Consider the following 57,671-nt stretch of genomic DNA (forward strand, 5'->3'; position numbering starts at 1 on the left):
CGTCGTGTCGTTTTCAGCGACTTTAATAAGATATCACGGAATAACTTAAGCGTCAATCCCTTTTTGAAATCTTTTTTCTTTCTCGTCACCGTCCAGTGCGTGTTGCCCTGTCGACATGTATTAATATACTATCTCGGTATAATACCGTCAATAGTTTTTCTAAAAAAACTTTTGAAATCTTTTTCCTTCTATATATAGCCAAAACAACACATAGAAAAAAATAAAGCCGATCGTCATACGACCGGCTCATACGTTACGAGTTCGACCCCTGCTCCTTTAGTTGTTTGATACGAAATCCTGATCAGACCTTTTCGCATAAAGAAATCAATCAGACTACTTAAATCCACTTTGACTTCTTGCAGTCGCTCTTCTTCCATCAATTCATACATTGTCCAAGGACTTGTCCGCTCACGCATGATTTCAAATAAATAGCGTCCTCCCGATAAGACCTTCGACTGCAGAAGATGCTCAAGTCCAATCAAGGCTAGGTGAATACGTTGATCTAATGTCTCTTCACTCATCAATAATTGTTCATATAGTTTATAGACATCCGGATCATCGAGTCGCGCTTGTTCCCAGACGACTGTTTCGGGATGTTTTCCTTTTTCCAGAACAGATAATCGCGCGAGATGATGTAATGCGTGATGGACGTGTGTATAGGCATCATAATGATGTCCGCGACTGAACAAGTTCCTTCCGTCTTGGAAACGACGCAAAAGTTTAGCGAATGAGATCGTCATCTGTAAACATCTTTCCTCATCAGGAAAGTTTAATAGCTGCCGTTTTAAATCAACTAAGTAATCATTTCGTTCAAAAACGATCGTTCCTTCTGCAATCCAGTGAATCGCGCGTCGATTCGCATTTAACAAAATCCAGCGTGATAACACATCTTCATGTACGAGGTGTAATGATACCTTTAGTGTATTCAGTCGATAATGTTTGATCGTCCACTCGACTTCTGGGTCTCTCGTGATGACGACAAGAAGTGTATCAAATTGATCCGTCAGGGAATCCCGTGGTTGCCGTTTCTCAACAGCAATGATCCCTTGTGTTTCGCGATAAGCCGCGTACTCCGAATAAATCGTTCGTGTTGCTTGTTCCATGTACTTCTCACCCTTCTATACGAACTCGTCGTTACCATTTTCGACAAAAAAACAAGCTTTCCTTCTTCAGGCAATCCCACTTCTTATGCTAGACTGACAACAGGGGGAATTCACTTGAAAAAACAACGTAAAAATAAAATAAACCGCGCGAGAAACTTAGCTATGTTTCTTGTGTTCGGTGGGATGCTCGTCATGTATGGCGGTCTATTACTCAAACAATTTGAAATCATCATGGTCTTACTCATGCTTCTCGGTTTCGTCATGGTTCTTGCCAGTACGGCACTCTATTTCTTGATTGGTCTGACATCAACGAAGGCAGCTGTCGTCACTTGTCCGAATTGCGGAAAAGAAACAAAGGTTCTTGGTCGCGTCGACTTATGTATGCATTGCGATGAACCACTGACGATGGATCCATCTCTTGAAGGTAAAGAATTCGATGAAAAATATAATAAACACAATAAACGAGCTCCCCGCTAAGGCAGCTCGTTTTTTTATTGGACATTCGATTGACAGTCCGGACAAGTTCCGTACACTTCTAATCGGTGACGATCGACTTTAAAGCCCGTTAAGTGCGCCGCAACCGTCTCAACATCATCGAGCACAGGATAGTTGAAATCAACGATCTTTCCACAGTTCTCACAGATCATGTGGTAATGGCGTGTCGTAACGAAATCGAAGCGACTTGAAGCGTCTCCGTAATTCATTTCCTCAACGATTCCCTTTTCTCGAAACACGCGTAAGTTATTATATACAGTCGCCACACTCATGTTTGGAAAACGATGTTCGAGTGCACGATAAATCTCATCCGCTGTCGGATGCGTGTGTCCCGTCGTTAAATATTCCAAAATCGCGTGACGTTGTGGTGTCATTCGAACGCCTGATTCCCGAAGTGACTTCACGGCGTCATCCAGCATTTCGTTAGCCACGTCCATCCCCTCATTTCTATCTTTCATTGATTATCAGATTGTAATCTTTATAATTAGTCTACCTACAAATAGGCATTCCGTCAACGGCTCTGCACCGGATTTGACGTCCATGATACAATCATATCGTGATATTTTTCACGAATCATCGATTGGAGGAATCCTCATGTCTACCCACACTACACGTCCTACTTCAGAGGCGTTATATGAAATCGCACAAGAGTGTATCGTCGGTGGCGTCAACAGCCCATCGCGTTCATTCAAAGCCGTCGGTGGCGGCGCACCTGTCTATATGGAACGCGGAGAAGGTGCTTACTTTTATGATGTCGATGGCAATCGCTATATCGATTACTTAGCAGCCTACGGTCCGATCATCACGGGACACGGTCACCCTCACATTACGGAAGCGATCACCCATGCTGCCCAAAATGGTCTTCTTTACGGCACACCACACCGTCTAGAAATCGACTTTGCACATAAACTACAAAAAGCGATTCCTTCGCTTGAAAAAGTACGCTTTACGAACTCGGGAACCGAAGCTGTCATGACGACGATTCGTGTCGCACGTGCGTATACGGGTCGTGAGCTCGTCGTGAAGTTCAGTGGGTGTTACCACGGTCACTCGGATTTGATGCTGATTGCAGCAGGTAGCGGACCGGCGACACTTGGTTCTCCTGATTCAGCTGGTGTCACGAAAGCGACGGCAAAAGAAGTCATCACGACACCGTTCAATGATATCGAATCGTACCGTCAAATCATGGAACAATGGGGCGATCAGGTCGCTTGTGTACTCGTCGAACCGATCGTCGGAAACTTCGGTATCGTCGAACCGCAACCTGGATTCCTTGCTGCGGTCAACGAAATCACGCATGCACACGGCGCACTCGTCATCTATGATGAAGTCATCACAGCCTTCCGCTTCACGTACGGCAGTGCACAGGAGTTACTCGATATCCGCCCCGATATGACGGCACTCGGCAAAATCATCGGTGGTGGTTTACCGATCGGCGCTTATGGAGGTCGCAAAGAAATCATGGAACACGTCGCGCCACTCGGTCCTGCTTATCAAGCGGGAACGATGGCAGGTAACCCAGCATCGATGGCTGCCGGTATCGCTTGCCTTGAACTACTTGAGCAGCCTGGTGTCTATGAACAACTCGATCACCTTGGCGCATTACTCGAACAAGGTGTACTTGAAGCAGCAAAACGCCATGACGTCACGATTACGATCAACCGTCTAAAAGGTGCCATGACGGTCTACTTCACGGACGAAACAGTCATCGATTACGATGGTGCAGAACGTGCAGATAGTGAGATGTTCGGACGTTTCTTCAAATTGATGTTGGAAGAAGGCGTCAACCTTGCTCCTTCGAAATACGAAGCGTGGTTCTTGACGACGGAACATACGGAAGCCGACATCACAGAGACGATTGCAGCAGTCGATCGTGCCTTTGCTCGACTCTAAGTCCTCCCACTAAAAAAGCAGCGACCTCGCAAAGGTCGCTGCTTTTGTGTTATTCGACGAGTTCCAGATTTTGAATGGCATACAGTTCGAAATAAGCGCCTCGTTTTTGCATGAGGACTTCGTGTGTTCCGATTTCCGTAATTTGACCATTTTCGATGACGACGATCTTATCGGCATCGGTAATCGTTGATAAACGGTGCGCGACAGTAAACGTCGTCCGTCCTTTCGCGAGACGCGCTAACGAATCTTGAATCATCGCTTCGCTCTCTAAATCGAGCGCACTCGTCGCCTCATCCAAAATCAGAATCGGCGGGTTCTTCAAGAAGACCCGAGCGATGGCTAGACGTTGCTTTTGACCACCTGATAACTTAACGCCTCGTTCACCGACCGGCGTATGATAACCGTTTGGTAATCGTTCGATGAATTCGTGGGCATTCGCTGCTTTTGCCGCTGCGATGACTTCCTCATCCGTCGCCTCCGGATTCCCCATCTTAATGTTCATCTGAACCGACTCACTGAATAGAATTGACTCCTGCATGACCATCCCGATCTGATCGCGAAGACCACGCAACTTCAAGTCACGAATATCAACGCCGTCAAGCGTGATCCGACCGGCAGACACATCATAGAAGCGTGGAATTAAACTGACGAGCGTCGATTTCCCACCACCTGACATCCCGACGAAAGCAATCCGTTCACCTGCCTGAACGTCAAGCGTTAAGCGATCAATCGCTAGCTCGCCGCCTTCTTCGTAAGCGAAACTGATGTTTTCGAACTGAACGTTTCCGCGGACATCTTTTGGATCGCGTGCATTCAGTTTTTCCGTGATGTCATATGGCTCATCTAAAAACTCGAACATCCGGTCCATCGAAGCGATCGACTGCGTCAACGTCGTTGAGGAGTTGACGAGACGACCGAGCGGCGCATACAGGCGATCGATGTAACCAATGAATGCAACCATCGTCCCGAGTGTCACTTGTCCGTTCAAGACGAAGAACGCCGCTGTCCCGAAAATGAGGATCGGTGCGAAGTCCGTAATCGTCGAGACGACGACGTACGTCCGCGCATTCCAGTTCGTTTGACGCAGCGCCGCTTTTAAGAAGCCATCATTTTGATGTTTGAACGCCTTGTTCTCGTGTGGTTCGAGTGCAAAACTACGAATGACTGCCATGCCGTTGACCCGTTCCGTCAAATGACCTTGTAGTTCCGCAAGGGCTGCCGAACGTTCCCGTGTCAATCCACGTAAGCGACCGTAAAAGAACTTAACGGCGAGGGCGTAGAATGGTAACGGAATAATGGCGACGAGCGTCAACTTCGGATCAATCGTCCACATGATAGCGATCGCAATGAAAATCGTAATCATATCAAGCCATAGGTTCATTAATCCCGTGACGACGAAGTCTTTCGTCTGCTCGACATCATTGATGATTCGCGAGATGACTTCTCCGGTTTTCGTATTCGAATAAAAACGAAGCGATAATTTCTGAACATGATCAAACAATCGATTACGAACGTCAAATAAAATCTTAGACGCGGACCATTGCGCGAGGTACTGACGGACGTATTCGAGCGGCGGCTTGACGATCAAGAAGATGAAGACACCCGCTCCGATCAAATACGCCAATTGTTTACTTTTTTCTGCCATCGGCATCGTGTTTCCAGTTAGGATATTGTCGATGATGTACTTATACAACAACGGAAGTCCAAGTGGGATCGAGAACTTGATGATCCCGACGAAAACCGTCAGGAGAATCTGTTTTTGATACGGCTTGACGAACGCCATATAGCGGCGGATCGAACCTTGTTTCTTACGTTTTGCTTGTGTTGCCACGTGTTTCACTTCCTTCAATTAAAAAAAGACGATGGCGAACCATCATCTCCGATATCTTGTTTCATATTCACGATACCACATATCCACGAAAGCCGGGTTAAATGGACCCTTGCGACTGCGGATCCATTGAATCAGGATTTGGACATTGTCTTTCAAAATACGATCGATCGCCTTCGGATAGTTCATCTCGCGGCGATGCTTCTCATACTCGTCCTCATCGAGGATCATGTAGGACATGTCCGGATACACTTTGATATCTAAATCGTAATCAATGTACTTGACTGCTCGATCTTTCTCATCGAACGTAGAAGGTGATCCAAGATTGCAGTAATAGTAAATGCCATCCTCCCGAATCATACAAATGACATTGAACCAGAGTTCTGTTGAAAAGTAACAGATTGCAGGCTCTCGTGTTCGCCACTGACGACCATCCGATTCACTGACCATGATGCGGTCATTGAACCCAATCAATTCTTCTTCCGTCGATTTCAGCACGAGCGTTTCTTCCCAAACTCTGTGTAAGCTCCCGTTATGTTTGAAACTTTGAATCTCAATCTTGCTACTTTCTTTTGGGAATCGACTCATGTGCTACTCCTTTCTAAAGCGTTTTTCTTCCATTCTGTTATACTCTCGTGCTTATTATACCCATTTTCAGAACGCATGAAAAACGAAAGGGTATTTTTTCAGAAAAATGACGGAATTCAGGCTTGAAAGTGATTCAAAATCGCATTTTTTCGTTGTTTGAACATCGGTTTCAAGATGAATGCTTCACTGACGAAGGCTGGCAAGAAGGATGCGTACGTCACTTCATCCACGAAATAGACGCCAGATTCACGTTCTTCGACTCGGTGCACGTGGCACCATGCCCGGAATGGATACGGCACTTTTGTACCGACATCGACGAAGACATATTCTTCTACGAAAGGAATCCAAGACGTCCACGAGACAAATAGTGGAGGAACACCAACGCGCAGACGAATCGTATTTCCTGCTCGCGTCCGCGTATCACCCGACGTCTTCACTTGCGGAAATACTGTCAATCGACTTAAGGCCTTGGCGTCACTTAAAAAATCCCACGCTTGCTCCTTTGATGTATCGACACGTGTCTCAAAACGAAAAGTATGCATTAGATTTCCCCCTTTAATAGTCGATCAATCTTCATTTGCGCGACAGATACTGGATGCGTCGCATACGTTTCCTGATCAACTAGTACCGTCTGGTCCGGCTGTTCCGTCACGCGATAGACGGCAATTTCCCAAATCCGGTGTGAGAAGATATGTCGAACGTGCCCGACAAGCGTCCCATTACGATCTTCTTCTGCTTCTCGAAGTGGGTATTGCCACATCCCTGCGAGCAAACCCGTTTCTGCTCGTTGTTCAATTGCGATTTTTCCGTTCGTTTCATAGACGAGAGCATCATACGGAATAATTTGCGTCTTCCCTTTCTTCGTCTTCACAGGTAGTTCTTCCTGTGCATTTCGATCATATGCGAAACAAACGTCTTGAACAGGACAGAGTCCACACATCGGAGACTTTGGCGTACAGACCATCGCACCGAGTTCCATCAAGCCTTGATTGAAGCTGGACGGATCAGCCGGATCAATCAATTGATGAACTGCTGCTTCAAACAATTTCCGCGTCTTCGGCGCAGCAATGTCTTCATAAATCCCAAGTACACGCGAGAGGACGCGCATCACATTTCCGTCTACAGCTGGTTCTGCTTGCCCATAAGCAATCGATAGAACCGCTCCTGTCGTATACGGACCGACGCCCTTCAGCTGACTGAACAATTCCTTTTCGTCCGGAACGATTCCATCATATTTTTCAACAACTTCCTGAACCGCGATTTGAAGATTCTTGACACGGGAATAGTACCCTAAGCCCTCCCAGTGCTTCAGAACTTCACTTTGATCCGCTTCTGCCAAATCATGCGGTGTCGGAAAACGTTTCGTAAAGCGCTCGTAATACGGAATGACTGTATCGACGCGTGTTTGTTGAAGCATGATCTCACTAATCCAGATATGATATGGGTTTTTGGTTCTTCGCCACGGGAGATCCCGCTGTTCACGAAGGAACCAGGCAATCAGTTCTGTGGTAAATTGTGTTTTATTAAAGTTTGTGAAATATTCTTGAACGACAGTCAAAAGGTTACCTCTTTTCTCTTGGATACGATATATTTATTAAAAATTACTCGGCAGAACCTCGATGGATTCACCATCACGATTTTATAGAAGGAGCGAATTCGCATTGGATACTGGTACGCATATCGGCATGGGACTTTGTCTCGCCGCCATCTCGACGCTACACCCTGACGTCGCAGCGAGCACGACGATGTTTGCTGCCGTGACGACGACGGCGCTCGTCGGCTCACACGCACCGGACTTCGATACTGTCTTTAAGTTTAAAGGAAACAGCGCCTACTTGCGTCAACACCGTGGAAAATCGCACGGGTTGATCGCTTTGCTCGCCTGGCCGTTATTACTTTCAATCGTCATCGGCACGTTATTCGGTGTACCTCCGACTTCATTATGGCTGATGGCGCAGATCGCTGTCGCTCTTCATGTCTTTGTCGATCTGTTTAACGCTTACGGTACACAAGCCTTACACCCGTTCAAAAAATCCTGGATCGGTTGGGGTGTCATCAATACATTTGATCCATATCTGTTCACGATGTATTATGCCGCGTTCGGGATTTGGCTACTAACGAGAGCGACGATCGTCATCTTCCCGATTTTGATTGCCATCGTCATCATCTATTACGCTGTGCAGTTTAAGTTACGAAACGATGCCCTCGCGACCGCAGCCCGCTATTATCGCGGCGCGCATAAACTGTTCATCTCCCCTGGCATGAAATGGGATGAGTGGCATGTCGCGGCACGTTTACGCGATGAGTATTCTGTCGTTAAGATCAACAGTGGAACGGTCGTCGAATGCGGAAACTTTCGGATCAAGGACGAACCACACGGTGACGCCTTGTATGAAATCGTCAAACAAAACGCGGACTTGCAAGCGTTTCTTGAGTTTTCGAAGATTCATACGTATACGGTCTCACGAAAGGACGGTATTGTCGAATACCGCTTTACGAACTTACGTTACTTCACGAAGGAAGTCTATCCATTCGTTGCCGTCGTCAGAATCGACGCTGCCACACAAGAGATCGTCAGCTCCTATACCGGCTGGGTCTTCAGCGAACGGACCTTGCAGAAAAAACTGTTCATCCCTGCATTATAAAGACAAAGCTCCGCGCAACGGAAATCCCGATGTGCGGAGCTTTTTTCATTCGACGTTTCGACCTGTCATCAAATGCTTGAATTTTTCGTTCGTCGTATTAAACCGGTGTAACATTGCCCCGTGCTGTTTGATCTGTTGCTCGACGAAATGAACCGCGACGGCTTCACCTTGATATTTCTCACCCGCGCGCGCGAGTGTCGCTTCGAAATCTTCCCACAGCACTTCGACCCACGTCAGTGCTTCTTCCGGTGTCAGTACTTCATTCACTTGCAATAATTCTTCAGCCAATTGCTGAAGGGCTTGTTCTCGATTCGTCATGTTTGTTCCCCCTCTCCTGTGAATAACGCGAGCGGAATCGCGACTTCCTGAGCGGTTCCTTCAAAATGTCCCCAGCCCATGACCCCATTGACGAAATGTAACTCAAATCGTGCCTCTTCTCCTTCGATTCGGTAAAAGGCTCCCCGTTCGAATCGTGCTGGATCGATCAAATAACTTTTCGCAATGGCGATTTTTCGCGTCACGACTTCCACTTCACTTACATTCCCATGTTGCTCCGCTTTTCGTTTTTGTTCACTTAATTTCGTGATCAACATCTCAAGCTCGTATTTCGATAATTGACTCATCCGTGTCTCCATTACAAAAACTCCCCCTCTTCGTTTTTCAGTATAAACGAAAAGGAGGAGAAACTGGATGGATTAGCTTGATTTCAATTCAAGATTCCGTTTACTTTGTAACGCATACATTTTCGCATAAATCCCGGATGCTGCGAGGAGCACATCATGGGATCCTCGCTCGACGATCCGACCATGATCGAGAACAAGAATCTCATCCGCATCCTTGATCGTCGACAAGCGGTGGGCGATGATGAACGTCGTCCGCCCTTTCGTCAACGTCAGCAAGGCATCCTGAATGACCGCTTCCGTTTCCGAGTCAACGCTCGCTGTCGCTTCGTCAAGAACTAGGATCGCAGGATCGAACGCTAACGCACGGGCAAAACTGATCAACTGTCGTTCACCCGCTGATAACGTGGCACCTTTTTCGATGACTGGTTCATCGAGTCCGCTCGGTAAACGATCAATGAACCGATCCGCGCCGACGGCTTCGATCGCTTGGCGAACACGTTCCTCGGAAATGTCAGGATTGCCAAGTGTGATGTTCGAGCGAATCGTTCCTGTGAAGAGGAACGGATCCTGTAGGACGATGCCCATATGCTCACGGACCGCTTGTTTCGGCAAACGCGTCACGTCCTGTCCGTCAATCAACAACTGTCCTTTTGACGGATCATAGAAACGCATCAGCAGGTTCATGATCGAACTTTTCCCACTACCCGTGTGTCCGACAAGAGCAATCGTCGCGCCAGGACGAGCATCGATTTGAATTTCACGTAACACGGGATTTCCCGCTTCATAACTAAATTCGACGTCCTTGAAGGACACCGCTCCTTTAAACCGAGCAACGCGACCTTGTTCGACCGGCTCTCCCTTTTCGTCGAGCAACTGGAACATCCGGTCCGCTGAAACGAGTGCTTGTTGTAGTGGTGACAGCTGATTCATGATTTGGGTGACGGGTTCGAATAAACGGGACACGTAATCGATATACGCATATAAGATCCCGAGCGATAAAAACGAGCCGTTCGTCAGACTTTTTCCGCCGACGACCCAAATCAATAAGGCGAGCGTCAAGTTTTTCAAAAAGTAGGATAAGTTATGGGACATCAGGGCATCGAGTCGTAACAACTTTGCCCGGGTCTGATAGTTCTCTTCGTTTTTTTGTTCGAATTCAGCAAGGACTTCCTTCTCACGTGCATAAGCCTGAATGATCGGCATCGTCTGGATGTTCTCATTCAGTTGACCATTCATGTCGGCAACGAGGGAGCGGACCTTGAAGTTGTTCTTCGTCGCGAGTTTCTGGAATAGCTGAATCCAGAAATAGACGATCGGAATGATGATTAGTGAGACTAGTCCTAATCGATAATCGAGGAAGAACATCGCGACGAGAATCCCCGCCATCGTGATGATTCCCGAGAAGACCCGGGCGAGCACACCGAGATATAGATCGCGAATCGTTTCCGTATCATTCGTGACGCGACTGACAATTTTCCCGATCGGTGTCTGGTCGAAATAACGAACCGGTAACCGTTGCAGATGCGTAAAGACATCAAGACGCATCCGTTTAATGATTTTATGAGCAGATCGCTGGAGCAAGATTTGCTGAATCCAGTTCAAACCAGCTGCTACTAGCAGCAAAAGGACGTAGATCAAGGACAACCAGCCGATTGCTTTTAAGTCTTTTGAATAAAAATCATAGACCTGTCCTTGTGTCAGTTTTTGAATATTATCATACGTGTAGACGTCGTCTCCACGCGTGACCGTCATCGTATTTCCACTGATTTTCCGCTCTCCTCCACTGACGACTTGTTTCGGTACGAAAAAGTAGCCGTTGGTCGTTTGAACGATCGAGACGGACTGAACGATCTGACTTTTCGAGACGTCTTGTGCTTTGGCGAACTGACGACCGTCATATGTGACCGCTCCGTCCGCTTTAACTTCGATCCAGTCCTTCTCAATTGCCACGATATGTTCATCAATGATGACTTTGGCAATATACGGACCTGTCAATTCCGCTCCGACTGCCAGTACGAGTAGAAACAACCCTAAGAAAATCGCTTGTTTCTCATGCATCGCATAGCGGATCAACGAACGGATCGTCGTCTTCCGACGTGCCGGATCGAGTTGGTATAATTCTAATTCATTCATGCAGAGGCACCTCCTTACATCTCTTCACTTTGTCGCTCGAATTGTTGAGCGTACCAGCCATTTTGTGCCATCAGGCTGTCATGTGTTCCTCGTTCAGAAATCATTCCGTCTTGCAAGACGATGATTTCGTCCGCATGTGCTACTGCCGATAAGCGATGGGCAACAATTAATGTCGTGGATTGGTGGCGATTCGATCGAATCGAATCAATGATATGTGATTCCGTTTTCGCATCTACTGCTGATAGTGAATCATCCAGCAACAGCAACTCTGGTTTTTTTAACATCGCCCGCGCGATTGAGAGACGTTGCTTTTGTCCTCCTGATAACGTGACGCCACGTTCACCGACCATCGTCTCAAGTCCTTGTTCCAGCGTTTCGATATCTTTTTCAAACGATGCGAGACGAATCGCTTCCTGCAATTCTTCTTCTCTCGCTTCACCTGCACCGAATAGAATATTGTCCCGAACGGATTTTGAGAATAATAAATGTTCTTGTGAGACGTAACCGGTCCATCCGCGAACCGTCTCTAGCGCAACATCTTCATACGGTACGCCGTTGACCGTCAGCATATCCCGTCCGATTGGATACTCACGTAAGAATTGACGCAAGAACGTCGTTTTCCCGGATCCCGTTGGTCCGACGATACCGATCGTTGTTCCTTGTTCGATCGTCATATTCAAATCTCGCAAGACCGGATGGGCTGTCTCTGGATACGTGAACGTCAAATCGTTCATCTCGATCCGCTCGGGATGTTCGACGTGTTCCCGCGGTGTCGAAGCAATCAACGGTTTGACTCGCATCGTTGCTTCTAAGCGGTCAAGACTCGCTGTCCCACGCTGGATGACATTGATCAATTCACCAAAGGCGTACATCGGCCAGATCAGCATCCCGAGATAGATGTTAAAGGCGACCAATTGTCCGAGCGTGATGTCGTTCGTAAAGACGAGATATGTCCCGAACGATAAGCCGATCAAGTAACTGAAGCCGACGAGCAGCTTGATGATCGGTTCAAATAAGACATCGATTTTTGCGACGTGCATGTTTTTCTCAAAGACATCCGTCGTGACATCGTCGAACCGTTTAACATCGACCGGTTCTTGTACGAACGAGCGGATGACACGCAGTCCGGAAATCGACTCGACGACCTGGTCATTCATCGTTCCGAACGAATCCTGGGCAGTGATGAAGCGTCCGTGAATTTGACTTCCGAGCTTATTCATCGCGTAGGCGAGAAGTGGCATCGGTAACAAGGCAGCGAGCGTCAGCTTCCAATCGATCGCCACCCCCATGACGACGAGCGTGATTGCCGTCATGTTCAACGAGTCGACGAGCGTCAAGACACCAAATCCGGCTGTCCGCTCGACCGCCTTCAAGTCGTTCGTCGCGAGCGCCATCAAGTCTCCCGTCCGATTCTTTTGGTAGAACGTCGGCGTCAGTTTCAATAAGTGCGTAAAAAAGCGACTCCGAAGTGTCCGTTCTAATAAAAATGCCGTTCCGAATAATTTCGCTAACCACAGATACGTCAAGATGAAGGAAACGATGGAAATGACTGTTAATCCGATGACGTATTGCAAGAGCGTCGCCTGGTCCATCGATCCCGACCGCAATCCGTCGATGACCTTACCGATTAGCCATGGCGGCGTTAAATCGATGAAGCCGGTGATGATCAATAAGACGACTGCTACGAGATACGATGATTTGTGTTCTTTTAGAAACCAACTCAATTGCCGAAATAAACGCATGAGGGTCCCCCCTTTACTGTGAAATGAAGTACTTTTTCCGAGCACGCAAAAAGGCATACGGATTTCCGGATGCAGTCCGAGAATCAGTATGCCTTGAAATGGGCATGATGCATTCTTGTTCGTCTGCGCGCTCGGGAGACGAATCCCCTTGCTCGCACATGAAATGAATTACTTATACGTGCTCAAGAGTCTCCGTCGTATTCAGCTGTTGGATATGAGTGAAACCAATTGGCTTTTTCATAGGACGGTTCCTCCTTTTCTTAGTCTGTGCGTAGAATAGCACAATTGTCGGATAATTGTCAATTTTTCGTCTTGCTTTTATTGTTCCGCCTCTTCTTCTTTGACTTGTTCGAGGACTTGAGCCGCTAGACCGTATGGAAATCCTTTTCGGACGAGCGCTTGTTTCACTTTCTGTTCGCGTTCGAACGGTTCAAGTTGCCGGTATTTCGGATAATACTTGCGCGCTTGATAAAGGGCCGCTTGTTCTTCTTCGTCACCTTCTTCAGCTCGAAAGACCTCTTCAATGCCCGCTTTAATCAAATCGGACGAAAACCCACGCTGCATGAGCGTTAACTGCAACTTTTGTGTCAGTTCCCGCACGGAACGCCGTTGCAGCTCTTTTTGCTTTTGCCGCAAAAACTTCAGGACTTTTTCGTATTCCTCTTCATCCGTAAACGTCACGATCGCTTCATCAATCGCTGTCTTCGGTATCTTCAATGCCTCAAGGTCGCGGCGAATCCGTCCCGGACCTTGAGGTGTCGTCGCTTTTTTCGTTGCCGTATAAGCAAGTGCGAACTGTTGATCATCCAAATAGCGTTGCTCCGTCAATCGATCGATTGCATGTTTGATCGCATGCTCCGGTGTCTCTTTCTCTGTTAAATAGGCGACGACTTCACTCGTCGCCCGCATGCGGTACGATAAATGATTCAACGAGAGACGATACGCTTTTTGCTGTTCTTCAGCCGTTAACACTTCCTTGACGAAATCGTCATCGAGTTCCTTATCGCGTTGTAGATTGTATTTAATTAAGATATCGACGTCTACGGCAAAGGCATATTCCTCTTTGCCATCACGCTCGACATAGATGTTGAATCGTTCGCTGTTCTTTTTCTGCGTCGAGATCCGTTTGATCTTCATTTCGTTCCCTCCCCTAACCTGATTCGGTAGTTCTACGATATCATGAACAGGCAGGTCTATGTTTGAGTGAAACCATGGAACGGGAACAAATGGAAAGAAGCTACTTTTACTTATTTAGGGAGGATGGATTACATGAACATTGCGATTACCGGTGGAACCGGTATGATTGGTCAAGCCTTGACGAAGCGTTTATTAGAGCAAGGACATCACATATTTATCTTGACGCGTCATCCGAAAGCGAACGATGCGCATGTCACATATATCAAGTGGATGACAGAAGACGCAAAACCGGAACAGCACTTAGAGGGCGTCGATGCATTCATTCATCTGGCTGGTGCTTCGATCAACGACGGACGTTGGACGGATGAACGCAAACGCGTCATTCTCGACAGCCGCGTCAGTACGACGAAGGAGCTCGTGCGAATCGTTGAAGCACTCGATCAAAAACCAAATGTCGTGTTGTCTGCTTCTGCGGTTGGCATTTACGGACAAGATCGGCATCAAACCTTCTCTGAAGATCAACCCCTTCCACCGACCGCTGACTTCTTAAGTCATGTCTGTGTTGCGTGGGAAGATCTTGCCCGCCCGATTGCTGACGCTGGCATTCGACTAGTCCATCCACGAATCGGTGTCGTCCTAACGAAAGCCGGTGGCGCTTACCCATTAATGCGCCTGCCCTATGTCTTGTTTGGTGGTGGGACGATGGGCGACGGAAAACAGTGGGTCTCCTGGGTCCACATCGATGATTTAGTCGATTTATTCGTATTCGCACTTGAGACCCCGACAGTCGAAGGACCGCTGAACATCACTGCGCCTCATCCGGAGACGATGCGGCGTTTCGGTCAGACGATCGGAAAAGTCTTACATCGCCCACACTGGCTCCCGGCGCCACGCTTCGCGTTAGAACTCGCACTCGGTGAAAAGAGTACGATTGTACTAGAAGGAGCTCGTGTCGTTCCGAAAAAAGCGCTCGAAAACGGATACAAGTTTCGGTATGCTGAACTAAAGGATGCATTGCGAGCAATCGAGCATTCAAACTAGTACAGGGGTGGACGATACTTGGATATCTTAATTCGAAACGCACATATCTATCCGATTACTTCGGACAGTTTTTACGGGGACATCCGCATTCGTGATGGGAAAATCATTGAAATCGGTGAATTACTGGATCACTTAGAAAACGATCAAGTCATTGAAGCAGAAGGTCACTTTTTATTACCCGGTTTCATCGATGCCCATACACATCTCGGATTATATGACGAAGGTACCGGAACCGTCGGAAATGATGCGAATGAGACGATTTTTGCGATGACTCCTCATCTGCGTGCCATTGATGGAGTGTACCCACTTGATGAAGGATTTAAGGAAGCCGTCGAGCACGGGATTACGACCGTTCAAGTCATGCCCGGTAGCATGAACATCATCGGTGGTGTCACGAGTGTCATTAAGACGCATGGACGGTTCATTGATGATATGATTCTTCGAAAGTACGCGGGTCTGAAGGTGGCGCTCGGTGAAAACCCAAAGCGTGTCCATAGTGCTGGTCGCGCCGGTGAACTGACACGGATGGGCATCATGGGGATGTTGCGCGAAGCCTTTCTTGAAGTTCGGACACAACGAGTTTCCGAAACGTTCGCCCATCAGATGATCAAACGGGTCCTTGATCATAAAATGCCGCTTCGTGTACATGCGCACCGAGCAGATGATATCCTTTCCGCCATTCGTTTTGCGGAAGAGTTCGATCTCGATTTACGTATCGAACATTGTACGGAAGGTCATCTCGTCGCAAAAGAGATGGAACAATTACCGATTGAAAAAGTGACGGTCGGACCAACCTTCACGCGAAAGTCTAAAATCGAACTGAAGAATAAGACATGGGAAACGTATCGAATTCTTCATGAGCATGGTCTTGAAATCTCCATTACGACCGATCATCCGTACACCCCTGTCCAGTACTTGAATCTCTGTGCCGGTCTAGCTGCACGAGAAGGTCTACCGGTCGATGTCGCCTTGCGCGCGATCACGATTCATCCAGCTCGCTCGCTCGGTGTGGACGATCGCGTCGGATCGATCGAGGTCGGAAAAGACGCGGATCTCGTCCTATGGAGTCACTTCCCACTCGACTATTTAGCGAAGCCGCTCATGACGATGATTGACGGAAAAATCATTTTTGAACACGCTCAACTGAACTTGACTTAACCCCACCCCCGCCAGGTGTTTTTTGCATCTTTCGGGGGTTTTAGACGCTTACGGAAAACATCTTGTTTTTGTATCTTTTTTCACAAAAATTATTTTCTTGCAATTTTAAAAAAAGAAGGTAATATTATCTTATCCGACAACTGAAGAAGGCATACCATGCGCGGTTCAAACGAGTCAGACAGGTAGCTTTCGACAATCATTCTTGCGGTCCTAAAAGGAGGAATGGAAGTATGCTCAAGCAACGGGAGCTGAGCGACTGCGCTGATTTGTTCGAACTGATGCAGCATCAAGACGTATATCCGTACGTCCGCCAAAAAACACGGTACTTTGATGAATTTCTGTTTACTACAAAGCAGGCAATCGAAGAGGAAGAACGTGGTGAAATCGTATCACGTACCATCCTAGATGAATTCGATCAACCGATTGGTACGATTAGTTTACTCGATATCGAAGGACAATATGGGTTTCTCGGTACATGGTTAGGTAAACCGTATCATGGTAAAGGATACAATCATTTAGCGAAAGAAGCCTTCTTCTCTGAGCTGTTCTTTGAGCTTGGATATGAAAGTGTCTTCATGAAAATTCGCAAAAGCAATATTCGGTCACAAAAAGCAGCTGAAAAATTGCCGTATGCGTTCTGTGCGGATGAGTTGCGTCCTGCGCTTCTTGAGCAATTGAATGCCGGCGAGACACAGTTCACGCTATATGAAGTCTCAAAATCTAGTTTCCACATGTACATTCATGGTCGGGAGCTCGAAACACTATACGATCACCAACAACTCGAAGCATGAGAGCCTTGTCTCTCATGCTTTTTTGTGTCCACGCATGCGCTTCTAAAGTTTGAAATGGTATGATAAATAAGAAAACTCATCTTTATGGAAGAAACACTTTCTTCTACAGGAAATGGAGCGAAGACTAATGCCAGAATCGTTTAACATTCTCGTAGTAGATGATGAAGCACAAATGCGTGATCTTCTCGTCTCGAATCTTGAAAAAGAACACTACACGACGATGACAGCTTCTAACGGACAAGAAGCAATCCATCTCATTCAACAAAATACATTCCATCTCGTTCTACTCGATGTCATGATGCCGGAAATGGACGGCTTGACAGCATGTATGCGCATCCGTGAGTTCTCAAACGTTCCGATCATCATGCTGACGGCACGTTCGGATGAACTCGATCGCATTCACGGGCTGAAAATCGGAGCTGATGACTATATTACAAAACCATTCAGCCCTCGAGAACTGCTTGCTCGCATCGAAGCGACGCTTCGTCGTTCTCATCGCTTTACAGTTGATCAATCGGCTACCTTGACGCTCGGCATGCTTGAACTCGACACTGAAAGTCGGAGTGTCCACGTCAATGGCAAACCGGTCAGTCTGACACGTAAGGAATTTGATTTGCTGCATCTGTTCGCTCAAAACAATGATAAGGTCTTTTCTCGTGAACAGTTACTCGATCAAATCTGGGGTGCGGATTATATCGGGAACTTACGGACGGTCGATACACACATCAAAACACTTCGCTTAAAGCTCGGGGAAGCTGGTGGCTCGATTCAAACGGTCTGGGGCATCGGTTATAAATTCGAGGAAGTATGATTAAGCGCTATACGATCCGGCGCCGGATTTGGATCACGATTTGGTTCACAAGCGTTTTTTCCGCCATTTTATTCGTCCTGCTGACGTTCTATCTCTACGACCGGTTCTATCTTCAGACGCAGGAAGATATCTTATTGAACCGAGGCGAAAAGCTGATCAACATTTATGAATCTGAAGGATTATCTGGTGCTTTTTACGATGGAATGACTTATACGAATGAGTTGACGGAATCGAAAGTCTTCTTCATCGATTTCCTGAAGAAAAATCCAGCTGGACTGCGCTTTTTGACGAATGCGGATATCGAAGAACTTCGAAACGGTGAAACCGTCGTCTCCAGTCGGACCCATCCGATTGAAGGAACGGACATTTTGATGACCGGGTTTCCGATCATCGAAAACAATCGACTGGTCGGTACACTGATTTTATATCTGGAACTTGGCCAAATCAGTGAACCATTCCGCCCACTCCGTCTGATGATCTTCTTCATGATCGGACTGATCGTCTTGAATCTCGTCATCTTCGGACGACAAATCATCGATACGATCATCCGTCCGTTGATTGACATGAAGCGCGCCTCGACTGTTTATGCGCAAGGTGACTTTGATTACCGGATTCCGATTCAATCGGACGATGAGATCGGGGAACTCGCAGAAACATTAAATAAGATGGCGGAATCGCTCGGAGAAGTCGACGAGCAGCGTAAAGAGTTCCTCGCGAACGTCAGCCACGAATTACGGACACCTCTCTCCTACATCCGTGGCTATACGGAGATGATGCAGGATGATTCGCTCGAGGAAGAAAAGCGTGCGCAGTATTACCAAATCATCGAGCGGGAAACGGAACGTCTGCAACGTCTCGTCAATGATCTGCTCGATCTCGCTCAACTTGAACGCGATTCCTATCCGATGTCGAAACAACCACTTGTCTTCAGTCAAGTACTTGAAGATGTCATTTACCGGATGGAACCCATCGCCCAGTCAAAAGGAGTCACGTTCGTCATGAATCTCGACCCGGATCAAATCGTCTTAGGCGATACGGACCGACTCGAGCAAGTCTTCGGCAATTTACTCGATAACGCCTTACGGTACACACCGCCTGGAAAACAGATTTTCTTATCGACTGAAACGATCGGCGACCGGACGCATTGTCTTATCCGGGACGAAGGAGAAGGCATTCCGGAAGAGCATCTTGATCGACTGACAAAACGTTTTTACCGTGTCGATAAATCACGGACGCGTAAAGATGGCGGAACCGGTCTTGGTCTTGCCATCACGAAACACATCATCGATCGTCATGATGGGACAATCCGGTTCGACTCCGTTCTTGGAGAAGGAACGACTGTCCACATCGAGTTACCGCTTCTTCCGGATGAAGAGGATGGATTCGAATGATGGAACATCATGTCATCCAAACCTTTGAACTCTTCGGACCGTTCGCTCCGTTCGTTAGTATCTTAGTCGGCGTCGTCGTCAGTGTACTTGGTGTCCTACCGAGTACGTTCGTCACCGCTGCGAATCTCGTCTATTTCGGATTATGGATGGGCACATTGCTCTCTTTCATCGGTGAAGTCCTAGGTGCGGTTTGTGCGTTTCTACTTTACCGAAAAGGACTGCGGTATGCCCTTCGTCGCCCACTTCCGGATCGATTCGCTCGTTTGCAACAAAAACTACAAGCACAACAAGGACATGAAGCATTTTGGACGATCATCTTGCTGCGGCTGTTACCGTTCGTCCCGTCTGGCATCGTCAACATCGTCAGTGCTGCTAGTGGTATTTCCATCCTACTTTTCCTGACTGCGAGTACGATCGGAAAAATTCCAGCCATGTTAATCGAAGTGTTCGCCGTCCATCAGTTCATGCAATCCTCATCCATCATCCAATGGTCGATTGCAGGCGTGGCACTCGTTGGTTATCTGGCCTATCGTATTCAACAAAAACGAGCATCATCGATATAAAACTACAGATTTTCTGAAAGGAAGTATCGTTCATGGAGTTAAGACGTTTTGGAACATCCGACCTACTCGTATCCCCGCTTGGGTTCGGAGCTGGTCACATCGGCGCAGAACAGATGACGGATCGCGAAGCAGTTTATTTACTCGAACAAGCACGTGATCTCGGCATCAATCTGATCGATACAGCACGCGGCTATGGCTTATCGGAGCAACGCGTCGGGCAATTTCTAAAGAATCGTCGTCACGACGTCATTCTGTCGACGAAAGTCGGCTATGATGTTCCCGGTACGCAGGACTGGACCTTTGAAGCGGTCCATGGTGGCATCGATCAAGCCTTACAGACGATGCAAACGGATCATCTCGACATCGTACACCTCCATTCTTGTAGTCGAGAAATTCTCGCCCAGGGAGATGTCATCGAAGCGCTTGACCAAGCAAAACAAGCTGGAAAAGTCCGTGTCATCGCTTATTCCGGTGATCGGGAAGACTTAACATATGCTATCGAAACGAATCGCTTCGACAGTTTCCAAACGTCATTCAATCTATTTGATCAACGTGTCGATGAAGTCCTGCCCACCCTTCTAGATCACGGTGTCATCGCCAAGCGTCCAATCGGTAACGCCCCGTGGCGATTCGCAGAGCGTCCGGTCGGACAGTATGTCGAACCCTACTGGGAACGTGCGCAACAACTCGCTTATCCACTCGAGGAATCCAGTTGGCTTGAAACTGCCCTTCGTTTCACAGTCTTTGAGCCAGGGATCACGACAGCCATCATCGGTACGTCTCGACCAGAACACCTCGCGCTGAATCAGCAACTGATCGAGCGCGGTCCACTTCCTGTTGATCGTGTTGCTCGGTTGAAGGAACGCTTCGCTGAGTGTGACGCGACGTTCGGTTATCTTTCGCAAACATGATAAAAAGCCCGTATGTCCACTCGTTCAAAGAGTGCATACGGGCTTGTTACTTAGAACTTTTTCTTTTTCTTTTTTTCGAGCACGACGATTGCTTCGACGTGCGCTGTTTGTGGGAACATATCGTACGGCTGAATGTACGATACTTTGTATCCCGCTTTCATCAAGTGATCGCAATCGCGCGCAAGCGTCTGCGGGTTACACGAGACATAGATGATTTTTTTCGCTTTAGACGAGATCATCGCGTTCAACAATTGTGTATCGCAACCTGAGCGTGGTGGGTCGACGATGAAGACATCTGGAATCCAGCCTTCCTTGACCCAACGCGGAATCCAGGCTTCTGCCTTACCGACGACGTAGTGGGCATGGTCGAATCCGTATTGCTTCATGTGCGCATTGGCATCTTCGACAGCTTCTTCAATAATTTCCATGCCGCGGACTTCTTTTGCTCCTTTAGCGATCCAAAGTCCGATTGAACCAACACCTGCGTAGGCATCAACGACACGTTCTTCGCCTGTCAAAGCAGCAGCACGCGCAATTTCTTCATACATCCGCTCTGCTTGTTCCGGATTCAATTGGAAGAAGGCACGCGGAGACAATTGATACGTGAATTCCCCCATCTCTTCCTCGATCCGTTCAACGCCACGCAAGACTTCCGTCTCTTCTCCGAAGACACGTGATGTCAACTTATCATTGATGTTCAGTGCAACCGAGACGACACCTGGAATGTCCATGATATCGCGCGATAAGCCCTCTAGATCACGGAAGCCGTCTTTAAAGGCAACGAGCACGACTTGAATTTCGCCCGTTTTGATTCCTGTCCGGACGACGATATGGCGCATGACACCGTCTTGTTTTGATGCATGGTAAACGGGTACTTTATAGTCATTGAGTAATTTCGTAACAGCTTGGTTGACGCGAAGCGTATCCTTGTTTTGGACGACACAATCATCGATCGCGACCAAACGATTCGAATTCGCAGAATAGAGACCGCTAACGATTTCATTGCCTTGTTTCCCGACGACGAATTGCGACTTGTTGCGGTATCCCCACTCCTTCGAACCAATCGTCGGGCGGATATCGGCTTTTTCGACATTCAACTTCGTTGATTTCAAGAAAGCGTTGCGAAGCATTTCTTCCTTATAACGCAATTGTCCATCGTAACTCATGTGTTGTAATTGACAGCCGCCACAGACACTATAGACCGGGCAAAGTGGAGTAACACGGTCTGGTGAACGATCGTCACGCTTTAAGATTTTTGCATTCGCATAGTTCGCATGAATTTCCGTGATCTCGATCTGTGCTGTCTCACCGACGAGTAGACCTGGGATGAAGACGATTTGTCGTTCAAGTGTTGCGATCCCTTCACCGTTGATTCCCATTCGTAGACAAGTGACCGAACGGACCTCACCCGTCTGTAATTTGATTTTTGTTGCCATTGATTTCATCCTTTCTCTTTACGCAAATGAAAAAGCGGTCTCAATCTACCGCTTTTTTCGTTTCTTCTTGTTCTTTCATATCCTTTGCATATCGAACGACCTTCGCCTTGAGTTGATCTAGTGATACGATCAGTCGTTCCAAATCTTCGATATCTGATGATTCATCGAGTGAATCGATTGTATGACAGAGAAGCTGCATTCTTGATTTTAGCACATTCATTTGACCAAGTTTATCAGTTCTTGCTTTTCCCATTATTCAGACTTCCTTTCTTCCGCTGGATTCCGACGTTATTTTAGCATACGATACGAAGTGGAGCACTAAAAAGGAGGAGTACCTATGCCACAATCATCACCCATCACGATCGCAAACGATCCGTGGGAAGCTTATCGTGACATTGAACAATACGGCACCGTCCGTTTGACGAACATCGAAGTCACGACGACAAAACTGTGTAACATGCGCTGTGAACATTGCGCCGTCGGTTACATGTTATCCAGTAGCGAGTCACCTGAAATCCCAGTCGAACTACTCATTCAACGTCTGGATGAAATCGAACATCTGCGTGCCTTCTCAATCACCGGCGGAGAACCGATGCTTTCAATGAAATCCGTCAAGGAGTATGTCGTCCCTTTACTTAAGTATGCCCACGAACGTGGCGCTAAAACCCAAATCAACTCAAATTTAACACTTCCGTTATCCCGTTATGAATTAATCATTCCTTATCTAGATGTCTTGCACATCTCACATAACTGGGGAACAGCCGACGATTTCATCGATGGTGGCTTTGCGATGATGGAACGAAAACCGTCACGTGAAGCACGGACGAAACTTTTCGAGACGATGAAAGAGAATGCCCGTGTTCTGAATGCACGTGGTGTCATCGTTTCTGCAGAGACGATGATCAATAAACGGACATTACCACACCTTGAAGCGATTCATAAGGAAATCGTCGATATGGGGTGTGTCCGTCATGAAGTGCACCCGATGTACCCCGCTGACTTCGCGTCAATGATCGAAGCAGCTAGTTTATCTGAAATCCGTGACGGAATTCATCGTTTGCTTGACGTCCGCGATCCGAACGTTTGGATGTTGTTCGGAACACTTCCTTTCTACGCATGTTCGATGGAAGAGGCAGATTTAGAATTGCACCGTCGCTTGCGTCAAGAAAAAAACGTATCGGTTCGCAATGACCCAGATGGTCGTTCTCGTCTTAACGTCAACATCTTTGATGGTGAAATCATCGTGACTGATTTCGGCGACGAACTCGCTTCGCTCGGTACGATTCATGAGACGTCTTTCAATGATGCGTATGCCCAGTGGCAAGAGACAGAACTGAATAAAAGCTTGTCGTGTCACTGCCCTGCGGTGCAATGCCTTGGACCGAACGCGCTTGTGAAAAACGCTTATTACCCTGAGATTGATTTCACAAAACAATCGAGTCGGCTTTAAGAATCAAAAATAGGTTTTGAACGATGGCATCCCGGGAAAAATGTCACAAAGTAGACACATTCTGTTTTTCTAAAAGGGGTGACCGGGATGGAATGGCTCGTAGGTATTGTCGCAATCATCGGTACGTTCAGTATGGTCTTGTTCGTCATGATGGTTGGTATTCGCGCTTCACACAGCATCGAACATGATGAAGTATTCGACCAGACAGACTGGGACGAACATCTTCTGCATATGCCGCGTCCGACACGTTTTGAACAAGAAAATAAATGAAGCACGCCCCGGTCTCCCGTTTCAGAGACCGGGGCGTGTTATGCTAAAAGAAAAAAGAAAGGTCGTCGTTACTTGTGTCACGTCGTTTTGCTCTTATCTTATCGATCGTCTTCATTTCCGGATTCACGCAAGGTCTGCTGATTCCACTGTTATCTATTTTACTTGAACGCCAAGGAACCCCCGCTTTCATCAACGGTCTCAGCGCTGCCGTTCTCTATATCGGTGTCATCGTCGCCGCCCCTCTCATGGAAGGTCCACTACGACGACGTGGTTATATTCCGGTCATCTCGTTTGGACTCGCTCTTGTTGCAGTGGCGGTTTTCTTATTTCCACTTCTTCCAAGCGTCATTGCTTGGATGATTTTACGGTTCCTCGTCGGATTTGGTGATCAGACGTTACACTATGGATCACAGGTTTGGGTGACGTCCATTACCCCAAATGAACGGTTAGGACGAACGATGTCACTATACGGGATGGCATTCGGTCTCGGTTTTGCTCTCGGTCCTCTTGCGGCACCTCTCGTCGATGTCATCAACTGGCTACCATTCGTGTTGACTGGTACATTGACTGTCATCGTCCTGATCTTGTTATCGCGTATGCCGAACGAAAAACCGTCATCCGTCATGCCGGAGGAGCTGCAAAGCGCCGCCTCACGGTATAAACTTGTCCTATCAACTGCTTGGTTCACGTTACTTCCTGGCTTTACATATGGTTTTCTCGAAGCCACACTGAATGCCAGTTTTCCCGTTTTTGCGACGCGTAACGGGTATGGTCTATCTGAGACGAGTACCTTGATCACGACATTCGTTGTCAGCTCGTTGATCATGCAACTTCCACTTGGACGACTTGCGGATCACTTCGGAAAACGTCGGACGTTAGTAACCGTTCTTTCGATTGGCTCCGTTGCTTTCCTTATCGCTTGCTTCGTCTTCGAACGATACGGTTGGTTATTCGCGATTTTTGCTATTAGCGGGATGGCACTTGGCTCGACGTACTCGCTCGGTGTCGCCTATATGACGGAACAGTTACCGCGACACCTTCTTCCGACGGGCAACTTGCTTGCAGGGATTGCCTTTAGTCTTGGTTCGATCCTTGGACCGATTGCTGGCAGCTTGTTCGTTCTGCTTCCAGCTATGCTTTATTTCAGTCTATTCGTTCTGGTTCTAGCGACACTTGCGTTTCTCTTACGATACGCGAAACGTCACGAATCATCCCGGATCTAAAACAAAGGATCTTGCGCTAATGATGCGCAAGATCCTTTGTTTTATTTCACGATTCCTTCTTGCCGAAAACTCCGCCAGAGCTTATCGTCGATCGCATACGGCTGTTCTTTTGCACGCTTCAGCTCTTCTGTCTCGAGCAGCACGACGACCTCTCGACCGTTGATTGACCACACTGAATCGTAACCTCTCTCCGCCTCGATGATTTCCACATCCACATCTCCATGGGTTTCCTTCAACTGCTGACTGACGCACGTTACGACGAACCGGGCAAACTCATCACGTGGACGACGAGTGGCAATGATCTTTCGAACGATCTCATTCCGTTCCATTCGTTTTCATCTCCTTCCGTTTTATAGTCGCACTAGCCTTTCAGACAAGGCCGAATCGGTCTTCACTTGACCGTACAGAAAAAAGCCGAACGGGTCGGCTTGAGCAACGAACGATTGGGAGTTACTTTGATTGAAACTATTTTTGCACGATTCTGAATCTTCGTCAACCTCGCTTTTGAAACCATACAGGAAGGTACGTCGAGACTAAGATACCACTGACGACGAAGAGTAACCCAAGCAACGCTTGCGGTGGAATCGTCTCGCCGAGAATCAAGGCCGATAAACTGACACCATAGATCGGTACGAAGAACATGAACAACGACACTTTACTGACTGGATTATATTTCATTAGTAAGTTCCAAAGCGTAAATCCAGTCGCTGATAAGAAGGCAAGATACACGAGCATCCAAGCACTTGTCGTTGAAAAGGTGAATGGTGCGACGTGACCATCGAGAATGACTCCTGCGATAAAGAGACCGATTGATCCAATGACCATCGCCCATCCAGTCATCGGTGCCACCGGATAACGTGCCGAGTATTCTTTGGCAATCAAGTTACCGAACGCCCCGGAAACCATTGCTGCGATCAATAATCCTTCCCCTACTCCAAACGAGACACCTTGCCCACCTTGTGGCCAGTTGGCCAAGATGACACCTGTGAATCCAAGGAATAAGGCGAGTCCTTTAAATCGATTCAGTCGATCGTCTTCATATCGAAAATGTGCCAGCAACATCTGAAAGAACGAAGTCGATCCGGCAATGATTGATCCTTGTACGCCAGTTGATAAAGATAGACCGATATAAAAGAAGACATACTGCAAGAACGTCAAAAAGAAGCCGAGACGACTATAGGCGTAGGTCCGCTCCTTCAGTGTGATCGTCTGTTTGAAGACGAAGACACTGACGACAAGTAATAACACACCTGCTAAAAAGAAACGATAGCTCGCAAACAGTAATTGCTCTCCGTATTCGGAAGATGTGATCTGTAATAAGTCATAACTTTTTTTAATGAAGGGAAACGCACTTCCCCACAAAAAAGTCGTCAGTAACGCAAAGACGACGAGTCCAATCCGATGGGTTAAAATTTTTTGCATCTTTCTAGTTCCTTTCCTGTTCCTTTTCACTGAAGCATGGTATAGTAATTCTACAGATAATAATAATTATAATCTAGAGACAATGAAACTCATTATCAATCAGTTAAACTCATTGATATATCACATTCTCATTCTCTTTCTATAATGATTTCATTTCTCATTTACATTTTGAAAGGAGTTTTAATATGACGACTTCCACTACTACCGATGTTCAACAGCGTTCCGTATTCCGTCATGCTTGGGATGAGCATCACGAATTGATTCTAGCATTGTTTAGCGGAATATTGATTTTAGTTGCTTACGGACTCGAAAAATTCAATACGGCGTCTGCCGTTTATGTCACATTGTACTTATCGGCTTATGTAATCGGAGGATATGCGAAAGCGAAGGAAGGATTGACGGAGACGTATCAAGAAAAAACGTTGAACGTCGAATTGTTGATGATTTTAGCTGCCATCGGTGCGGCTGCTATCGGATACTGGATGGAAGGTGCGATCCTCATCTTCATCTTTGCGTTATCCGGTGCCCTTGAGACATACACGATGAATAAGAACGAACGTGCCTTGCAAAGCTTGATGTCCTTACAACCGGAGGAAGCAACACGTCTGAATGCAAACGGTCAACTCGAAGTCGTCGGAATCGAACAATTAGCGATCGGTAACCTCGTCTATGTTCGTCCTGGGGAGCGGATTCCAGTCGATGGTGTCATCGTACGCGGTCAAGCGGCGATCGAAGAAGCATCGATTACAGGGGAATCGATTCCGGTTGAAAAACAAACAGGTGATACGGTTTATAACTCGACTGTCAACATGAATGGTGTCTTGACGATTGAGATGACGAAAGCTGCTGACGAATCGTTGTTCCAAAAAATCATTCATATGGTCCAAAACGCACAAAGTGAACAGTCTCCATCTGCTCAGTTCATCGAACGTTTCGAAAGCCGTTATGTCAAAATCGTCCTCCTCGTCGTTGCACTGATGATGGTCCTCCCTCATTACGTCGTTGGCTGGACATTTGAGACAAGTATTTACCGCGCGATGATTCTTCTCGTCGTCGCCTCACCTTGTGCCCTTGTTGCGTCGATTACACCTGCTGCCTTATCTGCAATTGCCGCATCTGCGAAAAATGGCGTTCTTTTTAAAGGAGGCGCCCACATCGAAACGCTCGGTCAAGTCGATACGATCGTCTTCGATAAAACGGGAACACTGACAACAGGGAAACCCGTCGTCACTGAAAGTCGTTACGCGGAAGGCATGGACGTCCGCGCAGTCCAACAAGCGGTTGCTTCCATCGAAGCGCAGTCGAACCATCCACTCGCCCAAGCAATCGTCGATCACTTAAAAACCGATGTCCGCGAACCATCAACGTTTAAGGATGTGACAGGATACGGGATTGAAGCAACTGTCGATGGTGTCACGTATCGTATCGGTAAACGGGCATTCCATGATGGTTTAGACGATCCATTCGTCGCGATCGAACAGTCATTGAAAGAGCAAGGGCATACGATCGTTTATGTCAGCAATGGAGCACAGATCGTAGCGCTTTATGCGTTACGTGATACGATTCGTCCGGAAGCCAAAACAGCGATTGCTGCCTTAAATGATCTCGGCATCGCAACGATCATGTTAACTGGTGATAATCCGGTCACGGCAGCTGCCATCTCACGTGAGGCGGGATTGACGGACTTCGTCGCTGAGTGCCTACCGGAAGATAAAGTACGCTACATCAAACAATACCAAACAGAAGGTCGGACCGTCGCGATGGTCGGTGACGGCATTAACGATGCCCCAGCCCTTGCATTAGCACATGTCGGGATTGCGATGGGTGAAGGAACGGACGCTGCGCTTGAGACCGCTGACGTCGTCTTGATGAAAAATGATTTAGGTCGTCTTGCCTATGCTGTGCACAAAGCCCGGAAGATGAACCGGATCGTCAAACAAAACATCACGCTTGCGATCGGTGTCATCCTCCTATTGATCGCATCGAATTTGTCCCAGTTCCTCATCATGCCGTTCGCCGTCGTCGGACACGAAGGATCAACGATTCTCGTCATCTTGAACGGTTTACGTCTTCTTCAACAGGATGCTTTACCAAGTCTTCCACAGCGTTCATCTGAAAAACGATTAGCTGCTTAACACGAAAAAACGTCTGATTGCCGGAAGGCAGTCAGACGTTTTTTCGTATCTTCATCCGAACGTATTCGTCGGAATGGCATCAAGTTCAGCTTGTTCCTTCAAGCGTTTCTCTTCCATCTTCTTTGGATCCGCTTTTTTCATGAATCGTTCCCATGACGCGTTCAATTCAGAACCGAGTAAGATGATCAGCCCTGTGAAGTAGAGCCATAATAACAAGATGACGACACTACCGAGCGAACCGTACGTTTGATTGTAATTCGAGAAGTTCGAGACGTAAAATCCGAATCCAACCGATAATAATTGCCAGACGATGACACCAAAAACGGCTCCTGGAATTGCTTCTTTGAATGTAATCGGACGCTTTGGTGCGACGCGGTAAAAAATCGACAGGATACCGATCAATAGAATCGTCGACACGACATATCGTAAGACCGTCAGTAGGATTTTTTGCCCCATATCGATCGGAAGCACGAAATTGGCAAGATACGTGATGATCGGACCACCGAGCACATTCAAGACGATCAGCAACAACATCCCGACTCCGAGCACGATCGTGAGTAACAAGGCAATCCCACGCGCTGCGACAAAACCACGGGGCGAGAAGTCACCATAGGCATGGTTTGCTGTCGTGATCAAACGATCGACCCCTTTGGAAGCAGACCAGACAGCAAGAATCGCACCAATCGATAACAGACCACCTTGTGGTTCCTTGATGGCTTGGAAAATCGTATCCGTGAATGTGTTGACGGCTCCACCTGGCGCTAAGTCGCGAATTTGTGACTCGAGTGTCTGACGATCGATGTCAAAGAATGATAAGACGGAAATGACGAAAATGATTCCTGGGAAAATGGATAAAAACCAGTAATAAGCGAGTGTCCCTGCATAATCCGTGATGTTATGATCGGACATTCGTTGCTTTAAGTTCAGGGCAAGCCCTTTTGGATCGCGTGAATGCGCCATCGTCATCTCTCCTTCATGAAAAAGAGGCAGTCAACGACCACCTCATTGTTTTAATATACTTTTCCCATTTTATTTCAACTAAAACCTCATTCGTTTTCAGAAAGGATCAATTCATAGAATGGTTCTGTCATTTCTGCCAGCTGTTTGGCAAGTGACGGTGGACGAATCGGTAACGAAGGTAGCTCCGAACGCTTGATCCAGACCGGTGTATAACCCGATCCTTCCTCTTCGAATTCTTCACCCGTACCCGTGCCAAACCGACCACCAATTGTTTTCGCCCAAAAATAAGGATTATCAAATCCATTAAAACGGACGATGGCGGCAATACCGGTCAACTCCACGTCGATTCCAAGTTCTTCATGTGCTTCACGAATCGCTGTTTCTTCTAACGATTCTCCATCATCTTTCCCACCGCCTGGAAAGACATAATACGTTTCGTTCAGTTTATCCCGACGAATCAACGCAACTTCATCTTGTTCGTTTCGTAAAATGATTGCACTTCGTTGAATCGGCATGACGCCACCTCCCTTTTATCATTTCTACTTATTGAAGAGCATCCAGCATTTCAGGAACGAGTCCATTCTCTGTCGAAGCGATGACTTCTGCTGCAACCTTCATACCAAGCTTCAATGCCTCTTCTGCTGACTTTTCTTGTGTCAATTCAGACAAGACAGCAGAGAAGAATGAGTCGCCTGCTCCCGTCGAGTCGACGACTTTTACTTTTTTCGTTCCGACATGACCTGATGTCGCTGTACGACGATCAACGTAGACCGCCCCGAGTTCACTCATCGTCACGACCGTGAACGGAGCACCCTTTTTCGCTAGCTCATTCGCTACATGAATCGCATCTTCAACAGTCACGATCGACAGATCAGACAGAATTTCCGCCTCTTCTCGGCTACAAATGAATCCAGTGAACCCTTGTAGCAGATGACGATTTCGTTCGATGACGCTCAAGTGACCACAAACACCAAACAATGGCAACTCCATTTTACGACATAGATGAATCAAACGTTCTAAAACCGTAACGGACAAATCAAGATCGATTGCAACGGCATCGACTCCATCGAGTGCATAGATTGATTGACGTAAAATCGCCTCTTCGAGCAACTTGGCATCTGGTTGTTTTGAGATCGATGTTTGCAAATCGCCTTCATTATCCATGACAGCTAGCCACATGCCCATTCCATGATCTTCTAACATTTCGACGTGATCCACATTTGCACCGTAAGATTTCAGCTCATCGAGCACTCCCACGCCAATCTGATCATTCGTAACCGTCGAGATAAAGCGAACTTCATTCCCGAGGACGGCTAGATTTTGTGCTACGTTGCGTCCTGTTCCTCCATTTGAAAACGTGATGTCTCCTACGTTTTTCGCATCCTTATGCAAAGGAGCGAACGAAGTTCCTTTTATGTCGACGAATACTTTTCCGATTACCGCGATTTTATTCATTTCAGTTCCACCTCTAACCATATTTCCTGATTTCCGACCTTGTTTGATCTTTCAGGCACATTGCTTCAATTATAGTAAAATTTTAAATCAGTGACAACCGAAGTAGTTTTTTTCTAACTGTTTGCTATCTTCACGTTAAAAAAGCAGCAAGCGGATCGCCTGCTGCTTTGATTAAAGATTAGATATTCGCGATCACGAGACTGATTGCGAGTAAGAGTCCGAAAATCGTGTTCACTTTACCGGTCTGTGCCATGCCAGGCATCAGCTTTTCCGGTGGTAAGTCTTCCCAGAAGAGACGTACTGCTTTGATCATGAGCGGAATACTCAATAACGCGAGTAACGCAAACCATGAAACGTCAAATGCGAGTACAGCAATAATGAGAGACAGGATAGCTGCCGCAAAAAATCCGATCAAGACGTACACGGCACGGCGATGTCCGACGAGACAGGCAATCGTTTTTCGTCCGTTGACCTTATCATTATCCAAGTCCCGAATGTTATTCGCAAGTAGGATTGAACCAATCAAGATGGCGACTGGTACCGAAATCGCAACGGCTTCTGTCGGAACATAACCAATTTGCAAGTACGCCGAAATCGCGATGATAATATACCCCATGAAAAAGCCTGCAACGACCTCTCCAAGTGGTGTATAGGCGATTGGTAACGGTCCTCCTGTATAGATATATCCGACGAACATCGAAATGAGTCCTACGACAAGTAACCACCACGATGTCTCGATGCACAGATACACACCGAGTAATGCCGAAATGCCGTACAATGTAAGTGCGAACGCTAGAATCGTCCCCGGCTTGAATCCGTCACGAACGATCGATCCACCGATTCCGACCGACTCCTCCGTATCTAAACCACGTTTGTAATCGTAGTATTCATTGAACAGATTCGTTGCGATTTGAATCAACATCGATGCGATCAACATCGCCACGAACAAATCCAAGCGTATCGATTCCACGCGTGGTGCGACAACTGCCGTACCGACGACGACCGGAACAAAACTTGCTGTTAATGTATGCGGTCGTGTCATTCGCCAATAGACAGCGATTGATTTATTCATATAATAACCCCTTTCCTGTCTAAGTGTATCGGGTTTCGTTTTTTGCTGTCAATGTTCAATCCGAGATAGCTTATTCCTTCTTTTTTGTCCGCAAAAAGTTTACACTTAGATTAAGTGAAACATATCACAGTATCTATAGACTAGGGGGCAATGAGCGGTATGGCTTACGCTCAACAAGAGCTAAAACAGTGTATCGAACAGGCCGTCAGTCAGGCGAACGCCTCACAACGACCTATACTCGCTTCGTATTCATGGGAAATCGAAGCAACTGACATGCGTTCCCTCGAACAGGGTATCGAGGAACGATTTTATTTCGCGACACCTGATCGCTCGATGCGGGCCATCGGGTTTGGCATCGTACAACAACTTCAGGCTTCAGGAACGGATCGTTTTTTACGAATTCAATCGCAATGGGCAAACTTGAATCGCGATCATGTCGGTCATGATTTATTTGCGTTCAGCGGATTTTCGTTTACCGAACTTAAACAACCGGATTATCGTTGGTCTTCCTTCGGAGACGCTTCGATGACGATTCCGAAGTTTTTATTTCTAGAACAAGATGGCAAGACACGTGTGACGATTTTTGCTCGCGTCGAGCCAATGGATCAAGTCGATTCTATCTTAAATGAACTCGCACTCGATTTCGCCAAAGTCAATCAACCGCAACCATCGACTGCCGCAGGCGTCACGCGCTTACGACTATCGCGAGATGGGAATGAAGCCTTTGAAGCTTCATTCCATCAAGCGATGCACTACTTGGAGACGACACTTGAAAAAATCGTCCTGGCGCGCGAAGTCGTCTATGAGCTGGATCGTCCACTCGACGTAGCCGCTGTCGTCGCTGAACTCGAAGATACGCAGCCCGGCAGCTACGTCTTCTGTTTCCAACCAAATCCGGAAGAAGCCTTTATCGGCGCTACACCGGAACGACTCGTCTTAAAACGTGGACGTTGTCTTGAAACGGCAGCCGTCGCTGGTTCTGCACCACGCCACGCAACGGATGAGATGGACGAAGCACTCGGTCAATCGTTATTACAAGATCAAAAGAACCGGGTAGAGCACGGAATCGTCGCGGATTCGATCGAACGGACATTATCTGTATTTTCAGAGGAACTGGATTGTCCGGATACGCCGATTCTCTTGAAGAATCGCCATATTCAACATCTTTATACACCGATCACAGCTCATTTAAAAGAAGATGTGACGTTATTCCAATTAATCGAAAAACTGCATCCGACACCTGCACTTGGGGGCGAACCTAAGCAGTTAGCAGTCGATGCCATCCAAGAAATCGAAACGTTCGAACGAGGATGGTACGGTTCACCTGTTGGTTGGATGAACGGACAGGATGACGGGGAATTCATCGTTGCCATTCGATCTGGATTGTTTACAGAACGGGCGGTCATTCTTTACGCCGGTTGCGGTCTCGTCGAAGGCTCTCATCTCGATAGTGAACTGGCAGAGACGGAAACTAAACTATCACCGATGGTACAAGCACTTGGACACGTCGGTTCGATTGAAAAGGATGATATTTATGTTGACTAAGTGGATGCACACGTTAATCGATACGCTCGTCGCTTCTGGTGTCCGGGACTTCGTCATCAGTCCCGGCTCCCGTTCGACACCACTTGCCATTGCTGCTTTTCTGCATCCTTCTAGCCGTACCCACGTCCTTGTTGACGAACGGTCGGCTAGTTTTTTTGCTTTAGGTCTAACACGGACGGAAGAACGCGTTCGTCCCGTTGCGTTGATTTGTACAAGCGGTACCGCTGCGACGAACTATTATTCAGCAGTGACCGAAGCGAATATTTTTGAACTTCCGCTGATCGTCTTGACCGCCGATCGACCACATGAATTACGGAATGTCGGTGCGCCACAAGCTATTGATCAGGTTGGTCTGTACGGGAAGCAGGTTCGGCATGCGTTTGATCTTCCGTTAGCAGAAGAAGCGAGCCTTCCTTACGTCGCTCATGTTGCACAACGCGCAACCCTACTCTCTCTAACGGAACCAGCTGGTCCGGTTCAAATCAATGTTCCGTTACGTGAACCACTCGTGCCGGAACTCGATCTCTTACGGACAGGACGCCCGGTCGGTGTTTTACCTGAACCGACACCGGGCGTAAACGACGCTTTAGCGACCGCACTTCAAGAAGAGCGTCTTCTTTTTGTACTTGGACCACAACTTACTGCGGCGGACAGTCAGGTTGTCATCTCGTATGCGAAACAAGCAGGGATTCCGGTATTGGCGGATCCACTCAGTCAAGGACGACAATCGCATGATGCTCACGTTTTTGCCTATTACGATACATGGCTCAAACATCCAGCTACCGCTCAGTACGTCCGACCAGACCGAATCATTCGTTTCGGTGCCATGCCGACGTCAAAACCTTATCTGCTTTGGTCTCGGGAGATTCCGACGACGGTCGTCGGTCATCCAGGAAATTGGCGTGACCCTCAACTCCATTCGGATTTCGTAATTGGTCACGCGCGACAACTCACGCATTATATATCTGTTCCGCATGATCCTGCGTATCTGACACTGTTGCAACAGGCGGAGCGACGCGTCGCCGCTGCTTTTGCGACAATCGATCAAGAGGAGATGACGGAGTATAACGTCGTCCGTGCGTTGACGACGTTACAGGACGGAAGTCTCTTTGTTTCGAACAGTATGCCGATACGGGATGTCGATACGTTCCTACCGACAGGAACACCGCTTCGTCTACTCGCGAACCGAGGTGCGAACGGAATTGACGGCATTCTCTCAAGCGCTCTAGGAGCAACGTTTGACGCCACACACCGCTATTTACTCGTCGGCGACTTAGCGTTCATTCATGATATCAACGGTCTGATGACAGCACGGACGCTTCCGTTAACGATCATTCTCGTCAACAATGCGGGTGGTGGCATATTTAGCTTTTTACCACAACAGCAACTCGAGCAAGAGGTGTTCGAACCACTTTTCGGTACACCGCAGCATCTCGACTTCGCTTCTCTCGCTTCCGGATATGGCGTAACCTATCAGGCGATCGATTCCATCGCCGCGTTACGTCAAGCACTTGCGGAAGAGACGAACGTCACTCGGATTCTTGAAGTCAAGACGACACGAACAGAAAACGTACAGATGCACCGTTCGATCTGGGACGTGACGAATCATGCGTTAGCCGAGGTGTTCCAATGATTTTGCGTGGGCATACGTATCATGTGAAAATCGAGGGATCGGGTCCACCGCTCCTATTGCTTCATGGTTTTACAGGCTCGCTCTCGACGTGGGACATGCTAAGTGAGCATTTATCGCCTCACTTCACCGTCTATCGCCTTGATTTGATGGGGCATGGAAAAACGACACCGGCGTCTGAGCAACGAATGCGTTTAACGCAACAGGTCAAGGATCTCGAGGCACTGCTCGCTATGCGATCCGAGCCATGGATTGTCCTCGGATATTCGATGGGGGGACGAATTGCTTTAATGCTGAGTGTCGTCTCTGAGCAAATCGCTCGGACGATCGCTGTTAGTACGACACCAGGTATCCAGACGGCAATGGAGCGAAAAGTACGTCGTACATCCGATCGGATGTTAGCGGAGCGACTTGAAAAAGACGGACTCGAAGCTTTCATCAATCACTGGGAGACACTTGGGCTATTTAAACCCCAAGCCCTTCTCCCAGAATCGCAACGTACGCGACTGCGTCAGGAGCGCCTGTCCCAAACGGTGGAAGGTCTGAGTGCTTCGTTACGTGCACAAGGTACAGGGAGCATGCCATCCCTTTGGTCATGCCTTCCGAAAGAGATTGATTGGATCGTCGGGGAAGAGGATGAAAAATTCCGTGCCATCGCTTTGCGCGCGGCATCACCTGAAAAAATTCACGTGATTTTGCATGCTTCGCACGCCCCACATATCGACCAACCGCAAAAGTTTGTTACAATGGTAGAGAATCTACTTATTCATCACTAACATATTGGGGGAATTCACATGAAATATGCTCCGGAATGGGTATCAGCCCGCAGCTATGAAGACATCAAATATGAACAATGGAACGGGATCGCGAAAATCACGATCAACCGTCCTGAAGTTCGCAATGCGTTCCGACCACACACGGTCCACGAACTCATCGACGCATTTTCACGTGCACGTGACGATCAAAATGTCGGCGTCATCATCTTAACAGGTGAAGGCGATCTCGCATTCTGTTCTGGCGGAGATCAAAAGGTACGTGGACATGGTGGATATGTCGGTGACGATGAAATTCCACGCTTGAACGTTCTTGATCTTCAACGTTTGATTCGTGTCATCCCAAAACCAGTCATCGCTATGGTCGCAGGTTATGCGATTGGCGGCGGACACGTCCTTCACCTCGTGTGTGACTTGACGATCGCTGCAGACAACGCCCGCTTCGGACAAACTGGTCCAAAAGTTGGTTCATTCGATGCTGGATATGGCTCTGGTTACCTCGCACGCGTTGTTGGACACAAGAAAGCGCGTGAAATCTGGTACCTCTGCCGTCAATATGACGCACAGCAAGCACTTGATATGGGACTCGTCAACACGGTCGTTCCACTCGCAGATCTCGAGCAAGAAACGATTCAATGGTGTGCTGAAATCCTTCAACATTCGCCAACGGCTCTTCGTTTCCTCAAAGCGGCATTCAATGCTGATTCAGATGGTCTTGCAGGGATTCAGCAACTCGCAGGAGATGCAACATTGCTGTACTACACAACGGACGAAGCAAAAGAAGGACGCGATGCGTTCAAAGAAAAACGTAATCCGGACTTCGGACAGTTCCCGCGTTTCCCATAATGAAAAAAAGGTTCAATCGTCTTACGACATTGAACCTTTTTCGTATATTCATCTCAAAAGGAAGTGACTATTTTGTATCCTTGGATCTATACACGGGCAAAAGAACAGCCGGATGACATCGCGCTCATTACGGAAACGGAGCGTTGGTCGTGGTCTGAACTATATACACGCGCACATCGCTTAGCAAGTACTTGGGCGACGATCGTGACACGCGGAGACCGGATCGCCCTTTACGGTCCATCGAGTGCACAGTATATCGTCGCTCTTCACGCTGCTCAGTTGCTCGAACTGACCGTCGTCCCGATCAACACACGTTTGACGCAGACAGAAGTGTTGCGTCAATTCAAACAGGCAGATGTACGGCTCATCGTGACGGACCGGGCACTTGATACAGCGATTCCGTGCCGTACTTTCTCTTATGAAAAAGAAGCGCCTGACCTGTTAATACGCCATATGCCAAAGCAATACGTCCAATCGATGCTCTTTACGAGTGGTACGACCGGACATCCGAAAGCCGTCGAACAAACGATGTTGAATCATTTCTCGAGTGCAACGAACGCCGCGCGTCATATTGGATCACTGCCAGAGGATCGTTTTTTGATTGTCACGCCGCTGTTCCACATGAGTGGGTTAGCCGTCGTCTACCGGGCGGTCATCTATGGAGTACCGATCATTCTCGAGCCACACTTTTCGCCAGAACGCGCCTTGCACTGGATTACGACAGAAAAGATCACCCATGTCTCACTCGTCTCGGTCATGCTTGATCGGTTACTCGAAGCCGGACTACGTCGCCACGCGCTTCGCGTCGTACTGACAGGAGGCGGTCCTGTTCCATTACCGATTCTGACGCGTGCCCTTGATCGTAATATCCCGGTCATGCAGACATACGGGATGACGGAAACAGCTTCTCAAATCGCGACTCTTTTGCCAGAGGATGCCTTACGAAAGATTGGATCGGCCGGACAAGCGATTCATCCGACGCAAATCCGCATTACGCGTCACCAAGAGATCGAAGTCAAAGGCCCGACGATCATGAAAGGCTATTTTCATGATGAAGAGAAAACGGCAGACGCCTTTACGGCAGACGGATTTTTCAAGACTGGTGACTTAGGACGTATGGACGCCGATGGATACCTCTATGTCCTCGATCGTCGAAGCGACCTCATCATCTCAGGTGGGGAAAACATTTATCCAGCTGAAGTCGAATCAGCACTTCTCTCGATTGATGGAATTCAAGAAGCAGGTGTCGTCGGACGATTTGATGCTAAATGGGGACAAGTTCCGGTCGCCTTCATTGTCAGTACACTCGATGAAGTCATCGTCCGAACGGAAATCAGTCAATTGCTCGCTAAATATAAATGTCCGGTTGATTATATCTATCGTAGCGCGCTGCCACGCAATGCGAACGGTAAACTATTGCGGAAGCAACTGAAGGAGTCATTATGAGTATCACTCTCCGGTCTGCCGAACTGTTCGATGTTCCGCTCGTCTTTCGTCGTCCGATGCAAACCGCCCTCTCGACGCTGACAGTACGTCGGACGACGATTTTGCGTCTGACTGATTCGGAAGGACGAATCGGTTACGGGGAAGGTGTCGCGTTTGATACACCGTGGTATACATCAGAAACACAGCACTCTCTTCAAGGAATCGCTCCGCTGCTGTATCGATTACTTGAACAACCGCTCCATCATCCAGCAGACGTTACGGATCGTTTCCGCATCGTCCAAGGTAATCCGATGGCAAAGGCGATGTTCGAAGGAGCGATCTATGAATTATTCGCAGCAGCTACCGGTCAATCGCTCGCCACGTATCTCGGAGGTGATGAATCATCTCTCGTACCTTGCGGGAAAGCACTCGGACGGGCTTCCGCAGCACAGACCGTCGAAGCCGTCGGACAAGCGATCGCTTCCGGATATGGACGGATCAAGCTGAAGCTCGCTCCGACGGATACCGTCGTTCTTGAGCAAGTACGTGCCGCTTTCCCTGATGCGCCCTTGATGTTTGACGCTAACGGTAGCTTCACTGAAGCAGACTTCCCTCTATTACAACAGTGGGATTCATTCGGTCTCGTTATGATGGAACAGCCGCTCGCAGCGTCGGATTGGTCCGGACATCAACGTCTCGCTAGCCTCTTACAGACACCGATTTGTCTGGATGAATCCATCGTCGCTCCAGTGGATGCCGAGTTGATGCAGACGCTCCACGCTGGTCAGATTCTAAACATCAAGCCGGCACGCGTCGGTGGACTGACGAACGCTTTGTCCCTTCGAACAAAAGCACCCTACTGGCTCGGTGGGATGTTCGAGAGCGGTATCGGGCGTCGTCAGACCCTTGCTTTTGCAACACTGCCTGGACTCGCTTATCCGATCGATATGGCAAGTACTGCCGATTATTTCGAAGAAGATTTGCTTGAGACCTCGTATCATGTCGAACACGGACACATTCGTTATTCTGCTCCAGCCGTATCCGAGTCACAGTTAAACAAATTGGCAACGTCCCGGATATCCTTATAATAGGAGCACTACGACGAAAAAGAAGGCTGACTCAAAAAAGAATGGCGCGTCTTTTCACGCCCTTTCCTCAGTCGATACACAAGCCAGCTTTCCCTGCCTTATTCAAGCAGGAAAACGGGTCTTGTTTGTCTCTGACAGCGCAAAGATGCGCTTTTTCCTGTAGGAGTTGCGTGAAACGCGTCATTCTTTTTGTTATGAGATAGGGTGGCAGATTATCATTCTGCCACCCTTACTTTTGTGGAAACTGACTTTTGAGTCAGCCCCCTTCTCGTGTTTTACTATATGAGCTTTTCTTAGAACGATTCTTTGCCTTCGACTTTCGTCAAAATCTCATACCCGTCTTTTAAGACGACGACCGTGTGCTCGAATTGTGAGACGAGACTCCGGTTCGGTGTGTATAACGTCCAACCGTCCCGCTCATCTTCGATACAGAACTCATCTCCTGTTGAAATAAACGTCTCGACAGCGATGACTTGCCCTTCCTTCAACAAATCATTCTCTTCACGATTGAAGTAGTTCGAAATGGATTCCGGCTCACCATGGAGTGTCTTACCGAGACCATGTCCCGCTAAGTTACGGATGACCGTGAAACCGCTCTTACGTGTTTCGGCATAGATTGCTTTTCCGATCTGGTTGACCTTCGTTCCGGCTTTGACTTTTTCAAGTCCTTTCTCAAGCGCCGTCAATGACACTTCAACGAGTCGGACATCTTCCGGACGTTTTGCTTCTCCTGCGATGACCGTCTTCCCAGTGTCTGAGTAGTAGCCGTTCTTCACAGCCGAGACATCGACATTGACGATATCACCTTCTTGAATGACATACTTCCCTGGGATACCGTGTGCTGCGATATCGTTGACACTGATACATGTCGCTCCTGGGAAATCGTACATGACGATTGGAGCAGACTCTGCTCCCTGTTCCTTCAGGATGCGTGCTCCGATGTCATCGAGTTCCTTCGTCGTGATTCCCGGTTTGACGGCATCCGCCATCTCATCGCGTGCCATGGCGACGATTCGTCCAATTTCTCGTAATGCCTCGTAATCATAATCTAACACTTTCATTTCCTCCTCATTCACTCAATCGTTCTTGATATAGATAATCTGCAGAGATATCCGCAAATAAGAACATCCCATTACTGAGCGGCATACTAAATGTCCGCGTTTGTTCACTCGAGCTGAAGTCGACGTACCGTTCGGACAAATATCCACTATGTCTTCGTTCCATCGCTACCGTCGTCCGGATGAAGTAAGGACGGAAACTCCAGTTGTACCCTTTGTAGAAGGAATACAGTTTCCACTCCCCACTCTTTTTACTGACGTTTGAAGATTGTTGGAATCCATTCGCATCCGTGATATAAAACCGGATGAATTCCGGCTCCATCTTCCGGGCGAGCGTCAGCAACCATTGATCGAGATCTTGCTCCGGCTTCAAGGACTGACAATCTTCATTAAATCGAACCGTCCAGTCTTGCTCTAGCTGAAACAAGCGATTCATCTGCTCGCGATCATATTTATAAAACATCGGGACTTCATGGATCAACACTTCCATACCAGGACAGGTCATGACCCATTCAGGTGATGCTTCTCCAAGTAGATTCCCCATGTAGTAACGTCCTCCGTGTTGCCACGCATACCGAAGTTGACCGAGATGACTGATATTCTTATACAAAAGTGGCGCTCCAAGCTGGTCGCAAAGATGCTCCATCGTCTGTAAGAGATGTGGATACGACGCTGAGACGGTCTTTTTTTCAATCATGGAGGATAAATCGACGATCAACATATCCGGCGACATCGAAAAGACACGTTCAAGACTCGTTGCTTCCGCACGGTCCAGCGCTACCTTCAGTCCAGAGTTCTGGTAATACGCGACGATCCGACCCAGACGGTCAAAATCATCGACTTGGACATCCGTCAAAGTAACGTACATCCGCTCTTTTGGAAACGACGAGTCGACCGTCCGTAAGACATGCAAGAAGTCCTCCCCACCGTTTTCAAACAGCCAAGCTGGACGACAACGGATCAGAATAAACGCTTGTGCATCGGAGGGTACTTTTTGGAATGCTTGACGGACGACATGCCCCATGACTTCGAGTTGATACTCGATTGGAACATCGTCTTCCTGAAAAAATGGTTTTAACGGTTCTCCACGAAAATGGGACTGGATTTCATACCCTTCCACCTTAAAAGGGGCAGCGCCTACGATCGGTTGAAACCATGCCTCTATCTCTTCGGGATGAACGATGACATCTAATGCATCCATTCTATTCCCCCCTTGTACTCTTGTTCTATCTTAACAAAAAAAGAGCCTCTCTGTAACGAGAGAGCCCCTGTTTTACGATAACGTCGTATCTTTCCGCAATGCGATATACAAGTACACACCGAATGTCGCCGTCAAGTAGATGATACTCAGGACACCGTATTGGATTCCGACGGCTCCTCCCTTACCGATGGCTAGCACAAGAAAGATGATGCCGCCAAATAATAAGGTCGCCAACGGAATATAACGAAAATGTCCTTTTGTCGTCCGCTCACAAATCTTTTTCGTCGCGACGATCAGTGCAACGAGACAGACGGATGCTGCTACATAAATGGTATACACGAATGATTCAGCCCTCTCCCTATCGTTCATGGCTCATTTTATCATGACCGCTCAGATAAATCATAAAAAAGAACCGACTTGTCTGTGACAAATCGGTTCGAATCGTTTACTTTTCAAAACGTGGTTTACGTCCACCACGGTTACGATCGCTTTCGCTACGGTTGCTACGTCCAGCATAACCGCCTTCACGACGATCTGATGAAGAAGATGAACGACCACCTTCACGACGCTCGCCACCGCGCGGGTTGTTTCCACGGTATCCGCCACTGCGGTTGCCGCTTCCACTTCCACCTTTGTTTCCGTAAGGACGACGGTTTCCACCACCGTTGCTACCGAAACGTTTCACGCGGATTGGTTCGATTGAAGAGATTTGGACTGGTGTTGCATCCGGCTCTTTCGTCAATCCTTTAAGTGCTGCTGAAAGAAGTTCCACTGCTTCGTACTCTTCTAAGAGTTCTTGTGCAAGTGTCGTATATTCTTTTGAGTCTTTTGCTTCAACGCGTTTGATGAGTTCTTGTGCAGCAAGCTTCAAGTTGCCTTCTAAGATTTCATCAAGTGTTGGTGCATGACGACGTGACATTTTTTTGTTCGTGACACGTTCGATTGTTTTGATTTGACCGAATTCACGTGGTGTAACGAATGTGACAGCCGATCCTGTTTTACCAGCACGACCCGTACGACCGATCCGGTGAACATAGCTCTCTGGATCTTGTGGGACGTCGAAGTTGTAGACGTGTGTGACACCAGAGATGTCAAGACCACGTGCTGCAACGTCTGTCGCGACGAGGATATCAATCGTTCCTTTTTTGAAACGACGGATGACTTGGTCACGTTTTGCTTGTGTTAAGTCACCGTGTAAACCGTCAGCTGTGTATCCACGTTGGATCAAACCTTCAGTCATTTCGTCAACACGTTTTTTCGTACGACCGAAGATGATTGAGAGTTCTGGAGAATCCGTGTCGATCAAACGGCAAAGAACGTCGAATTTTTGGCTTTCTTTCAATTCGATGAATGACTGGTCGATGTTTTCAACTGTCATTTCTTTTGCTTTGACTTTGATGTGTGTCGGAGTCGTCATGAAACGATCTGCGATTTTACGAATTTGTGGTGGCATCGTTGCTGAGAATAAGAGTGTTTGACGTGTTTCAGGAAGTGCACCGAGGATTTTCTCGATGTCTTCGACGAATCCCATGTTCAACATCTCATCTGCTTCGTCAAGGATGACCGTTTGAACGTGATCGAGGTTCAACGTCTTACGGTTCATGTGGTCCATCAAACGTCCTGGTGTCGCAACGACGATTTGTGGATTTTTGCGAAGTGCGCGGATTTGACGATCGATTTGCTGACCGCCGTAAACAGGAAGTGCATGAACGCGTTTTACTTCACCGATCCGGTTCAATTCTTCTGCTACTTGGATTGCGAGCTCACGTGTTGGAGCAAGAATCAACGCTTGGATGTTGCGTGATTTTGCGTCAAGACGCTCTATTGTTGGGATACCGAATGCTGCAGTTTTACCAGTACCTGTTTGTGCTTGACCAATTAAGTCAACGCCGCTGAGTCCGACTGGAATTGTTTCTGCTTGGATTGGTGTTGCTTCTTCGAAGCCCATTTTTAGGACACCTTTGATAAGTGCCTCACTAAGATTTAATTCACGAAATGTTGTCAATGCTAAATACTCTCCTTTGTCATATGAAAAGCGTCTGCCACTAAACAGACGCTACCGTAACGAATACAATCGACTACCTATTATAACAGAATCTATCACATAAAGATAGAGTGGTTTCTCTTATAATAATGTTTAGGGAAGTCACCATCATAATCGTTGCCATAAGGGCGAGGGAAAGGCGAAGTGCCCGGACCGTGCGATGTACGTCATCGCGTGCCCCCACTAGTGATGGGGTATATTCAGTAAATGGTCGCCGGTAATCAAACCAGCCGCAACCACCAAAATGATGAATTCCTTACTATCTATTCGAAACGCAGGCTTACTCGGTCCGATTATTTCGTCAACCGAATACCCGTTTCATTTTTTTCTATTTTTTTATCTTTCAACAGGCGACCGAGCGCTCGTTTGAATGCTGCCTTGCTGAGACCGAATACTTCATCAATCGTCTCGGGAGCTGTCTTATCACCATACGGCATCTGACCATCATGTTCAAGTAGATGGTTCAGAATCAACTCCGCGTCTGTATCAATGGCTTCAAAGGCACGTGGTCGTGCTGAAAGTAATACTGTACCATCTGGTTTTACATTTGTCACTCGTAATTTCAAGACTTCTCCAAGACGCGGCCAACGTTCCATCTCACGTTCATGCAAGAATCCGATCGATTGATCGTTGACCCAGACGTTAACGCCTGGTTCACGTTGTGAGAAGACGAGACCTTCGACGTCCATGTTGTTCCACTCCTCTGGAGCTGGCTTCGCACGTAAGTTGAAGTATGCATAAGGTGCAGGGTCTCCGAGTAACCTAAGCTTCTGATCATGTTTCAGACGAATGAAGAGTTGATCGCCTTCTTCTGGCCAGAACATCCGGCGCTGCGGCAAATCGTCGAGTGAGACGAGAACGTCTTTTTGAATACCGATGTTCGCGAACACTCCTGTGTTATAGCGTGTTCCATTAATCGTCGTCTTGACATAGTCTTCAAATGAAGCTTCTGGAATCGTCATCGATGATGCTAGACGCCCTTCATTATCTTGATACAAGAAGACTTCTACCTCTTCATCGAGGGCTACTTTCCGTGTTTGTTCATTGTTATGCAACAACACGTCTTCATTTCCATCTGTCAGAAACACTCCGAACTCTGCTTCGCGTTCTACTTTTAATGTGACAACCTGTCCTGCGCGTAATCCCATTTCGGGTCATCTCCTCTCTGTATTTGAATCGATTCCAGTTCTTGTGAATCGTTCTGCTGTTCTTTCCCTACCATACTATACTCTTTTTCCATTCATCTCTGATATCGACACAATGGTGACAGTTGTGACATATTTGTGAACGGAACACATTTGCGTGATTTTTTTGAAAAAAAGATATATGATTAAATAACAGGAAAAAGAAGGTTTAGTTTAGGTAAATATGGGGGATAAAAATGTTTCATAACATTCAATCGCGTTCGTTCGCACGACGCTTCACGAAAACATTGGTTTTTGCATTTTTTGCGTTCCTTGCTACGATTGGAATTGTCTTCGCAGAAGGATCGAACAGTACGGATATGACACCGAAGACACCAGCGCTTCAGCAAATCGATCGCCCTTAAAATCTACACCTTCCGTGTGGATTTTTTATTTTTTCCGGACATTTACAGGACGATAAAGGAAAATTGCGTTTGACCTCGAATTAAATGAACATGCCATCATTTTAATTTTTGAGGAGGAAACGGACGTGCTCTTCTACTTATTTACGACGATTACGGGTCTCATCACTACATACTTAAGTTTTGTTACCGGTTATTATACGAGTTCGATCGGTGTGTTCGTCTTTACACTAGCGATTTGTCTGTCACTATCATCGATCCGCCAGTTGATCCGTACGTCCTATCTGACTTACATTGAATACATTCAACACCGTCGTGTCAAAAAACAGTACGAACGGATGAAGAAACGAGAACAATCTTATCAAATCGGCTATCCTCATCGAGATTCGAGTACACCACTTGCATTCTCCGCGACAGACCAGCATGATAAGTAAAGAACACGATTTCATCACCTAGGAGGAACAGATTCATTATGAACGAAATCCCTTTATCAAACGGTTGGACACTTCGCTACTCTCCTGTCATCGATTTATGGTTGAAGGAAGATGGCGTACTGCTCGTAGATCACGAAGATAAGGTCCGCTTGACTCTCATTTTGGATGAGGAAACGATGGAAATCAAACAGATCGACAATACGAACGCCACGTTCTCTGTTGATCCGACGACACGTCGCCTCACCTTTGAACTTGGAGAAAGCGAAGAGGAATCTGAGCCTCGTTACTGGGAATAATCACGCAGACTGGGTGCGACGCCCGGTCTTTTTTTGTACAATAACATCAGCAATGAAAAAAGGAGCTGTCACTTCACCATGATCCGTACTGTCATTTGGTTCATTTATTTTGGACTTGTCTTACCCTGTACCTTACCGTTTTTACCAAGCGCAAAACGTCGAACGCATCTCGCGCGCTATGCATTCGTTCAGCGTGTAGCGAGCGTCTGGGCAAACTCTCTTCTCCGACTCGCTGGCGTTCGTGTCAACGTGACGGGTCGTGAGCATATCCCGGCAAACGAACCCGTCGTCTTCATCTCGAATCACCAAGGGAACTTCGATGTTCCGATTCTACTTGGAACAATCGATAAACCGAAAGCATTCATCTCAAAAATCGAAGTGAATAAAATTCCAATCGTCAATGTTTGGATGAATCTGATGGGATGTGTCATGATTGATCGAAAAGATCGACGTCAATCGCTGAAAGCGATTCGTTCTGGTGTCGACACGATCAAGGACGGACAATCGATGATCATCTTCCCGGAAGGAACACGCTCTAAAGGCGGTCCAATGGCGGAGTTCAAAGCGGGAAGCTTCACACTCGCGACATCAAGTGGTGCTCGTGTCGTACCCGTCGCAATTTCGGGGAGCTATCGCGTTATGGAGGAAACGGGTAAAATTCGCCCTGCCACGGTCGACGTTACGATTTTACCGTCGATTGATCCGAGTACGATGACACAGAAAGAACTCGTCCAGACAGTCGAACAGCAAATCAAACAGATTGTAGAAGGTGTCTAATATGTTAATGAAAGCAGAAAATCTCAAAAAAGAATTTGCCGATAAAATCGTCTTCGAAGATGTGACATTCTCCGTCTCACCTGGCGACCGGATTGGTATCATCGGCGTCAATGGTACCGGTAAGTCGACTCTCCTGCATATCTTGGCAGGTAAAGAGACGGCAGACGCTGGTACGATGCATCACCCGAATGATTATCGGATCCGCTTGCTATCGCAAACGACCGATTATCCGGAAGACCAAACGGTCATGGAAGTACTATTGTCTGGTGATACACCAACGATTAACGCCTTACGTCACTATGAAACGGCGCGTCTAGCACTCGAACAAGATCCGACGAGTGAAACGTTACTCAATCGCTTCATCATTGCTCAGACAGAAGTCGATGCTGCGCAAGCTTGGGACACGGAATCACGCTTAAAGATGATTTTAAACAAACTCGGTATCCTCGACTTGAACGCGTTGATCGGCTCGCTTTCCGGAGGACAACGCAAACGTGTCGGACTCGCTGAAGCTTTACTCGATGAAGCCGATCTTCTCCTGCTCGATGAGCCGACGAACGAACTGGATGCCGAAACGATCAGCTGGCTTGAAACTCAAATCAAGGAATACCGTGGTGCGATTCTACTGATCACCCACGATCGCTATTTCTTGAATCGTGTGACGAATCATATGATGGAGATCGCGAACGGTACAGCTTATTTCTATGTCGGAAACTATGAATCATTTCTTGAAAAACGTGCCGAACGTCGTGAACGGATAGCTTCTATGGAAGAAAAACGTCAAAACATCCTCCGTCGCGAACTCGCCTGGTTGCGTCGCGGAGCAAAGGCGCGGACGACGAAACAAAAAGCGCGAATCCAGCGCGTGGATGCTTTACAAGACCTCTCGTACGAGGAAGAAGAATCAGCACTCGAAGTACAGGTCGGTTCGACCCGTCTTGGTAAAAAAGTCATCGAAGCGCATGATGTCTCTCATCGATTTGGTGAACGGACCCTTTTTGAATCGTTTAACGCTCTGATTGGACGGAAAGAACGGTATGGCATCGTAGGACGAAACGGGAGTGGAAAATCAACACTTCTTTCAATTCTTGCGCAACGCTTAGAACCAACAACCGGTGAAATCATTCACGGCGAAACGGTGAAGATCGGCTTTTATGGGCAATTTGCCGAATTCACGCATCCCGAACGTCGTGTCATCGACGAGGTCGAACGGATCGCAAAAGTCATCACGACACTCGCTGGTGAGGAGATCACGGCAAGTCAGATGCTCGAACAGTTTCTCTTTAAACCGGAAGCCCAATATAAACAAATCGGTAAGCTGTCCGGTGGCGAAAAACGACGTCTGAAATTGTTGACGATTTTGATGGAAGAACCAAACGTCCTCTTCCTTGATGAGCCGACGAACGACTTGGATACTGAGACGTTATCCGTCCTCGAAGATTATTTAGAATCATTCCCAGGCACCGTCATCACGGTCAGCCACGATCGCTACTTCCTCGACCGGGTCGTCAATCGCTTGATTGCATTTGAAGACGGGAATGTCGTCTTTTATTATGGACAATATACAGACTATCTTGAGCAAATGACAGCACCCGTTCCATCAATCGTTGTTGAAAAGACGGTTGAGGTTGCTACAGCACCAAAGATAGAGACGCCAAAAAAACTAAGTTATCAGGAACAACAAGATTGGGCAATCATTGAACAACAAATCGAAGAAAGTGAGACAGAACTGGAGCAATTAGAAGCCGAACTTGCTTCGGCAGGAAGCGATCTTGGTAAAGTCAATGAACTGTATCAAGCCATTGAAAAAACGAAAGCGATGCTTGATGAACGGATGGAGTATTGGACGTACCTTTCTGAAAAAATCGAGGCATTTGAAAACTATCGTCAATCTAATCAATAATTTCGATAAGCGGAGTTCTTCCTTAAAGAAGAACCCCGCTTTTTTCATGAAATGGGAATCACCTCTTATTTTCATTTTAAATCTGAAAATAAATGTGAATTCAAACTAAATATCGGGTAATGTTATAGCATATTTCGTTTTTATGGAAGGCTTGCGAAAGGAGGAGTTCCGGTGAAACGGATCGTTCAAAACATCTACCCTACCGTCGCATTCTACTTAGTTGTCACGTACACCCTGCTCTGGCTATTACCACAAGATCGCTCGTTACAACTTTCAGCGATCATTAGTCTAGTCGGTTCTTTCGTCATTTTCCTACTTAGTCAATCGAAGGCTTTCAAACAATCTTCCATTCCATATAAATGGTTATCGGTCGCCTTTTTCTCGTATTTTCTAGGCGATTTCCTCAATATGATTGGTCGTCTTTTTCAATGGAACGCTGTTAACCTGAACGTCTTACTGGATTTGCCTTACACGGTTCATTTAACGATGATAGTCATCTTTTTATTTCGGCAGTTGGATTTGACTTTGTTTCAAAAACAAAAATTATTGATTCTTGATTCTTTAACATTGTTCACTGTATCGATGATTGCTGGATACATCGCTATTTTCCGCTTTGTCCCCTCTTATACGCGAACGGTGCTCGAGCAAATCAGTTGGACCTTCTATGCCTTCTTGACGATTCTGTTGACGCTGTTCTTTTTCTTACTTTATGCTTCTGGACTAAAGAGAAACGTATCGAGATTAGGATTCCTCTTTCTCGTACTCGGAACGTTCGTGCTCGGTATGACGAACTTTATTTTTTATACGTTGTTATTGAACGGTGAACCGCGAATAGCTGGTTTATTGCTTCCGCTATACCCACTCAGCGGACTCTTCATCCTTGCCTTCATGAATACTCGCGCTCTTCCCATCAGTCATGAACAACAAGCAACTCTTATTCGGGTCGAAACACTTACGCGTTCCTTGATGTCGTACATCTTATTATCTGTACTGATTCTCTATATTACATTCTTCCCTGTCTCCCAAACCTTTTTCTCACTTTCCGTCGGCATTACGTTTTTATTATTTTTAACACGACAGCTTTTTTCATATCAGGAAAATCTGCGGTTGTTACAGGAAACAACAGCATTGCAAACGAATCTAGAAGACATCGTCCATCAAAAGACAGCACTCTTACAGTTACGTGAAAAAGAACTAACGTCGCTTTTTCTATCTTATCCAGAAGTTGTTCTTGAAATCGATGCTACGTATCAGATTCGATCTGTCAATCCAGCTGCTGTCGAAGCTGGATGGAGCGATTTACCGCTCGGACCGAGCCAACGGCTACAACTCGATCGACTCATTCCATTGCTTCAACAAGCGCAGCTGATTTATCCCTCTCATTTGCTACATGTACCGGCCACGGAGGAACATCCGGAAATCTTTTTGAATACGACAATCATCGATATCCCGGATCAACAACGCTATTTCGTCATCTTGGCGGATATCACGGAAGATTATCAACAGGAAGTATGGCTAGAACGTATGGGGTACCATGATTCGCTCACGCATTTGCCAAACCGACGTTACTTCGAGGAACAACTTTATCTAACTCTGCCGACGTTAGAATACGGCTCCTTACTATTCATTGATTTAGACGGTTTCAAACAAATCAATGACACTTATGGGCATGATGTTGGTGACCTCGTGTTACAAGAGACGGCGAGTCGCCTTCAATCGATGACGACGTCAACTGATCTCGTTGCACGTCTTGGAGGAGATGAGTTCTTGATCTTCATTCAGGCATCTGCTTCGGAAACACGTCAGTTTGCCGAACACGTTCTCGAAGTTCTAAATCATCCGTTCTATATTCAGACACATACGCTTCAAGTCACACCATCAATCGGAATTTCCTTATACCCTGAAGATGGTAAAAGCTCAGAACAATTATTGATTCGAGCAGATGAAGCCATGTACCATATTAAGAAGACCGAAAAAAACAATTTTTTGTTCGCTACTCAAATTAAACGTTAGGAGGGAGTCCATGCTTAAATCGAACTATTTCATCCGTTGGTTTCCTGCCATGCTCGTCATGTCTTTTGCTCTAATGATCCTTGCCACATGGACCCCTTCCATCTCTAATCGGATCGTTGAACAAGTACTACAGTATGCCTCTCTTGGATTGATTGCTTATTTTATTCTTACTGCTTATCGTAAGGAACAAGCATTAGTCGTACCAAGACGAAAATTCTGGCTGATCGCTTTAGGATCACTAGTTTTATCCTGTATCGGTTCCGTTCTTGAGACATTACATTTCTTCAATCCAGACTTTCCAGTTCCATCTATTTATAGCCTAATTTTATTTTCAATATCCCATTACGTATTCTTATACGCGATTTTTTACCGAATCATCACAAAACGGACACTCGGACAACACGTACTCGCTTTCGTCGATGCCGCGATCATCGTCGTTTTCATTGGACTTGTCGCGTTTCACGTCCTCAATGAATTGACGAATCCTGGACTGCAAACTGTTCCTTATGCCATCATCGTCATCACGAATACATCACTCGGTTTATTCGTTTTCTTCTATTTCACGTTCATCCAAGAAACCCATTGGGTATCAAGGATGGCATTGTTCTTATTGTTTTTATCCATTTTTATTCGCGGTATCTACGAAGTCTCAAGTGTTTATTTCCCGGACTTCTCAGCGAATTATCTATTGTTTTTCCCGATCTTGATCCGTTTGGTGCAAAGTGCAGCTATTCTATGGCATATTGATCATATCGAAGAAGGAACCACTCGAACGACGGTCATTCCCCGTTCCTGGCTCCCTCTACTGGCCGTTCCTTTATTCATTCATTACATGGTGGAACGAGAAGGCGGAAAGCTCGATATCTTTATCATTTTAGTTTTACTAATCATTCGACAAATCTTGATTGCTCGTCAGCATGGGTTGATCGTCGCACAATTACACGAACGGAATGAACAACTCGCTTCACGCATCGAACATCGAAAACAACAAATTAAAGATAGCGAACAGCAAGTCATCCCACTCTTTCTCGGTCACCCTGATCCGATGATTCGACTCGATCAATCCGGAACGGCACTATACGCGAACTTAGCTGCCCAACGTCTGTTTCATTTACCCGACATGACGATTGAACATATTCCTCGTACGATGCGTCACCTATTAGAAACACTTGAGACAGATATCGATGAGTATGAAGATGAACAACATAGACGATATGAGATCATTGATATTCCGATTCAAATTGCTGCCACCTCGATGGGACGTTTCACGATTTTACATGACGTCACTGAACGAAAGCTCCGGCAAAAACGGATCGAATACCACGCCTACCATGACGCCTTGACAAGTATCGGAAACCGTCGTTCGTTAGAGCGAGATTTTTCGAACCATCTCCTCGAGATGAATTATCTTGCGGTAGTCGATTTAGACGGTTTTAAGCAAGTCAATGATACGTATGGTCATGAAGCAGGTGATTACGTATTGATCGAGGTCGCGAAACGATTGAGCGAGCATACGAATTCTTTAGAACAGGTGTATCGACTGGGTGGAGATGAGTTCGCGATCCTCTTACACGCCGATGATGAACTGTCCTTACGTCGAAAATGTAAATCCTTCTTACACTTTTTAAGACGTCCTTACGTCTATAAAGGACAATCCTTATTCGTTTCTGCAAGCATCGGTGTGACCGCGTGTCATAAAGCTGATCTTGAAACATGCTTAAAGCAAGCCGACCTTGCCATGTATCGCGTGAAACATCGGGATAAAAACGATGTCGCCCTATATCGAGCAGATTCTTGAAAAAAAACCTAGAACACATTGATCATAATCGGTCATGTGTCCTAGGTTTTTTCGATTATTCTTCTGGTCTCGGCGCAATGTTGCCTTCTTCGATATCGAGGAGTAAGTCGATCAATTCCGCACAAAACTCAGGGTACTGGCGAAGCAACGCGTCTTCTCCTACTTCATCCACGAAATCTGTCAACAAGGCGAGGACTTCTGGTACCAGTGCGCGCGCTACTTTCATGTAGGCAATCGCAAAGCGCCATTTCCCAGAAATGTAGAGCAGTTTTCCAATCAACAAATCACCTGGTTCGACTTCAATCTCAGACAAATCCGTTTGATACGTCTGTTTTGACATCAAATCAACGACACCATCCGCCTCGACTTGAAACAGCGAGGGCATCGGGTCCGCTAATCCACGCAAGGCACGATAGAGGCTAGGCGATAACTCTTCTTTGACCTGCTCAAGAAAACGACCGTGCGGCGTTTTTCCTTGATCATCCGTCTCATAGAAGATGGCCCAATCTACGAATAAGTCCCGGAACAACTCAGCATCTTTTAAATACCAACGTCCCTCCGTTGCAATCTCTTCTATGAAAGCGACCCAATCCGTACTACGTGCTGTCGCTGCTTCTTGATACATCTTCTTCAAGGCTGCATTCATTTCCGCTTCAGAAACCGTCGTCGGAAACGGAATTACTTTTCGATCGTTCTTCATTTCGATCGCCCTTTCCGGTGAGGAGTAGCCGGTCGTTTAATCGTCTGAGGTGCTGTGAATTCACGTTTTGGAATGACTTCCCCACGGTAAATTTCCATTGCTTCCATCTCGACGCCCATTTGCTTCGCAAGTGTTTTTAAGTGTTTTAAGTCTTGATCCGTAACAAGAGCAAGTACCATTCCGTTCGCATTTCCACGTCCCGTCCGACCTGAACGGTGTACGAAATCGTCAAGCGACTCCGGTAAATCGTAATGGACGACATGCGTGACTGCTTCGATATCTAGACCACGTGCCGCAAGACCTGTCGTGACGAGTAAAGGAAACTCTCCTTTTTTGTAAGAACGTAATGTCTCCATTCGCTCTCGTTTTCCTTTTTCAGCATCCAAAATCCGATATTTCAATGAGAATTTACTCAACTCACCATTTAATGGTCCGAGGAAGGAGCGGTTGTTGATGAATGTCAGCACTTTTGATCCTTGCATGTTCGCCAGGCGACGTAACAATTCCGGCTTCTGACGACGTGAAGTCTCCAAATAACCGAATGTCACTTGTGTGCTGACGGCACGCTCAACCCGAATCGTCTCAGGGTTGTTTGCAAGCGTCCGTCCCCATTCTGCTGTCCGTTCCGGCAATGTCGCGGAGACGAATGCTAACTGACGATCGCGTAGTGCACTGTTTGCGATTCGCGTCGCCGAGTCACTCATACCACTCTCATAGATTTGATCCGCTTCGTCCAAGACGATCAATTTCACCTTATGCATCTTTAGCTTCTTCGAATCGATCAACTCAACGAGACGCCCTGGCGTTCCGACGATGATTTGTGGTTTTTTCTTCAATCGTTCATATTGTCGTTTTAATTCAACACCACCAATGAATGCACCGGATTTGATACCACTTCCTTGAGCAAACAATTGAATGACTTGATGAATTTGCATGACGAGTTCCCGTGTTGGTGCCGTGATCACGACTTGCACGTGTGGTTCTTCTACTTCAATCTTTTCTAAAGCTGGAATGACATAAGCAAGCGTCTTCCCTGTTCCTGTTGGCGCTTCAGCCAGGACATCTTTTCCTTCGCGCAACAACGGAATCGCTTGTTCTTGAACAGGCATCAACTCGGTAAAGCGCGCCCGTTCCCATGCTTCCTGTAAAAATGGTTTTGTAAAGTTCATAACGATTTCTCCTACTCTCTTAATTCCATCATGCCGTTACGTATTCGACATGATCTCCTGATGCATCACGGTATCCCCGTAATGTCTGTGTATATTCATTTCCTGCGTCGAGCAATCGAATGTGGAATCGAATCTCGCTTTCACCGGCTTCTTCTTCTAAAATCTCGAATCCTTGGATGACACGATCCTGTAATTCTGCAGCGAGTGCCGGGTACTCCGCAAGACTCGCATACGTCGCTTTTACGTCAACCGGACGACGAACAAGCGCAATCCAATACGATTCATCATAGCCGATAAAGTCTTCATAATCAAAATCATCTTCAAATCGAATCCAGAATCCATCATTTTCGAATTCCGTGATCATTCCCGTTCGCGTTGAACCGTCCGATCCGATTTTCAGCGAGACCCAGTCTCCCGACTGATACTCTCCTTGTTGTGTTAATGATACATACTCCATTTGGCACACCTCCACGTTCTATATTCCCTTTTTCATTGTCAACGATACGTCTTAAAAATACAAGGCACCGTAGCGTGACATTCCTCACAGTTTCAACTGTTCTAGTGAATCTTTTTCAAATCAACTCATACAGTTTCCAAAAAACCTTGAATTAGCAATCTAAAACTGTTTTTTTAAAACTATTTTCATATGAATACAGAAATAAAGAAAGCCCGTCATATCAACGTTTGTCCACTTGTTAAAACATTCACATGAACGTAAAGGGAATCACCCCTTCCTTTTGTTACACTATTCACATAAGGAACTGATGATTAGCTCAATATTAAAGGAGTGGTATCCATGTTATTAGAAAAAACGAGTGCTTGGGCAAGCTTTACGTCTGGTGAATGGGTAAAGACGATCGATGTCGCAGACTTCATCCGACTCAATCGCACGGAATATACAGGAGATGATCACTTTTTAGTCGGTCCGACGCAAGCAACGGAACGTCTCTGGCAACAAATTCTACAGCTGACGAATGAAGAACGACAACGTGGTGGTGTATATGCCGTCGATGCTAAAACACCATCAACGATCCTCTCGCATGATGCAGGGTATCTGAATCGCTCACTTGAAAAAATCGTCGGTTTACAGACAGACGAACCGTTTAAACGTTCGATTCATCCGAACGGTGGGATTCGGATGGTGAATGATGCCCTAGCTGCGTATGGCTTTGAAGCAGACGAGACCGTCACGAAAACTTTCAGCGAGTACCGGAAGACACATAACCAAGGGGTTTTCGATGCCTATACCCCTGAAATGCGCGCTGCACGTAAAGCCGGTATTATCACCGGATTACCTGATGCTTATGGTCGCGGACGGATCATCGGTGACTATCGTCGTGTTGCTTTGTACGGAACGGCACGCTTGATCGAAGAACGTAAGAAGGATTTAAAGGCACGTGGCGGGTTCTTATCTGAATCGATGATTCGCGACCGTGAAGAGATGAATGAACAGTTGCGCGCATTAACGGAATTGACCGAGCTTGGAGCTCGCTATGGTTTCGATCTCTCCCGCCCTGCAGAAACAGCACAAGAAGCATTCCAGTGGGTCTATCTTGCCTATCTTGCTGCCATCAAAGAGCAAAACGGGGCAGCCATGTCACTCGGTCGAGTCTCGACGTTCCTTGATATTTATGTCGAACGTGATCTTGCGGCTGGTCGCTTGACGGAAGAGACTGCACAAGAACTCGTCGATCATTTCGTCATGAAGCTTCGGATCGTTAAGTTCTTACGGACACCAGACTACAACGATCTATTCTCAGGTGATCCGACGTGGGTAACGGAATCAATCGGTGGAATGAGTGAAGATGGACGATCAAACGTCACGAAAAGTTCATTCCGCTTCTTACACACTCTCTCGACACTTGGTCCGGCACCGGAACCGAATCTAACCGTTCTCTGGTCTACTCAGCTTCCACGCGGATTCAAGGAATTCTGTGCGAAGATGTCGATCGTTTCAAGCTCGATTCAATATGAAAACGATGATTTGATGTTACCGGTTTACGGAGATGATTACGGCATCGCTTGCTGTGTCTCTGCGATGAAGATCGGGAAACAGATGCAGTTCTTCGGTGCGCGAGCAAACCTAGCAAAAGCATTACTTTATACGATTAATGGCGGAATGGACGAGAAGCTCAAAATCCAAGTCGCCCCTGCTACACCACTAATGCTCGACGAAGTACTCGATTACGAGACCGTCATGGCGGCTTATGATCGTCAACTCGATTGGCTCGCGGAACTGTACGTCAACACACTGAATGTCATCCACTACATGCATGATAAGTACAGCTACGAACGGATTGAAATGGCTTTACATGATCCAGAAATCTTACGGACGATGGCATGCGGTATCGCTGGTTTATCGGTCGTCGCTGACAGTCTATCTGCCATCCGTTACGCAACAGTTCGTCCAATCCGAGATGCGGATGGGATTGCAGTTGATTTCAAGATCGAAGACGAGTTTCCGAAGTTCGGGAATAACGATGAACGGGTCGATCAGATGGCGGTCGATCTCGTCACACTGTTCATGGAGAAAATCCGTAAACATCCAACGTATCGCAATGCCCTTCCGACGCAGTCTGTCCTGACGATCACTTCAAACGTCGTCTACGGTAAAAAAACAGGAAATACGCCAGATGGACGCCGTGCGGGTGAACCATTCGCACCTGGTGCTAACCCGATGCATGGACGTGACACTAGAGGAGCTGTCGCCGCACTGACATCTGTCGGAAAATTACCATATGAACATGCGCTCGACGGGATTTCCTACACGTTCTCGATCGTGCCAAAAGCACTTGGTAAGGATGAAGCCACACGCATTCGCAATACAGTCGGATTACTTGACGGATATATGGGTGGTACGACTTCAAAAGGACACCATTTGAATGTCAACGTCTTTGACCGTGAGACGTTACTAGATGCCATGGAGCATCCAGAACAATATCCACAGTTAACGATTCGGGTATCCGGTTATGCAGTCAACTTCATTAAACTGACGCGTGAACAACAGATCGATGTCATCAATCGAACGTTCCACGGTTCTCTCTAAAATGATGTGTAGTATGTGAAAGGAAGTGAGCAGGATGACCTATGGTATGATCCATTCCGTTGAATCATGTGGAACAGTCGATGGTCCTGGCATTCGATTCATC

The 57,671-nt window shown here is 47.0% G+C and carries 55 protein-coding genes and 1 pseudogene (1 of these 56 only partly in view); 29 read left to right on the forward strand and 27 right to left on the reverse strand.

Annotated features, from left to right (window positions below; all coding sequences use genetic code 11):
- Window positions 1-233: 233 nt before the first annotated feature.
- A complete protein-coding gene (locus tag EXG77_RS12780; protein WP_035398755.1) occupies window positions 234-1,103 on the reverse strand; it encodes a nucleotidyltransferase-like protein in 870 nt (289 codons plus the stop codon).
- Between the two features lie 114 nt (window positions 1,104-1,217).
- On the opposite strand from EXG77_RS12780, the gene EXG77_RS12785 reads away from it, so the two are divergent.
- A complete protein-coding gene (locus EXG77_RS12785) occupies window positions 1,218-1,580 on the forward strand; it encodes a DUF2614 family zinc ribbon-containing protein (protein WP_029340912.1) in 363 nt (120 codons plus the stop codon).
- Window positions 1,581-1,594: 14 nt separating this feature from the next.
- Here EXG77_RS12785 and perR read toward each other — a convergent pair whose 3' ends face one another.
- Entirely contained in the window at window positions 1,595-2,017 is a 423-nt protein-coding gene (gene perR / locus EXG77_RS12790; protein WP_369792039.1) for a peroxide-responsive transcriptional repressor PerR, read from the reverse strand.
- A 175-nt stretch (window positions 2,018-2,192) separates the two neighbouring features.
- Between perR and EXG77_RS12795 the strand changes: the two genes are divergently transcribed.
- Window positions 2,193-3,491, forward strand: a complete 1,299-nt coding sequence (locus EXG77_RS12795; protein ID WP_023467313.1) for a glutamate-1-semialdehyde 2,1-aminomutase — start codon at window positions 2,193-2,195, stop codon at window positions 3,489-3,491.
- A 49-nt stretch (window positions 3,492-3,540) separates the two neighbouring features.
- On the opposite strand, the gene EXG77_RS12800 is transcribed toward EXG77_RS12795, so the two are convergent.
- The 4 genes from EXG77_RS12800 to mutY all read right to left on the reverse strand — a co-directional run bounded on the left by EXG77_RS12800 (window position 3,541) and on the right by mutY (window position 7,465).
- The gene (locus tag EXG77_RS12800) at window positions 3,541-5,274 is read right to left on the reverse strand and encodes an ABC transporter ATP-binding protein (protein ID WP_035398853.1); all 1,734 of its coding nucleotides are present in this window, start codon (window positions 5,272-5,274) and stop codon (window positions 3,541-3,543) included.
- A 90-nt stretch (window positions 5,275-5,364) separates the two neighbouring features.
- Entirely contained in the window at window positions 5,365-5,907 is a 543-nt protein-coding gene (locus tag EXG77_RS12805) for a DUF402 domain-containing protein (protein ID WP_023467311.1), read from the reverse strand.
- A gap of 116 nt (window positions 5,908-6,023) precedes the next feature.
- Window positions 6,024-6,449: a hypothetical protein gene (locus tag EXG77_RS12810; protein ID WP_035398758.1), complete on the reverse strand. Its 426-nt coding sequence runs from the start codon at window positions 6,447-6,449 to the stop codon at window positions 6,024-6,026.
- Window positions 6,449-7,465 carry an A/G-specific adenine glycosylase gene (mutY, locus tag EXG77_RS12815; RefSeq protein WP_023467309.1) on the reverse strand — a complete coding sequence of 339 codons (1,017 nt, stop codon included), beginning with the start codon at window positions 7,463-7,465 and terminating at the stop codon, window positions 6,449-6,451. The genes EXG77_RS12810 and mutY overlap by 1 nt, the downstream gene beginning before the upstream one ends.
- A 103-nt stretch (window positions 7,466-7,568) precedes the next feature.
- Between mutY and EXG77_RS12820 the strand changes: the two genes are divergently transcribed.
- Window positions 7,569-8,552, forward strand: a complete 984-nt coding sequence (locus EXG77_RS12820) for a metal-dependent hydrolase (protein WP_023467308.1) — start codon at window positions 7,569-7,571, stop codon at window positions 8,550-8,552.
- 45 nt (window positions 8,553-8,597) lie between these two features.
- Here EXG77_RS12820 and EXG77_RS12825 read toward each other — a convergent pair whose 3' ends face one another.
- The 5 genes from EXG77_RS12825 to EXG77_RS12845 form a co-directional block, all read right to left on the reverse strand.
- Window positions 8,598-8,870 (reverse strand): YfhJ family protein, encoded by a 273-nt coding sequence (locus EXG77_RS12825; protein WP_023467307.1) that lies wholly within the window; start codon window positions 8,868-8,870, stop codon window positions 8,598-8,600.
- Window positions 8,867-9,187: a DUF1811 family protein gene (locus EXG77_RS12830; protein WP_023467306.1), complete on the reverse strand. Its 321-nt coding sequence runs from the start codon at window positions 9,185-9,187 to the stop codon at window positions 8,867-8,869. The genes EXG77_RS12825 and EXG77_RS12830 overlap by 4 nt, the downstream gene beginning before the upstream one ends.
- 60 nt (window positions 9,188-9,247) lie before the next feature.
- Complete coding sequence (locus tag EXG77_RS12835) at window positions 9,248-11,308, reverse strand: ABC transporter ATP-binding protein (RefSeq protein WP_035398759.1); 2,061 nt, start codon at window positions 11,306-11,308, stop codon at window positions 9,248-9,250.
- Window positions 11,309-11,322: 14 nt separating this feature from the next.
- On the reverse strand, window positions 11,323-13,050 hold the full coding sequence (locus EXG77_RS12840) for an ABC transporter ATP-binding protein (protein WP_035398760.1): 1,728 nt from the start codon (window positions 13,048-13,050) through the stop codon (window positions 11,323-11,325).
- Between the two features lie 318 nt (window positions 13,051-13,368).
- Window positions 13,369-14,187 carry a RecX family transcriptional regulator gene (locus EXG77_RS12845; protein WP_035398763.1) on the reverse strand — a complete coding sequence of 273 codons (819 nt, stop codon included), beginning with the start codon at window positions 14,185-14,187 and terminating at the stop codon, window positions 13,369-13,371.
- A 132-nt stretch (window positions 14,188-14,319) separates the two neighbouring features.
- Between EXG77_RS12845 and EXG77_RS12850 the strand changes: the two genes are divergently transcribed.
- The 7 genes from EXG77_RS12850 (at window position 14,320) to EXG77_RS12880 (ending at window position 20,853) form a co-directional block, all read left to right on the forward strand.
- Window positions 14,320-15,228, forward strand: a complete 909-nt coding sequence (locus EXG77_RS12850) for a TIGR01777 family oxidoreductase (RefSeq protein ID WP_035398764.1) — start codon at window positions 14,320-14,322, stop codon at window positions 15,226-15,228.
- An 18-nt stretch (window positions 15,229-15,246) separates the two neighbouring features.
- Window positions 15,247-16,386, forward strand: a complete 1,140-nt coding sequence (locus EXG77_RS12855; protein ID WP_023467301.1) for an amidohydrolase — start codon at window positions 15,247-15,249, stop codon at window positions 16,384-16,386.
- 230 nt (window positions 16,387-16,616) lie between these two features.
- Window positions 16,617-17,177 (forward strand): GNAT family N-acetyltransferase, encoded by a 561-nt coding sequence (locus tag EXG77_RS12860; RefSeq protein ID WP_023467300.1) that lies wholly within the window; start codon window positions 16,617-16,619, stop codon window positions 17,175-17,177.
- Window positions 17,178-17,304: 127 nt separating this feature from the next.
- Window positions 17,305-17,988, forward strand: a complete 684-nt coding sequence (locus EXG77_RS12865; RefSeq protein WP_023467299.1) for a response regulator transcription factor — start codon at window positions 17,305-17,307, stop codon at window positions 17,986-17,988.
- A complete protein-coding gene (locus tag EXG77_RS12870) occupies window positions 17,985-19,379 on the forward strand; it encodes a cell wall metabolism sensor histidine kinase WalK (protein WP_023467298.1) in 1,395 nt (464 codons plus the stop codon). The genes EXG77_RS12865 and EXG77_RS12870 overlap by 4 nt, the downstream gene beginning before the upstream one ends.
- Complete coding sequence (locus EXG77_RS12875) at window positions 19,376-19,942, forward strand: TVP38/TMEM64 family protein (RefSeq protein ID WP_023467297.1); 567 nt, start codon at window positions 19,376-19,378, stop codon at window positions 19,940-19,942. The genes EXG77_RS12870 and EXG77_RS12875 overlap by 4 nt, the downstream gene beginning before the upstream one ends.
- Window positions 19,943-19,974: 32 nt before the next feature.
- Window positions 19,975-20,853: an aldo/keto reductase gene (locus tag EXG77_RS12880; protein ID WP_035398766.1), complete on the forward strand. Its 879-nt coding sequence runs from the start codon at window positions 19,975-19,977 to the stop codon at window positions 20,851-20,853.
- A gap of 50 nt (window positions 20,854-20,903) precedes the next feature.
- Here EXG77_RS12880 and rlmD read toward each other — a convergent pair whose 3' ends face one another.
- Complete coding sequence (gene rlmD / locus EXG77_RS12885; RefSeq protein WP_035398768.1) at window positions 20,904-22,289, reverse strand: 23S rRNA (uracil(1939)-C(5))-methyltransferase RlmD; 1,386 nt, start codon at window positions 22,287-22,289, stop codon at window positions 20,904-20,906.
- 40 nt (window positions 22,290-22,329) lie between these two features.
- Entirely contained in the window at window positions 22,330-22,542 is a 213-nt protein-coding gene (locus EXG77_RS12890; protein ID WP_023467294.1) for an SE1561 family protein, read from the reverse strand.
- Window positions 22,543-22,626: 84 nt separating this feature from the next.
- On the opposite strand from EXG77_RS12890, the gene yfkAB reads away from it, so the two are divergent.
- The 3 genes and pseudogenes from yfkAB to EXG77_RS12905 form a co-directional block, all read left to right on the forward strand.
- Entirely contained in the window at window positions 22,627-23,739 is a 1,113-nt protein-coding gene (gene yfkAB / locus EXG77_RS12895; RefSeq protein WP_035398770.1) for a radical SAM/CxCxxxxC motif protein YfkAB, read from the forward strand.
- A gap of 87 nt (window positions 23,740-23,826) precedes the next feature.
- A complete protein-coding gene (locus tag EXG77_RS12900; RefSeq protein ID WP_023467292.1) occupies window positions 23,827-24,009 on the forward strand; it encodes a hypothetical protein in 183 nt (60 codons plus the stop codon).
- A gap of 71 nt (window positions 24,010-24,080) precedes the next feature.
- Window positions 24,081-25,232: pseudogene (locus tag EXG77_RS12905) on the forward strand (MFS transporter); the annotation flags it as partial.
- A gap of 41 nt (window positions 25,233-25,273) precedes the next feature.
- Here EXG77_RS12905 and EXG77_RS12910 read toward each other — a convergent pair.
- Together EXG77_RS12910 and EXG77_RS12915 are read right to left on the reverse strand one after the other, a co-directional pair.
- Window positions 25,274-25,561, reverse strand: a complete 288-nt coding sequence (locus tag EXG77_RS12910; protein WP_023467290.1) for a hypothetical protein — start codon at window positions 25,559-25,561, stop codon at window positions 25,274-25,276.
- 163 nt (window positions 25,562-25,724) lie between these two features.
- Window positions 25,725-26,654, reverse strand: a complete 930-nt coding sequence (locus EXG77_RS12915; RefSeq protein WP_023467289.1) for a DMT family transporter — start codon at window positions 26,652-26,654, stop codon at window positions 25,725-25,727.
- A 185-nt stretch (window positions 26,655-26,839) separates the two neighbouring features.
- On the opposite strand from EXG77_RS12915, the gene EXG77_RS12920 reads away from it, so the two are divergent.
- Window positions 26,840-28,789, forward strand: a complete 1,950-nt coding sequence (locus EXG77_RS12920; RefSeq protein ID WP_023467288.1) for a heavy metal translocating P-type ATPase — start codon at window positions 26,840-26,842, stop codon at window positions 28,787-28,789.
- 51 nt (window positions 28,790-28,840) lie between these two features.
- On the opposite strand, the gene EXG77_RS12925 is transcribed toward EXG77_RS12920, so the two are convergent.
- From EXG77_RS12925 to EXG77_RS12940, 4 genes are all read right to left on the reverse strand, one after another.
- Window positions 28,841-29,749 (reverse strand): YihY/virulence factor BrkB family protein, encoded by a 909-nt coding sequence (locus tag EXG77_RS12925; RefSeq protein ID WP_029340889.1) that lies wholly within the window; start codon window positions 29,747-29,749, stop codon window positions 28,841-28,843.
- 86 nt (window positions 29,750-29,835) lie between these two features.
- The gene (locus EXG77_RS12930; protein WP_035398774.1) at window positions 29,836-30,264 is read right to left on the reverse strand and encodes an NUDIX domain-containing protein; all 429 of its coding nucleotides are present in this window, start codon (window positions 30,262-30,264) and stop codon (window positions 29,836-29,838) included.
- A gap of 28 nt (window positions 30,265-30,292) precedes the next feature.
- The gene (locus EXG77_RS12935) at window positions 30,293-31,204 is read right to left on the reverse strand and encodes a PfkB family carbohydrate kinase (RefSeq protein ID WP_029340887.1); all 912 of its coding nucleotides are present in this window, start codon (window positions 31,202-31,204) and stop codon (window positions 30,293-30,295) included.
- Between the two features lie 178 nt (window positions 31,205-31,382).
- Window positions 31,383-32,276, reverse strand: a complete 894-nt coding sequence (locus EXG77_RS12940) for a 1,4-dihydroxy-2-naphthoate polyprenyltransferase (RefSeq protein ID WP_035398777.1) — start codon at window positions 32,274-32,276, stop codon at window positions 31,383-31,385.
- Between the two features lie 159 nt (window positions 32,277-32,435).
- Between EXG77_RS12940 and EXG77_RS12945 the strand changes: the two genes are divergently transcribed.
- From EXG77_RS12945 to menC, 6 genes are all read left to right on the forward strand, one after another.
- Window positions 32,436-33,821, forward strand: a complete 1,386-nt coding sequence (locus tag EXG77_RS12945; RefSeq protein ID WP_035398779.1) for an isochorismate synthase MenF — start codon at window positions 32,436-32,438, stop codon at window positions 33,819-33,821.
- Window positions 33,811-35,454 carry a 2-succinyl-5-enolpyruvyl-6-hydroxy-3-cyclohexene-1-carboxylic-acid synthase gene (gene menD, locus EXG77_RS12950; protein ID WP_052017198.1) on the forward strand — a complete coding sequence of 548 codons (1,644 nt, stop codon included), beginning with the start codon at window positions 33,811-33,813 and terminating at the stop codon, window positions 35,452-35,454. The genes EXG77_RS12945 and menD overlap by 11 nt, the downstream gene beginning before the upstream one ends.
- Complete coding sequence (gene menH / locus EXG77_RS12955) at window positions 35,451-36,227, forward strand: 2-succinyl-6-hydroxy-2,4-cyclohexadiene-1-carboxylate synthase (RefSeq protein WP_035398781.1); 777 nt, start codon at window positions 35,451-35,453, stop codon at window positions 36,225-36,227. The genes menD and menH overlap by 4 nt, the downstream gene beginning before the upstream one ends.
- A gap of 18 nt (window positions 36,228-36,245) precedes the next feature.
- Window positions 36,246-37,070 carry a 1,4-dihydroxy-2-naphthoyl-CoA synthase gene (gene menB / locus EXG77_RS12960; RefSeq protein ID WP_023469886.1) on the forward strand — a complete coding sequence of 275 codons (825 nt, stop codon included), beginning with the start codon at window positions 36,246-36,248 and terminating at the stop codon, window positions 37,068-37,070.
- Between the two features lie 63 nt (window positions 37,071-37,133).
- Window positions 37,134-38,516: an o-succinylbenzoate--CoA ligase gene (gene menE / locus EXG77_RS12965; protein WP_238987953.1), complete on the forward strand. Its 1,383-nt coding sequence runs from the start codon at window positions 37,134-37,136 to the stop codon at window positions 38,514-38,516.
- Window positions 38,513-39,583, forward strand: a complete 1,071-nt coding sequence (gene menC, locus EXG77_RS12970; protein ID WP_052017199.1) for an o-succinylbenzoate synthase — start codon at window positions 38,513-38,515, stop codon at window positions 39,581-39,583. Before menE ends, menC begins: the two co-directional genes overlap by 4 nt.
- 293 nt (window positions 39,584-39,876) lie before the next feature.
- Here menC and map read toward each other — a convergent pair whose 3' ends face one another.
- From map to EXG77_RS12995, 5 genes are all read right to left on the reverse strand, one after another.
- Window positions 39,877-40,638 carry a type I methionyl aminopeptidase gene (gene map, locus EXG77_RS12975; RefSeq protein ID WP_023467279.1) on the reverse strand — a complete coding sequence of 254 codons (762 nt, stop codon included), beginning with the start codon at window positions 40,636-40,638 and terminating at the stop codon, window positions 39,877-39,879.
- Between the two features lie 13 nt (window positions 40,639-40,651).
- Window positions 40,652-41,842, reverse strand: a complete 1,191-nt coding sequence (locus EXG77_RS12980; RefSeq protein WP_023467278.1) for an EAL-associated domain-containing protein — start codon at window positions 41,840-41,842, stop codon at window positions 40,652-40,654.
- Window positions 41,843-41,914: 72 nt separating this feature from the next.
- Window positions 41,915-42,181, reverse strand: coding sequence for a hypothetical protein (locus EXG77_RS12985; RefSeq protein ID WP_023467277.1), 267 nt, complete (start codon window positions 42,179-42,181; stop codon window positions 41,915-41,917).
- Window positions 42,182-42,287: 106 nt separating this feature from the next.
- Window positions 42,288-43,847: a DEAD/DEAH box helicase gene (locus EXG77_RS12990; protein ID WP_035398788.1), complete on the reverse strand. Its 1,560-nt coding sequence runs from the start codon at window positions 43,845-43,847 to the stop codon at window positions 42,288-42,290.
- A gap of 332 nt (window positions 43,848-44,179) precedes the next feature.
- Window positions 44,180-45,034 carry a S1 RNA-binding domain-containing protein gene (locus EXG77_RS12995; protein ID WP_023467275.1) on the reverse strand — a complete coding sequence of 285 codons (855 nt, stop codon included), beginning with the start codon at window positions 45,032-45,034 and terminating at the stop codon, window positions 44,180-44,182.
- A 233-nt stretch (window positions 45,035-45,267) separates the two neighbouring features.
- On the opposite strand from EXG77_RS12995, the gene EXG77_RS16475 reads away from it, so the two are divergent.
- From EXG77_RS16475 to EXG77_RS13025, 7 genes are all read left to right on the forward strand, one after another.
- Window positions 45,268-45,435 carry a hypothetical protein gene (locus tag EXG77_RS16475; RefSeq protein ID WP_023467274.1) on the forward strand — a complete coding sequence of 56 codons (168 nt, stop codon included), beginning with the start codon at window positions 45,268-45,270 and terminating at the stop codon, window positions 45,433-45,435.
- Window positions 45,436-45,560: 125 nt separating this feature from the next.
- Window positions 45,561-45,866 carry a hypothetical protein gene (locus EXG77_RS13000; protein WP_023467273.1) on the forward strand — a complete coding sequence of 102 codons (306 nt, stop codon included), beginning with the start codon at window positions 45,561-45,563 and terminating at the stop codon, window positions 45,864-45,866.
- Window positions 45,867-45,904: 38 nt separating this feature from the next.
- A complete protein-coding gene (locus EXG77_RS13005; protein WP_023467272.1) occupies window positions 45,905-46,162 on the forward strand; it encodes a hypothetical protein in 258 nt (85 codons plus the stop codon).
- A gap of 78 nt (window positions 46,163-46,240) precedes the next feature.
- Window positions 46,241-46,939, forward strand: a complete 699-nt coding sequence (locus tag EXG77_RS13010; RefSeq protein ID WP_023467271.1) for a 1-acyl-sn-glycerol-3-phosphate acyltransferase — start codon at window positions 46,241-46,243, stop codon at window positions 46,937-46,939.
- Between the two features lies 1 nt (window position 46,940).
- Window positions 46,941-48,842 carry an ABC-F family ATP-binding cassette domain-containing protein gene (locus EXG77_RS13015; RefSeq protein WP_023467270.1) on the forward strand — a complete coding sequence of 634 codons (1,902 nt, stop codon included), beginning with the start codon at window positions 46,941-46,943 and terminating at the stop codon, window positions 48,840-48,842.
- A 171-nt stretch (window positions 48,843-49,013) separates the two neighbouring features.
- A complete protein-coding gene (locus EXG77_RS13020; protein ID WP_023467269.1) occupies window positions 49,014-50,855 on the forward strand; it encodes a GGDEF domain-containing protein in 1,842 nt (613 codons plus the stop codon).
- A gap of 10 nt (window positions 50,856-50,865) precedes the next feature.
- Complete coding sequence (locus EXG77_RS13025; RefSeq protein ID WP_035398791.1) at window positions 50,866-52,653, forward strand: GGDEF domain-containing protein; 1,788 nt, start codon at window positions 50,866-50,868, stop codon at window positions 52,651-52,653.
- Window positions 52,654-52,708: 55 nt separating this feature from the next.
- Here EXG77_RS13025 and EXG77_RS13030 read toward each other — a convergent pair whose 3' ends face one another.
- The 3 genes from EXG77_RS13030 to EXG77_RS13040 are packed head-to-tail and all read right to left on the reverse strand — an operon-like array spanning window position 52,709 to window position 54,979.
- The gene (locus tag EXG77_RS13030) at window positions 52,709-53,353 is read right to left on the reverse strand and encodes a hypothetical protein (RefSeq protein WP_023467267.1); all 645 of its coding nucleotides are present in this window, start codon (window positions 53,351-53,353) and stop codon (window positions 52,709-52,711) included.
- Window positions 53,350-54,522 (reverse strand): DEAD/DEAH box helicase, encoded by a 1,173-nt coding sequence (locus EXG77_RS13035; RefSeq protein WP_023467266.1) that lies wholly within the window; start codon window positions 54,520-54,522, stop codon window positions 53,350-53,352. The genes EXG77_RS13030 and EXG77_RS13035 overlap by 4 nt, the downstream gene beginning before the upstream one ends.
- Window positions 54,523-54,550: 28 nt before the next feature.
- Window positions 54,551-54,979, reverse strand: a complete 429-nt coding sequence (locus EXG77_RS13040) for a hypothetical protein (protein WP_023467265.1) — start codon at window positions 54,977-54,979, stop codon at window positions 54,551-54,553.
- 339 nt (window positions 54,980-55,318) lie between these two features.
- On the opposite strand from EXG77_RS13040, the gene pflB reads away from it, so the two are divergent.
- Both pflB and pflA read left to right on the forward strand, forming a co-directional pair.
- Entirely contained in the window at window positions 55,319-57,568 is a 2,250-nt protein-coding gene (pflB, locus tag EXG77_RS13045; protein WP_035398793.1) for a formate C-acetyltransferase, read from the forward strand.
- Between the two features lie 34 nt (window positions 57,569-57,602).
- On the forward strand, window positions 57,603-57,671 hold the 5' end (the start) of the coding sequence (gene pflA, locus EXG77_RS13050; RefSeq protein WP_035398794.1) for a pyruvate formate-lyase-activating protein. The gene runs 651 nt beyond the window's last position; only the first 69 of its 720 coding nucleotides appear in the window; the start codon lies at window positions 57,603-57,605; its stop codon lies off the right edge, out of view.

The organism is Exiguobacterium sp. OS-77, from assembly GCF_000414195.2.
Classification (GTDB): Bacteria; Bacillota; Bacilli; order Exiguobacteriales; family Exiguobacteriaceae; genus Exiguobacterium_A; species Exiguobacterium_A indicum.

Coding starts and splice junctions, on each gene's coding strand:
- EXG77_RS12780 (WP_035398755.1), bottom strand. CDS start 1,103: ATGGAACAAGCAACACGAACGATTTATTCGGAGTACGCGGCTTATCGC.
- perR (WP_369792039.1), bottom strand. CDS start 2,017: ATGCTGGATGACGCCGTGAAGTCACTTCGGGAATCAGGCGTTCGAATG.
- EXG77_RS12795 (WP_023467313.1), top strand. CDS start 2,193: ATGTCTACCCACACTACACGTCCTACTTCAGAGGCGTTATATGAAATC.
- EXG77_RS12800 (WP_035398853.1), bottom strand. CDS start 5,274: ATGGCGTTCGTCAAGCCGTATCAAAAACAGATTCTCCTGACGGTTTTC.
- EXG77_RS12805 (WP_023467311.1), bottom strand. CDS start 5,907: ATGAGTCGATTCCCAAAAGAAAGTAGCAAGATTGAGATTCAAAGTTTC.
- EXG77_RS12810 (WP_035398758.1), bottom strand. CDS start 6,449: ATGCATACTTTTCGTTTTGAGACACGTGTCGATACATCAAAGGAGCAA.
- EXG77_RS12825 (WP_023467307.1), bottom strand. CDS start 8,870: ATGACGAATCGAGAACAAGCCCTTCAGCAATTGGCTGAAGAATTATTG.
- EXG77_RS12830 (WP_023467306.1), bottom strand. CDS start 9,187: ATGGAGACACGGATGAGTCAATTATCGAAATACGAGCTTGAGATGTTG.
- EXG77_RS12835 (WP_035398759.1), bottom strand. CDS start 11,308: ATGAATGAATTAGAATTATACCAACTCGATCCGGCACGTCGGAAGACG.
- EXG77_RS12840 (WP_035398760.1), bottom strand. CDS start 13,050: ATGCGTTTATTTCGGCAATTGAGTTGGTTTCTAAAAGAACACAAATCA.
- EXG77_RS12845 (WP_035398763.1), bottom strand. CDS start 14,187: ATGAAGATCAAACGGATCTCGACGCAGAAAAAGAACAGCGAACGATTC.
- EXG77_RS12850 (WP_035398764.1), top strand. CDS start 14,320: ATGAACATTGCGATTACCGGTGGAACCGGTATGATTGGTCAAGCCTTG.
- EXG77_RS12860 (WP_023467300.1), top strand. CDS start 16,617: ATGCTCAAGCAACGGGAGCTGAGCGACTGCGCTGATTTGTTCGAACTG.
- EXG77_RS12865 (WP_023467299.1), top strand. CDS start 17,305: ATGCCAGAATCGTTTAACATTCTCGTAGTAGATGATGAAGCACAAATG.
- EXG77_RS12870 (WP_023467298.1), top strand. CDS start 17,985: ATGATTAAGCGCTATACGATCCGGCGCCGGATTTGGATCACGATTTGG.
- EXG77_RS12875 (WP_023467297.1), top strand. CDS start 19,376: ATGATGGAACATCATGTCATCCAAACCTTTGAACTCTTCGGACCGTTC.
- EXG77_RS12880 (WP_035398766.1), top strand. CDS start 19,975: ATGGAGTTAAGACGTTTTGGAACATCCGACCTACTCGTATCCCCGCTT.
- rlmD (WP_035398768.1), bottom strand. CDS start 22,289: ATGGCAACAAAAATCAAATTACAGACGGGTGAGGTCCGTTCGGTCACT.
- EXG77_RS12890 (WP_023467294.1), bottom strand. CDS start 22,542: ATGGGAAAAGCAAGAACTGATAAACTTGGTCAAATGAATGTGCTAAAA.
- yfkAB (WP_035398770.1), top strand. CDS start 22,627: ATGCCACAATCATCACCCATCACGATCGCAAACGATCCGTGGGAAGCT.
- EXG77_RS12900 (WP_023467292.1), top strand. CDS start 23,827: ATGGAATGGCTCGTAGGTATTGTCGCAATCATCGGTACGTTCAGTATG.
- EXG77_RS12910 (WP_023467290.1), bottom strand. CDS start 25,561: ATGGAACGGAATGAGATCGTTCGAAAGATCATTGCCACTCGTCGTCCA.
- EXG77_RS12915 (WP_023467289.1), bottom strand. CDS start 26,654: ATGCAAAAAATTTTAACCCATCGGATTGGACTCGTCGTCTTTGCGTTA.
- EXG77_RS12920 (WP_023467288.1), top strand. CDS start 26,840: ATGACGACTTCCACTACTACCGATGTTCAACAGCGTTCCGTATTCCGT.
- EXG77_RS12925 (WP_029340889.1), bottom strand. CDS start 29,749: ATGGCGCATTCACGCGATCCAAAAGGGCTTGCCCTGAACTTAAAGCAA.
- EXG77_RS12930 (WP_035398774.1), bottom strand. CDS start 30,264: ATGCCGATTCAACGAAGTGCAATCATTTTACGAAACGAACAAGATGAA.
- EXG77_RS12935 (WP_029340887.1), bottom strand. CDS start 31,204: ATGAATAAAATCGCGGTAATCGGAAAAGTATTCGTCGACATAAAAGGA.
- EXG77_RS12940 (WP_035398777.1), bottom strand. CDS start 32,276: ATGAATAAATCAATCGCTGTCTATTGGCGAATGACACGACCGCATACA.
- EXG77_RS12945 (WP_035398779.1), top strand. CDS start 32,436: ATGGCTTACGCTCAACAAGAGCTAAAACAGTGTATCGAACAGGCCGTC.
- menD (WP_052017198.1), top strand. CDS start 33,811: ATGTTGACTAAGTGGATGCACACGTTAATCGATACGCTCGTCGCTTCT.
- menH (WP_035398781.1), top strand. CDS start 35,451: ATGATTTTGCGTGGGCATACGTATCATGTGAAAATCGAGGGATCGGGT.
- menB (WP_023469886.1), top strand. CDS start 36,246: ATGAAATATGCTCCGGAATGGGTATCAGCCCGCAGCTATGAAGACATC.
- menC (WP_052017199.1), top strand. CDS start 38,513: ATGAGTATCACTCTCCGGTCTGCCGAACTGTTCGATGTTCCGCTCGTC.
- EXG77_RS12980 (WP_023467278.1), bottom strand. CDS start 41,842: ATGGATGCATTAGATGTCATCGTTCATCCCGAAGAGATAGAGGCATGG.
- EXG77_RS12995 (WP_023467275.1), bottom strand. CDS start 45,034: ATGGGATTACGCGCAGGACAGGTTGTCACATTAAAAGTAGAACGCGAA.
- EXG77_RS16475 (WP_023467274.1), top strand. CDS start 45,268: ATGTTTCATAACATTCAATCGCGTTCGTTCGCACGACGCTTCACGAAA.
- EXG77_RS13005 (WP_023467272.1), top strand. CDS start 45,905: ATGAACGAAATCCCTTTATCAAACGGTTGGACACTTCGCTACTCTCCT.
- EXG77_RS13010 (WP_023467271.1), top strand. CDS start 46,241: ATGATCCGTACTGTCATTTGGTTCATTTATTTTGGACTTGTCTTACCC.
- EXG77_RS13015 (WP_023467270.1), top strand. CDS start 46,941: ATGTTAATGAAAGCAGAAAATCTCAAAAAAGAATTTGCCGATAAAATC.
- EXG77_RS13025 (WP_035398791.1), top strand. CDS start 50,866: ATGCTTAAATCGAACTATTTCATCCGTTGGTTTCCTGCCATGCTCGTC.
- EXG77_RS13030 (WP_023467267.1), bottom strand. CDS start 53,353: ATGAAGAACGATCGAAAAGTAATTCCGTTTCCGACGACGGTTTCTGAA.
- EXG77_RS13035 (WP_023467266.1), bottom strand. CDS start 54,522: ATGAACTTTACAAAACCATTTTTACAGGAAGCATGGGAACGGGCGCGC.
- EXG77_RS13040 (WP_023467265.1), bottom strand. CDS start 54,979: ATGGAGTATGTATCATTAACACAACAAGGAGAGTATCAGTCGGGAGAC.
- pflB (WP_035398793.1), top strand. CDS start 55,319: ATGTTATTAGAAAAAACGAGTGCTTGGGCAAGCTTTACGTCTGGTGAA.